Source organism: Bacillus rugosus (genome assembly GCF_023238245.1).
In the GTDB taxonomy this organism is placed as follows: domain Bacteria; phylum Bacillota; class Bacilli; order Bacillales; family Bacillaceae; genus Bacillus; species Bacillus rugosus.
The window spans coordinates 3052501-3110171 of sequence record NZ_CP096590.1 but is presented as its reverse complement, the minus strand read 5'-3'; the positions used below and the strand labels follow the sequence as shown (position 1 = coordinate 3110171).

General features: G+C 44.1%; 53 protein-coding genes, 1 tRNA gene, 2 rRNA genes, 1 pseudogene and 2 riboswitches (2 of these 59 only partly in view). Of the genes and pseudogenes, 41 read left to right on the top strand and 16 right to left on the bottom strand.

Annotated features, from left to right (window positions below; genetic code table 11):
• A protein-coding gene (gene kapD, locus M0696_RS15845; protein ID WP_166848950.1) for a 3'-5' exonuclease KapD crosses the window boundary here: on the top strand, positions 1 to 616 show its 3' portion. The gene continues 2 nt to the left of window position 1, outside the view; 616 of the gene's 618 nt are visible here — the last part of the coding sequence; only part of the start codon is in view: it crosses the left edge, with 1 base visible at position 1; the stop codon is at positions 614 to 616.
• Between the two features lie 26 nt (positions 617 to 642).
• Here kapD and kapB read toward each other — a convergent pair whose 3' ends face one another.
• The 3 genes from kapB to patB form a co-directional block, all read right to left on the bottom strand.
• Positions 643 to 1029: a kinase-associated lipoprotein KapB gene (kapB, locus tag M0696_RS15840; RefSeq protein WP_248602141.1), complete on the bottom strand. Its 387-nt coding sequence runs from the start codon at positions 1027 to 1029 to the stop codon at positions 643 to 645.
• Positions 1030 to 1074: 45 nt separating this feature from the next.
• Positions 1075 to 2361 carry a sporulation sensor histidine kinase KinB gene (gene kinB / locus M0696_RS15835; RefSeq protein WP_248602140.1) on the bottom strand — a complete coding sequence of 429 codons (1287 nt, stop codon included), beginning with the start codon at positions 2359 to 2361 and terminating at the stop codon, positions 1075 to 1077.
• 128 nt (positions 2362 to 2489) lie between these two features.
• Positions 2490 to 3653, bottom strand: coding sequence for a cystathionine beta-lyase PatB (gene patB / locus M0696_RS15830; RefSeq protein WP_248602139.1), 1164 nt, complete (start codon positions 3651 to 3653; stop codon positions 2490 to 2492).
• Between the two features lie 86 nt (positions 3654 to 3739).
• Between patB and M0696_RS15825 the strand changes: the two genes are divergently transcribed.
• Entirely contained in the window at positions 3740 to 4000 is a 261-nt protein-coding gene (locus M0696_RS15825) for a YugE family protein (protein WP_166848962.1), read from the top strand.
• 28 nt (positions 4001 to 4028) lie between these two features.
• Here M0696_RS15825 and M0696_RS15820 read toward each other — a convergent pair whose 3' ends face one another.
• Positions 4029 to 4850 carry an alpha/beta fold hydrolase gene (locus M0696_RS15820; RefSeq protein ID WP_166848965.1) on the bottom strand — a complete coding sequence of 274 codons (822 nt, stop codon included), beginning with the start codon at positions 4848 to 4850 and terminating at the stop codon, positions 4029 to 4031.
• A gap of 149 nt (positions 4851 to 4999) precedes the next feature.
• Between M0696_RS15820 and M0696_RS15815 the strand changes: the two genes are divergently transcribed.
• The 3 genes from M0696_RS15815 (at position 5000) to yugI (ending at position 7255) form a co-directional block, all read left to right on the top strand.
• A complete protein-coding gene (locus M0696_RS15815; protein WP_166848968.1) occupies positions 5000 to 5500 on the top strand; it encodes an Lrp/AsnC family transcriptional regulator in 501 nt (166 codons plus the stop codon).
• Positions 5501 to 6661, top strand: coding sequence for an aminotransferase (locus tag M0696_RS15810; protein ID WP_222141940.1), 1161 nt, complete (start codon positions 5501 to 5503; stop codon positions 6659 to 6661). It abuts the gene before it with no gap.
• Between the two features lie 201 nt (positions 6662 to 6862).
• The gene (yugI, locus tag M0696_RS15805; protein ID WP_124044441.1) at positions 6863 to 7255 is read left to right on the top strand and encodes a S1 domain-containing post-transcriptional regulator GSP13; all 393 of its coding nucleotides are present in this window, start codon (positions 6863 to 6865) and stop codon (positions 7253 to 7255) included.
• A gap of 205 nt (positions 7256 to 7460) precedes the next feature.
• On the opposite strand, the gene M0696_RS15800 is transcribed toward yugI, so the two are convergent.
• Entirely contained in the window at positions 7461 to 7697 is a 237-nt protein-coding gene (locus tag M0696_RS15800; RefSeq protein ID WP_003220771.1) for a DUF378 domain-containing protein, read from the bottom strand.
• Between the two features lie 230 nt (positions 7698 to 7927).
• Here M0696_RS15800 and M0696_RS15795 point away from each other — a divergent pair, with 230 nt between their 5' ends.
• From M0696_RS15795 to M0696_RS15775, 5 genes are all read left to right on the top strand, one after another.
• Positions 7928 to 9091: an iron-containing alcohol dehydrogenase gene (locus M0696_RS15795; protein WP_166848973.1), complete on the top strand. Its 1164-nt coding sequence runs from the start codon at positions 7928 to 7930 to the stop codon at positions 9089 to 9091.
• Between the two features lie 104 nt (positions 9092 to 9195).
• The gene (locus M0696_RS15790) at positions 9196 to 10368 is read left to right on the top strand and encodes an iron-containing alcohol dehydrogenase (protein ID WP_166848974.1); all 1173 of its coding nucleotides are present in this window, start codon (positions 9196 to 9198) and stop codon (positions 10366 to 10368) included.
• A 111-nt stretch (positions 10369 to 10479) separates the two neighbouring features.
• Positions 10480 to 11832 (top strand): glucose-6-phosphate isomerase, encoded by a 1353-nt coding sequence (locus M0696_RS15785; RefSeq protein WP_003242188.1) that lies wholly within the window; start codon positions 10480 to 10482, stop codon positions 11830 to 11832.
• 58 nt (positions 11833 to 11890) lie between these two features.
• Positions 11891 to 12262, top strand: a complete 372-nt coding sequence (locus M0696_RS15780) for a hypothetical protein (RefSeq protein ID WP_166854604.1) — start codon at positions 11891 to 11893, stop codon at positions 12260 to 12262.
• Positions 12263 to 12322: 60 nt separating this feature from the next.
• Positions 12323 to 12727, top strand: coding sequence for a YugN-like family protein (locus M0696_RS15775; protein ID WP_248602138.1), 405 nt, complete (start codon positions 12323 to 12325; stop codon positions 12725 to 12727).
• Here the strand turns inward: M0696_RS15775 and M0696_RS15770 are convergent.
• On the bottom strand, positions 12724 to 13707 hold the full coding sequence (locus M0696_RS15770; RefSeq protein WP_166848976.1) for a potassium channel family protein: 984 nt from the start codon (positions 13705 to 13707) through the stop codon (positions 12724 to 12726). The genes M0696_RS15775 and M0696_RS15770 overlap by 4 nt on opposite strands.
• The gene (mstX, locus tag M0696_RS15765; RefSeq protein WP_222141938.1) at positions 13704 to 14036 is read right to left on the bottom strand and encodes a biofilm formation protein MstX; all 333 of its coding nucleotides are present in this window, start codon (positions 14034 to 14036) and stop codon (positions 13704 to 13706) included. Before mstX ends, M0696_RS15770 begins: the two co-directional genes overlap by 4 nt.
• Positions 14037 to 14082: 46 nt before the next feature.
• On the opposite strand from mstX, the gene M0696_RS15760 reads away from it, so the two are divergent.
• The 7 genes from M0696_RS15760 (at position 14083) to M0696_RS15730 (ending at position 20034) form a co-directional block, all read left to right on the top strand.
• Entirely contained in the window at positions 14083 to 14346 is a 264-nt protein-coding gene (locus M0696_RS15760) for a YuzI family membrane protein (RefSeq protein WP_166848980.1), read from the top strand.
• Between the two features lie 44 nt (positions 14347 to 14390).
• The gene (locus M0696_RS15755) at positions 14391 to 15068 is read left to right on the top strand and encodes a zinc metallopeptidase (RefSeq protein ID WP_003220791.1); all 678 of its coding nucleotides are present in this window, start codon (positions 14391 to 14393) and stop codon (positions 15066 to 15068) included.
• A 43-nt stretch (positions 15069 to 15111) separates the two neighbouring features.
• Positions 15112 to 16404, top strand: coding sequence for a hemolysin family protein (locus tag M0696_RS15750; RefSeq protein ID WP_248602137.1), 1293 nt, complete (start codon positions 15112 to 15114; stop codon positions 16402 to 16404).
• 124 nt (positions 16405 to 16528) lie between these two features.
• Positions 16529 to 18193, top strand: coding sequence for a glycoside hydrolase family 13 protein (locus M0696_RS15745; protein ID WP_248602136.1), 1665 nt, complete (start codon positions 16529 to 16531; stop codon positions 18191 to 18193).
• Positions 18194 to 18311: 118 nt separating this feature from the next.
• Positions 18312 to 18710, top strand: coding sequence for a secondary thiamine-phosphate synthase enzyme YjbQ (locus tag M0696_RS15740; RefSeq protein ID WP_166848985.1), 399 nt, complete (start codon positions 18312 to 18314; stop codon positions 18708 to 18710).
• Between the two features lie 13 nt (positions 18711 to 18723).
• Complete coding sequence (locus M0696_RS15735) at positions 18724 to 19755, top strand: nitronate monooxygenase (RefSeq protein ID WP_248602135.1); 1032 nt, start codon at positions 18724 to 18726, stop codon at positions 19753 to 19755.
• 24 nt (positions 19756 to 19779) lie between these two features.
• A complete protein-coding gene (locus M0696_RS15730) occupies positions 19780 to 20034 on the top strand; it encodes a hypothetical protein (RefSeq protein ID WP_166848990.1) in 255 nt (84 codons plus the stop codon).
• 12 nt (positions 20035 to 20046) lie between these two features.
• On the opposite strand, the gene M0696_RS15725 is transcribed toward M0696_RS15730, so the two are convergent.
• Positions 20047 to 20784, bottom strand: coding sequence for a protein-glutamine gamma-glutamyltransferase (locus M0696_RS15725; RefSeq protein WP_166848994.1), 738 nt, complete (start codon positions 20782 to 20784; stop codon positions 20047 to 20049).
• Positions 20785 to 20942: 158 nt separating this feature from the next.
• Between M0696_RS15725 and mcpB the strand changes: the two genes are divergently transcribed.
• From mcpB to rhaA, 10 genes and pseudogenes are all read left to right on the top strand, one after another.
• Positions 20943 to 22931: a methyl-accepting chemotaxis protein McpB gene (mcpB, locus tag M0696_RS15720; RefSeq protein ID WP_222141934.1), complete on the top strand. Its 1989-nt coding sequence runs from the start codon at positions 20943 to 20945 to the stop codon at positions 22929 to 22931.
• A 177-nt stretch (positions 22932 to 23108) separates the two neighbouring features.
• Entirely contained in the window at positions 23109 to 25100 is a 1992-nt protein-coding gene (tlpA, locus tag M0696_RS15715; RefSeq protein WP_222141933.1) for a methyl-accepting chemotaxis protein TlpA, read from the top strand.
• 119 nt (positions 25101 to 25219) lie between these two features.
• A pseudogene (locus tag M0696_RS21170) lies at positions 25220 to 26263 on the top strand (cache domain-containing protein); the annotation flags it as partial.
• Positions 26258 to 27208, top strand: a complete 951-nt coding sequence (locus M0696_RS21165; protein ID WP_428830224.1) for a methyl-accepting chemotaxis protein — start codon at positions 26258 to 26260, stop codon at positions 27206 to 27208. The pseudogene M0696_RS21170 and the gene M0696_RS21165, both read left to right, overlap by 6 nt.
• 112 nt (positions 27209 to 27320) lie before the next feature.
• Entirely contained in the window at positions 27321 to 29309 is a 1989-nt protein-coding gene (locus M0696_RS15705) for a methyl-accepting chemotaxis protein (RefSeq protein WP_248602134.1), read from the top strand.
• A 137-nt stretch (positions 29310 to 29446) separates the two neighbouring features.
• A complete protein-coding gene (locus tag M0696_RS15700) occupies positions 29447 to 31516 on the top strand; it encodes a bifunctional aldolase/short-chain dehydrogenase (RefSeq protein WP_248602133.1) in 2070 nt (689 codons plus the stop codon).
• A 59-nt stretch (positions 31517 to 31575) separates the two neighbouring features.
• The gene (gene rhaR / locus M0696_RS15695; protein WP_248602132.1) at positions 31576 to 32352 is read left to right on the top strand and encodes a rhamnose catabolism operon transcriptional regulator RhaR; all 777 of its coding nucleotides are present in this window, start codon (positions 31576 to 31578) and stop codon (positions 32350 to 32352) included.
• Between the two features lie 4 nt (positions 32353 to 32356).
• Positions 32357 to 33817 (top strand): rhamnulokinase, encoded by a 1461-nt coding sequence (gene rhaB, locus M0696_RS15690; protein ID WP_248602131.1) that lies wholly within the window; start codon positions 32357 to 32359, stop codon positions 33815 to 33817.
• Positions 33818 to 33831: 14 nt separating this feature from the next.
• A complete protein-coding gene (rhaM, locus tag M0696_RS15685) occupies positions 33832 to 34146 on the top strand; it encodes an L-rhamnose mutarotase (protein ID WP_166849028.1) in 315 nt (104 codons plus the stop codon).
• A 25-nt stretch (positions 34147 to 34171) separates the two neighbouring features.
• Positions 34172 to 35446, top strand: coding sequence for an L-rhamnose isomerase (gene rhaA / locus M0696_RS15680; RefSeq protein ID WP_166849031.1), 1275 nt, complete (start codon positions 34172 to 34174; stop codon positions 35444 to 35446).
• Between the two features lie 40 nt (positions 35447 to 35486).
• On the opposite strand, the gene iolU is transcribed toward rhaA, so the two are convergent.
• Positions 35487 to 36473, bottom strand: coding sequence for a scyllo-inositol 2-dehydrogenase (gene iolU, locus M0696_RS15675; protein WP_166849033.1), 987 nt, complete (start codon positions 36471 to 36473; stop codon positions 35487 to 35489).
• 182 nt (positions 36474 to 36655) lie between these two features.
• On the opposite strand from iolU, the gene M0696_RS15670 reads away from it, so the two are divergent.
• From M0696_RS15670 to M0696_RS15660, 3 genes are all read left to right on the top strand, one after another.
• Positions 36656 to 37822, top strand: a complete 1167-nt coding sequence (locus tag M0696_RS15670; protein ID WP_222141928.1) for an AI-2E family transporter — start codon at positions 36656 to 36658, stop codon at positions 37820 to 37822.
• A 92-nt stretch (positions 37823 to 37914) separates the two neighbouring features.
• Positions 37915 to 38745: an undecaprenyl-diphosphate phosphatase gene (locus tag M0696_RS15665; RefSeq protein ID WP_222141927.1), complete on the top strand. Its 831-nt coding sequence runs from the start codon at positions 37915 to 37917 to the stop codon at positions 38743 to 38745.
• Positions 38746 to 38853: 108 nt separating this feature from the next.
• Positions 38854 to 38926: transfer RNA gene (locus M0696_RS15660), tRNA-Ala, on the top strand.
• Between the two features lie 106 nt (positions 38927 to 39032).
• On the opposite strand, the gene M0696_RS15655 is transcribed toward M0696_RS15660, so the two are convergent.
• Positions 39033 to 39518 (bottom strand): cysteine dioxygenase, encoded by a 486-nt coding sequence (locus M0696_RS15655; protein WP_166849135.1) that lies wholly within the window; start codon positions 39516 to 39518, stop codon positions 39033 to 39035.
• Positions 39519 to 40039: 521 nt separating this feature from the next.
• Here M0696_RS15655 and M0696_RS15650 point away from each other — a divergent pair.
• The 3 genes from M0696_RS15650 (at position 40040) to M0696_RS15640 (ending at position 42960) form a co-directional block, all read left to right on the top strand.
• Positions 40040 to 41575: an MFS transporter gene (locus M0696_RS15650; RefSeq protein ID WP_248602130.1), complete on the top strand. Its 1536-nt coding sequence runs from the start codon at positions 40040 to 40042 to the stop codon at positions 41573 to 41575.
• 164 nt (positions 41576 to 41739) lie between these two features.
• On the top strand, positions 41740 to 42588 hold the full coding sequence (locus tag M0696_RS15645) for a glucosaminidase domain-containing protein (RefSeq protein ID WP_222141925.1): 849 nt from the start codon (positions 41740 to 41742) through the stop codon (positions 42586 to 42588).
• 108 nt (positions 42589 to 42696) lie between these two features.
• On the top strand, positions 42697 to 42960 hold the full coding sequence (locus M0696_RS15640) for a YiaA/YiaB family inner membrane protein (protein ID WP_003222348.1): 264 nt from the start codon (positions 42697 to 42699) through the stop codon (positions 42958 to 42960).
• Positions 42961 to 42998: 38 nt separating this feature from the next.
• Here the strand turns inward: M0696_RS15640 and ktrB are convergent, their stop codons facing one another.
• The 4 genes from ktrB to gbsR form a co-directional block, all read right to left on the bottom strand.
• Positions 42999 to 44336: a Ktr system potassium transporter KtrB gene (ktrB, locus tag M0696_RS15635; RefSeq protein ID WP_166849180.1), complete on the bottom strand. Its 1338-nt coding sequence runs from the start codon at positions 44334 to 44336 to the stop codon at positions 42999 to 43001.
• Positions 44337 to 44342: 6 nt separating this feature from the next.
• A complete protein-coding gene (gene ktrA / locus M0696_RS15630) occupies positions 44343 to 45011 on the bottom strand; it encodes a potassium uptake protein KtrA (protein ID WP_222141923.1) in 669 nt (222 codons plus the stop codon).
• Between the two features lie 74 nt (positions 45012 to 45085).
• Positions 45086 to 45234, bottom strand: a riboswitch (cyclic di-AMP (ydaO/yuaA leader).
• A 146-nt stretch (positions 45235 to 45380) separates the two neighbouring features.
• Positions 45381 to 45926 carry a biofilm surface layer hydrophobin BslA gene (gene bslA / locus M0696_RS15625; RefSeq protein ID WP_166849219.1) on the bottom strand — a complete coding sequence of 182 codons (546 nt, stop codon included), beginning with the start codon at positions 45924 to 45926 and terminating at the stop codon, positions 45381 to 45383.
• Positions 45927 to 46132: 206 nt separating this feature from the next.
• Positions 46133 to 46675 carry a transcriptional regulator GbsR gene (gene gbsR / locus M0696_RS15620; protein ID WP_248602129.1) on the bottom strand — a complete coding sequence of 181 codons (543 nt, stop codon included), beginning with the start codon at positions 46673 to 46675 and terminating at the stop codon, positions 46133 to 46135.
• A 197-nt stretch (positions 46676 to 46872) separates the two neighbouring features.
• Between gbsR and betB the strand changes: the two genes are divergently transcribed.
• The 3 genes from betB (at position 46873) to M0696_RS15605 (ending at position 50235) form a co-directional block, all read left to right on the top strand.
• Positions 46873 to 48345: a betaine-aldehyde dehydrogenase gene (betB, locus tag M0696_RS15615; protein ID WP_248602128.1), complete on the top strand. Its 1473-nt coding sequence runs from the start codon at positions 46873 to 46875 to the stop codon at positions 48343 to 48345.
• 15 nt (positions 48346 to 48360) lie between these two features.
• Positions 48361 to 49569 carry a choline dehydrogenase gene (gene gbsB / locus M0696_RS15610; protein WP_222142442.1) on the top strand — a complete coding sequence of 403 codons (1209 nt, stop codon included), beginning with the start codon at positions 48361 to 48363 and terminating at the stop codon, positions 49567 to 49569.
• Positions 49570 to 49656: 87 nt separating this feature from the next.
• Positions 49657 to 50235 carry an MOSC domain-containing protein gene (locus tag M0696_RS15605; protein WP_222141920.1) on the top strand — a complete coding sequence of 193 codons (579 nt, stop codon included), beginning with the start codon at positions 49657 to 49659 and terminating at the stop codon, positions 50233 to 50235.
• Positions 50236 to 50240: 5 nt separating this feature from the next.
• On the opposite strand, the gene M0696_RS15600 is transcribed toward M0696_RS15605, so the two are convergent.
• Entirely contained in the window at positions 50241 to 50729 is a 489-nt protein-coding gene (locus tag M0696_RS15600; RefSeq protein ID WP_222141919.1) for a DinB family protein, read from the bottom strand.
• A 168-nt stretch (positions 50730 to 50897) separates the two neighbouring features.
• Here M0696_RS15600 and M0696_RS15595 point away from each other — a divergent pair, with 168 nt between their 5' ends.
• The 3 genes from M0696_RS15595 to M0696_RS15585 are packed head-to-tail and all read left to right on the top strand — an operon-like array spanning position 50898 to position 53517.
• Positions 50898 to 51422 carry an NfeD family protein gene (locus M0696_RS15595; protein ID WP_222141918.1) on the top strand — a complete coding sequence of 175 codons (525 nt, stop codon included), beginning with the start codon at positions 50898 to 50900 and terminating at the stop codon, positions 51420 to 51422.
• A gap of 20 nt (positions 51423 to 51442) precedes the next feature.
• Entirely contained in the window at positions 51443 to 52978 is a 1536-nt protein-coding gene (gene floT / locus M0696_RS15590; RefSeq protein WP_222141917.1) for a flotillin lipid rafts scaffold protein FloT, read from the top strand.
• A gap of 17 nt (positions 52979 to 52995) precedes the next feature.
• Positions 52996 to 53517, top strand: a complete 522-nt coding sequence (locus tag M0696_RS15585; protein ID WP_166849237.1) for a GNAT family N-acetyltransferase — start codon at positions 52996 to 52998, stop codon at positions 53515 to 53517.
• Between the two features lie 41 nt (positions 53518 to 53558).
• Here the strand turns inward: M0696_RS15585 and thiT are convergent, their stop codons facing one another.
• The gene (thiT, locus tag M0696_RS15580) at positions 53559 to 54137 is read right to left on the bottom strand and encodes an energy-coupled thiamine transporter ThiT (protein WP_166849240.1); all 579 of its coding nucleotides are present in this window, start codon (positions 54135 to 54137) and stop codon (positions 53559 to 53561) included.
• Between the two features lie 100 nt (positions 54138 to 54237).
• Positions 54238 to 54339, bottom strand: a riboswitch (TPP riboswitch).
• 459 nt (positions 54340 to 54798) lie between these two features.
• On the opposite strand from thiT, the gene M0696_RS15575 reads away from it, so the two are divergent.
• Together M0696_RS15575 and M0696_RS15570 are read left to right on the top strand one after the other, a co-directional pair.
• Positions 54799 to 56348: ribosomal RNA gene (locus M0696_RS15575) — 16S ribosomal RNA — on the top strand.
• A gap of 231 nt (positions 56349 to 56579) precedes the next feature.
• A 23S ribosomal RNA gene (locus M0696_RS15570) occupies positions 56580 to 57671 on the top strand; it runs 1836 nt beyond the window's last position.
• Together the 16S and 23S rRNA genes form the textbook arrangement of a ribosomal RNA operon.

Sequence of the window (57671 nt, the reverse complement as noted above, 5' to 3'; positions counted from 1 at the left end):
GACGACAAACAGCTTACTCATTATTGATTTCGAATTTACGATGCCCGAGGGAAAGTACAGCCCGCAAAACTTTTTTCCGGAAATCATTGAAGCTGGAATTGTAAAGTCGGTTGATGGTGAAGTAGTTGAGACGTTTTCTAGCTATGTCAGACCGAAAAAATTCCCGAAGCTGACGAAACGCTGCAAATCATTTTTAAAAATTACTCAAAAGCAGGTAGACGAGGGGATGAGGTTCGAAGATTTCATCCGTAAACTAAACGAGCTTGACCCTGAGAAAAACAGCACGATTATTACGTGGGGAAACATGGACATGAAAGTCCTGAAGCAAAACTGTATGTTTAACCATATTCCTTTCCCATTTAAAGGAGAAATGAGAGATTTGTCGCTTGAATACAAAAACTTTTTTGGAGACCGGACACTAACGGGTTTATGGAAAGCTGCCGAAGAGTATGGAGATTCCGGAACAGGCACCCATCATAAAGCGCTTGATGATGCTCTTACAGCACATAAGCTTTTTAAGCTTGTTGAGCAGGATAAGCAGTATCTCGAAAAACCAAAACCGCCGACAATCGGCGAAAGAGTCGATTTATCCGAACTGTTCAAGCGCGCGACGTAAAAAACCCAATCTTTTGTCAGACTGGGTTATGGCCGATTAAAATATTCTTTTTCTAAAACGTCCAGATTATTAAGGGAGCGCTTTGCCCACTCCGAACCATCCTCATTCAATTTGGCTCTCAGCTTTGCTGCCGCCTCCCGCAAAGACTCGGCATAATCCGGCACTTCACCGTCATAAGGCTTCACCATATGATGGGGGATATTGGTCTGTTCGCCGTATGCGAGCGCTTTTCTCTCATGAAAAAACGGCACATCCGCCTGTTTTGGATGATGAAGGTCTCCTTGAGCGGGATGGGTAAGAACCGCTTTGATTTTCACTAAATAATGCTGCGGCCTGCTAGCCGTAATTTCTCCTATGTATACACCTGTTTTGTAAAATCCTTTAACGATAGAACCAGTCTCAAACGTACTCATCTGTCATCACCTCGCATTTATTCTATAAAAGTTCCAAGCGATTTGCTAGTGAGGAAGATCAGCGGGAAGCTTAATTGTCACCGTGGTGCCTCTTTGGAAGCTGCTGCTAAATGAAATGGTCCCGTGATGATGTTCAATAATTGAAAAGGTTACAGTGAGCCCGAGTCCCGTTCCGTTTGATTTTAATGAGTAATAAGGTTCGCCGAGTTTTTGCATTTGATTGTCTGTCATGCCGACTCCATTATCCGCTATGTTAATCATAATCGTATGGCCGCTTCTTTTGGCTGATATGTGGATCATCCCCTTCCCGTGAGGAACCGCTTCAATGCTGTTTTTCATCAGGTTGATGACAGCCTGCTTCAGTTTTGTTGCGTCTCCGTATATAAAAAGGCCCGGCTCTGCTTCAGCCTCGACGGTCACAGACTTGTAATTGGCATACGACACCATAAGGGAGCTTGTCTCTTTGATAAGAGCCGATAAATCAAAAACCTCTTTTTCATACAATTGCTGTTTGGCCATATCGAGATAGTTTGTAATAATGTCTTGCGCCCGGTCAAGCTCTGACAGTACAAGCTTTTTGTAATCCGCACTCGACTTGTTCTGAAGGGTTTCGTCATTAAAAAGCAGCTGGACAAACCCGCGGACAACTGTCAGCGGATTCCTGACTTCATGAGCGACGCTCGCTGCCAGTTCACTCACAATCGTCATTTTTTCTGAATGGATAAGCTGTGAACGCAGGGCGATATTTTCGGCGATGCTTTCTATAATATAGATACTTAAAAGAAGAACGCTGGAGCGGAACACTCCTGAGACAGCTGCCTCATAAAGTAAAATTCCTGATTTTTGAAAATTTAAAATATTCAAGGCAGTAAAAATCCAACTGGAGGCGAAAAATAGGGAAATCTCCAAGCAGCTGAGCAACAAAGACAGCAGCAGTTTTTTCGCTTTGGACATGAATGGCCATTTTTTCTGAAATAAGATTGGGATGATGATAAGAAAAGGCAGCAAAGTGAAAACAAACATTGCGGAAGGTTCGTAAAACAGCAGTTCAAAACATAAGACAGTTGCGGCGACTGTAAGCCCGGAAGCAGTACTAATGTAAAATAAACAAATGATAACGGGAATCATCTGAAGGCCGTATTGTATGTAGTCCATTTCATGAATAGGAAATATAATGCATAAAACGGAGGCGCCGCAGGCGAATAACGTGACCAACCCGTTGTTTATTTTGGGCACAAGGATCGCCGGCTTTCCAAGCCAAAACACTTGGTAGAGAAGAATAGGAAACAAAATAAAGCAGATATGCAGGAGATAGTCTTTTAGAATTTCCATTCGTGTGAAATCCTTTCGTATAAAATATGAATCTATTATAACACTAAATATTAGAAGTAAAATATAAAATTCCTTTATAAAGAACGCCTTTACGAATGAAGACGTAAAGGCGTTTAACAGGCTATATTTTACGCTAATGCAGCTTTGATACGGCGCAGGCCGTCCTGCAAGGTTTCGAGAGTGCATCCCGCGTTCAGGCGCATGAATCCTTCTCCGCCAGGCCCGTATTTTGTCCCGGGCTCTAGTATAACTTTTCCTTTTTTTAGCATCCTTTGCTGAAGCTCAGCGTCGGACAAGCCGTAAGCGCTGAAGTCGAGCCAGATCAGGTAAGATGCATCCGGAGTCATCATTTTAACTTTCGGCAGCTCGGTGCTCAAAAAGGCTTCAGTTTCGTTCATGTTTTTCTCAAGGTAAGAGATCAATTCATCGAGCCACGGTCCGCATTTAGAGTAAGCTGCTTCGATCGCTGTGACGGCAAATGCATTCAATCCGCCTAAACCATTGCGCTGCAGGCTTGCGGAAAACTTAGCGCGCTTCAGCCGATCCGGTATAATGATGGCCGACGCCTGTAATCCGGCGATATTAAATGTTTTGCTTGGTGCAGCACATGTCACAGAAATCTCAGCAAATTCGTCAGAGAGAGAAGCGAACGGCGTGTGTTTGTGTCCGTACAGCATCAGGTCGGAATGGATTTCATCCGATACAACTGTGACCCCATGCTCAAGACACAATTCGCCAAGCTTCAGTAAATCTTCCCGTCCCCATGAACGCCCTGAAGGGTTATGAGGATTGCATAAAATAAACAATTTGACGCTTGGATCACTAAGCTTCGTCTCTAAATCTTCAAAATCCATTGCATACGTGCCGTCTTTTTTTTGCAGCGGATTATGTAAAATGCGCCGGCCGTTTTTCTCAATCATATAGTAAAAAGGCGTATAGACAGGAGGCTGGACCACCACTTGGTCTTCAGGCTCCGTGAAAGCCTGTACCGCCATGCTCAAAGCTGTGACAACGCCCGGGCTGAATGTGATGCTTTCTGGGTTCACCTTCCAGCCGTGCCTGTTTTGCATCCATCCGCACACAGCATCCTTCGTTTTTTGGTCTGGAGCCGTATAACCGAAGATCCCGTGGTCGAGGCGCTCTTTTAATGCTTCAGTTATCGCTTCCGGCGCGCGAAAATCCATATCCGCCACCCACATCGGGAGTGCGTCTGTCACGCCGAATAATTCGCCTGTTTTGTCCCATTTGACCGATTGGGTGCCAAGGCGTTCTTCTCGTTTATCAAAGTTCATTCTGTTACCCCCTCATGTAGGTTTATTCTTCTTCACGTAACTATGATAAAATTGAACTGCAAATTATATTATAAGCGGTGATGAATATGGAAGAAAGTCAAGCGGTCAGGGAAATGATCAAGATTATTTCCAAATGGGACCCGTTTAAATATGGAGAAGAGTTTTACGAAACGGAGGCTGTTGATGTCGTTCAGGCCGTCTATGATGAAGACGATCCCGAGGCGCTGGCGAAAAGCATTCAGCATATATTTGAAGTTTCCTTTGAACAAATGCTGCCGATTGACAGCTGCCGGGAAGTGGCTGGCCAGCTTTTATTCATTAAAAACAGCAGCTCCTGTACGCCTTAAAAAAACCGGTTCAGCACCGGTTTTTTTGTTATTTGATAAACTCTGCAATGTGTTCGGAAACGATTTCAGGCCGTTCCTCAGGCACCAGATGTCCAGTCTGACCGAGTGAGTACAGCACGGAATCGGGCAAATCTCCGTGCAGCCGTTTACCAATCTCCACAGGGACGATTCGGTCCTCCTCGCCCCAAATCAATAAAGCAGGCTTGTTCATTTTCTTTAATTGCTCGGGTTCTAAATCTCCTTCTCTATGGCGGATAAACCTTGTCATGGCTTTGAAAATCTGCTCGTCTTGAAACGGCCTGCCATAGCCGTCAATCATCTCCTCATCAATCAGCGATTTGTCATGCACAACATTTAATAAATTTTTCATCACGCCTTCTTTTGAGAGCCAGCGTTTGATATAAAGATGAAAATACGGGAGGTGGGTCCCGAAAATGACTGATGGGTGCGAACGTTTTAAATACCCTGAACTGCAAAGCAGCACAACCTTTGAAAAAAGCTCCGGCTTTTGGAGAGCAGCAGCCAGCGAAATCTGCCCGCCCATAGAATGGCCGACAAGTGCAGCCTGTTTGACTTGCAAGTGTTCCAAAATCCCAATGACGAGCTTCGCGAGGTTTTGATAGGTATAGATAAATGTTTTCGATTTTTCAGATTGGCCGAAAGGAGGCAAATCAAGTGCGATAATGTCGTACCTGTCCCGAAGAAGAGGGATGACTTTTCTGAAGCTGAAAGCAGACGATAAAAAGCCGTGTACGCAGACAAGTGTTTGCCTGCCCGGATTTTGATAATGTTCGTAGTATACATTTACGCCATTGACTGTATGCCGCCTTATTGGTGAGACCGCCTCCATTCTGTGTCACTCCCTTTCATGTGATGTCTGTATTGTGCCCTGAAATTGTCAATTCTAGCGGAAGTTTCTCCTCGTTTTTTCTTAGCATTCGTCAAAAAACGTGATATAATGTCATGAGATTTCTTGACATTGCAAAGGTGTGAATTCAAATGAAATTGACAGAAAAAGAAACAGAAATATTAGAAATTTTAGACGAAAATAGCCGCGCCGATTTAGAAACAATCGCAAAGATGGCGGGCATCCCTGTAAATGAAGTACAAGCAATTATTGATAAACTGGAAAAAGAAAAGGTTATCATCGATTATTCCGCTATGATTGACTGGCGAAAAGTCGACGGGCATGAAGGCGTCACAGCCATGATTGATGTCAAAGTAACGCCGAAGCGGGGAGTCGGTTTTGATGAAGTGGCGGAACGGATATACCGGTTCCAAGAGGTTGAATCAGTTTACCTGATGTCAGGCGTATACGATTTGTCTGTCGTGATTCGCGGCAATTCGATGTCTGACGTTGCGCGTTTTGTTTCAGATAAACTGTCCACACTAGATTCAGTTGTATCTACAACAACTCATTTTATCCTGAAAAAATACAAGCATGACGGCAAAGTGTTTGAAACAGGAGACGACGACAAAAGAATCGTGGTGTCACCGTAAATGGCTTCGTATTTATCTGACTATGTACAACAAATAAAGCCGTCCGGCATTCGCAAATTCTTTGATTTGGCGGCAACGATGGAAGGCGTCATTTCTTTAGGCGTCGGCGAACCTGATTTTGTTACCGCATGGAATGTCCGCGAAGCAAGCATTCTCTCCCTTGAACAAGGGTATACGTCATACACTGCAAATGCCGGTTTATACTCATTGCGTGAGGAAATCAGCCGTTATTTAAGCAGCAGGTTTGACCTTAGCTACTCGCCAGACAATGAGCTGATTGTGACAGTAGGGGCAAGTCAGGCTTTGGATATTGCGATACGCGCCATTGTAAATCCAGGTGAGGAAGTCATCATTCCTGAGCCGTGTTTTGTGGCGTACGATGCGCTTGTTTCTTTGGCAGGCGGAATCCCGGTTCATGTCCATACAACGGCAGACAAAGGCTTTAAAGCAACGGCTGCGGATTTTGAAGCGGCGGTCACTGAAAAAACAAAAGCCATTCTCATCTGCTCGCCATCGAATCCGACAGGTTCGGTTTATTCGAAGGAAGAGCTGAATGAAATTGCTGAGTTTGCCAAAAAACATGATGTCATCGTCTTAGCTGACGAGATTTACGCCGAGCTGACATATGATGAGGAATTTACAAGCATAGCAGCATTGCCGGGAATGAAGGAACGGACGGTTGTCATCTCAGGCTTTTCAAAAGCGTTCGCGATGACGGGCTGGAGGCTTGGTTTTGCCGCAGCACCACCTGTGCTTCGGGATGCCATGCTTAAAATTCACCAGTATGCGATGATGTGCGCGCCGGCAATGGCGCAGTTTGCGGCCTTAGAAGGATTGAAGAACGGCATGGAAGACGTAGAAAAAATGAAAAAAAGCTACCGAAGAAGACGGAATTTGTTTGTGGAAACGCTCAATGAAATCGGCCTCAGCTGTCATCATCCGGGCGGCGCTTTCTATGCTTTTCCATCCATCAAAAGCACGGGAATGAGCTCGGAGCAGTTTGCCGAAGAGCTGCTGACGCAGGAAAAAGTGGCTGTTGTTCCGGGAAGTGTGTTTGGTCCGAGCGGTGAAGGGTACATCCGCTGTTCATACGCAACCTCGATCGAGCAGCTTCAAGAAGCGTTAGTTAGAATGAAACGCTTCCTGCATAAAACAACATAAAAAAAGATACGAACCTTTTGTTCGCATCCAATAAAAGGGGGGAATACTAGAAAGCCTTTGGTATTTTCAGTTTACCCCCTTTTTGCTGTGCATAAACCTGTTTTTTTATAAAAAAGTTTTCTTTGCGGAAATAAGACATGTGTGATATAATTTTAAATTGCGTATAAACAGATATTTAATTTAACTTAGGAGTTGTTATGAATGGCAGCAAAATTTGAAGTGGGCAGTGTTTACACTGGTAAAGTTACAGGATTACAAGCGTATGGTGCGTTTGTTGCATTAGATGAAGAAACTCAAGGTTTAGTACACATTTCTGAAGTGACTCACGGTTTCGTAAAAGATATCAACGAGCACCTTTCAGTGGGCGACGAAGTACAAGTAAAAGTACTTGCTGTTGATGAAGAAAAAGGAAAAATCAGCCTTTCAATTCGTGCGACACAAGCTGCGCCTGAGAAAAAAGAAAGCAAACCAAGAAGACCTAAAGCTGCGCAAGTAAGCGAAGAAGCTTCTGCACCACAAGGTTTCAACACATTAAAAGATAAGCTTGAAGAGTGGATCGAAATGTCCAACCGTAAAGACCTTATCAAAAAATAAGCATGAAAAAAGCACCGGGCAGGAATGTCCGGTGCTTTTGTTTCTTTTTTCAGCATGATTGAAAACCTTTGAAGTCTAGGAAGGGCGAGCATTGGAGCACAGCGAATGTACAATTCGTGAGCACCGACGCACAGACCTGACAACGAATGCGAAGGTTTGTCAACTCGCTGAAGCACCGGACAGGAATGTTCGGTGCTTTTTTATCCTATCGCATTTCAGGATTTGCTGCCTCTTCACGTGATCTTTCCTCGTTTGGTTTAAACAGCAGACCGAGGTTGATTAAGCCGGCGATTCCGACAAGTCCGTAAATAATGCGGGAAAGAGCTGACCCTTGGCCGCCGAAGATGGCCGCTACTAAGTCAAATTGGAAAAATCCGATCAGTCCCCAGTTAATAGCGCCAATGATTGTTAAAACAAGACAAATTCTCTGAATGGTACTCATGTTTTGCAACCTCCTCCATGAATTATTAAAACAGTTATAGATTGTGACATATTGGAGAATCTATACATGCATTCTCCATATTGAGGGAAACTTGTCTGCCCTCACCTATATCAGTTTCTTTCCCAGCATCTTGCCATATAAAACCATGCGATATGTTGACCGGCGAGAGCTGATTGCTTTACATGTAGTGAGGACATTCTGCATAATAAAAAATCTAAGGAGGAGATGTCATGCAAAACTTTACATACTGGAATCCGACCAAATTAATTTTCGGGCGCGGAGAAGTGGAAAGACTTCCGGAGGAACTCAAACCTTACGGGAAAAACGTATTGCTTATCTACGGAGGCGGAAGTATTAAACGCAGCGGTCTGTATGATCAAGTGATAGAACAGCTAAATAAAGCCGGAGTGACCGTGCATGAATTAGCAGGTGTAGAACCGAATCCGCGTGTGTCGACTGTTAATAAAGGTGTTGCCATCTGCAAAGAACACAACATTGATTTCTTGCTGGCTGTCGGAGGCGGAAGTGTAATCGACTGTACAAAAGCGATTGCCGCAGGAGCGAAGTATGATGGTGATGCGTGGGATATCGTCACGAAAAAACATCAGCCGAAGGATGCTTTGCCATTCGGAACTGTACTGACTCTCGCTGCAACTGGTTCTGAAATGAACTCAGGCTCGGTGATTACAAACTGGGAAACAAAAGAAAAATACGGCTGGGGCAGCCCGCTCGTATTCCCTAAATTTTCTATTCTTGATCCGGTGAATACGTTCACCGTTCCTAAAAATCACACGATCTACGGTATGGTTGACATGATGAGCCACGTATTCGAACAATACTTCCATCATGTATCAAACACGCCGTATCAGGACCGTATGTGTGAATCACTTCTGCGCACAGTCATTGAAACAGCACCTAAGCTGATCGATGATCTCGAAAATTACGAATTGCGTGAGACGATCCTATACACAGGAACAATTGCATTAAACGGCATGCTTTCTATGGGTGCAAGAGGGGATTGGGCAACTCATAATATTGAACATGCAGTATCAGCCGTTTATGACATTCCGCATGCCGGCGGACTGGCGATTCTGTTCCCGAACTGGATGAGACACACATTGTCTGAAAACCCTGCCCGCATGAAACAGCTTGCAGTTCGCGTGTTTGGCGTTGAAGAAGCAGGTAAAACCGATGAAGAAATCGCACTTGAAGGTATCGATAAGCTGTCTGCATTTTGGACAAGCCTTGGCGCTCCGAACCGTCTTGCTGATTATGATATCAATGATGAGCAGCTTGATACAATTGCTGACAAGGCTATGGCTAACGGTACATTCGGCCAATTTAAATCGCTTAACAAAGAAGATGTGCTTGCCATTTTAAAAGCATCTCTATAAAAAAAAGGGGAAACAGCCGTAAGGCTGCTTCCCTTTTTCTTTTTGTCTACTTATGTTACAATGGAAAATCTGTTTTTTACCAGCATCATTTTGGAGGTTTTACAATGGAAAATTTCACTTATTATAATCCGACGAGGCTGATCTTCGGAAAAGGTCAGATTGAACAATTAAGAAAAGAATTAAAACAATACGGCAAGAATGTGCTGCTTGTCTACGGCGGCGGCAGCATTAAACGTAACGGCCTCTATGATCAAGTTACAGGCATTTTAAAAGAAGAAGGCGCTGTTGTTCATGAGCTGTCAGGTGTAGAGCCGAACCCGCGTCTTGCGACAGTTGAAAAAGGCATAGCCCTATGCAGAGAGCATGACATTGATTTTCTGCTTGCTGTCGGAGGGGGAAGTGTCATCGACTGCACAAAAGCGATTGCTGCCGGAGTAAAATACGACGGCGACGCTTGGGATATTTTCAGCAAAAAAGTAACAGCAGAAAGTGCGCTGCCGTTCGGAACTGTTTTAACCCTTGCTGCGACAGGTTCTGAAATGAATCCTGATTCCGTGATTACAAACTGGGAAACAAACGAGAAATATGTTTGGGGCAGCAATGTGACTCATCCGCGTTTCTCTATCTTAGATCCTGAAAATACATTCACTGTCCCAGAAAACCAAACAGTATACGGCATGGTTGACATGATGAGCCACGTATTTGAACAATACTTCCATAATGTTAAAAACACGCCGCTTCAGGACAGAATGTGCTTTGCGGTTCTTCAGACGGTCATCGAAACAGCTCCTAAGCTTCTTGAAGATCTGGAAAACTACGAGCACCGTGAAACGATTTTGTATGCAGGCACAATCGCTTTAAACGGAACGCTCCAAATGGGCTACTTTGGCGACTGGGCTTCTCATACAATGGAACACGCTGTTTCAGCTGTGTATGATATTCCGCATGCGGGCGGACTTGCGATTCTATTTCCGAACTGGATGAGATACACGCTTGATACAAATGTCGGCCGCTTTAAAAACCTCATGCTCAACATGTTTGACATTGATCCTGAAGGCAAAACAGATAAAGAAATTGCGCTTGAAGGCATCGACAAGCTGTCTGCATTCTGGACAAGCCTCGGCGCGCCTTCCCGTCTTGCCGATTACAATATCGGAGAAGAAAAGCTTGAGCTGATTGCTGATATCGCAGCAAAAGAAATGGAACACGGCGGCTTCGGCAACTTCCAAAAACTGAACAAAGATGACGTGCTCGCCATCCTTCGCGCGTCTCTATAAACCCAGAGGGCGGAATCCAGTCATTCCGCCCTTTCTTCTTGACTTGATTTCACAGATAAGTTCATATAAAGTGAAAGATGAAAACATTATACCGTTATGGAGGGACAAGCAATGACGCATGTACGCTTTGACTACTCAAAAGCGTTGACTTTCTTCAACGAACATGAACTTACATACCTGCGGGACTTTGTAAAAACAGCACACCATAATATTCATGAAAAAACAGGCGCTGGCAGCGATTTTCTAGGCTGGGTGGACCTCCCTGAACATTATGATAAAGAAGAATTCGCGCGCATTAAAAAAAGCGCGGAAAAAATCAAATCTGACTCTGATGTATTGCTTGTTGTCGGCATCGGCGGTTCTTACCTTGGGGCGCGGGCTGCGATTGAAGCGCTTAATCACGCGTTTTACAACACTTTGCCAAAAGCAAAACGCGGCAATCCGCAAGTGATTTTCATCGGAAACAACATCAGTTCATCTTATATGAGAGATGTCATGGATCTTCTTGAAGATGTTGACTTCTCTATTAATGTGATTTCTAAATCAGGTACGACAACTGAACCTGCAATCGCTTTCCGCATTTTCCGCAAGCTTCTTGAAGAGAAATACGGCAAAGAAGAAGCGAAAGCGCGGATTTATGCGACAACTGATAAGGAGCGCGGCGCATTAAAAACGCTATCTAACGAAGAAGGCTTTGAATCATTTGTCATTCCTGATGACGTCGGCGGCCGTTATTCTGTATTAACAGCTGTAGGCCTCTTGCCGATTGCTGTCAGCGGCGTCAACATTGACGACATGATGAAAGGCGCACTGGATGCGAGCAAAGATTTTGCAACATCTGAATTGGAGGAAAACCCTGCATACCAATATGCGGTCGTACGAAATGTGCTTTATAATAAAGGCAAAACAATTGAAATGCTCATCAACTACGAACCGGCGCTTCAATACTTTGCAGAATGGTGGAAGCAGCTGTTCGGAGAAAGTGAAGGGAAGGATGAGAAGGGCATTTATCCTTCTTCAGCTAACTATTCAACAGACCTTCATTCATTAGGCCAGTATGTACAGGAAGGCCGCAGAGATTTATTCGAAACAGTACTGAATGTAGAGAAACCTAAACATGAGCTGACAATCGAAGAAGCGGATAACGATCTTGACGGCTTAAATTATTTAGCTGGAAAAACGATAGATTTCGTTAACAAGAAAGCGTTCCAAGGCACGATGCTTGCTCATACAGACGGAAATGTTCCGAACTTAATCGTCAACATTCCTGAGCTGAATGCATATACTTTTGGATACCTTGTATACTTCTTCGAAAAAGCCTGTGCGATGAGCGGTTATCTCCTTGGCGTCAATCCGTTTGACCAGCCTGGAGTAGAGGCATATAAAGTCAATATGTTTGCATTGCTTGGCAAACCTGGCTTTGAAGAGAAAAAAGCAGAGCTTGAAAAACGTCTGGAAGATTAATGTGGAAAAGCTGACTGGCATTTGCCGGTCGGCTTTTTATAAAATCAGAAAGGTGCTGATGTTCATGAAACAAATGGTTAAACATCTCATCATTGCCGGTTTCTCTGCGGTTGTTCTAAGTATCCTTGTCTCCTTTGATGCCGTGTATACAGAGTTTTCTTCAAGCTTTGGCGGCACGCTATCACACTTTTTTATCCACGCCTTTCTTCTTATTGGTTTGCCGCTTGCGCTTTTTACCGATGCGGTACACCGGATGATGAATTTAAAAAGATCTCATGCTCTTTTCACTAAATTAGGACTCTATGCCGCAGTTGTTTATATCTCATGGGAATCGGCTGTAGGGCTTGCTGCGGCAATGGCTGTTTACTTTTTAATTGAATGCGCTTTCTTTTCTGCTGGCCACACGAAAGAAACAACGATTTCCATGTAGTTCGCCTCTGAATGAAGTCTTGTTCGGCAGGACAGGATAAGTGAAAAAGGGGCATTTTTGATGATTACAATACCTTCCGCGATAGATGGGCAGTCTTTTCTGCTTCAAGAATTGGAACAAGTAATGAAGCCGCTCGGTTATGTGATAAACGGCGGCTGGGAATACGATCACGGCTATTTTGATTATAAAATTGATGATACAAATGGCTATTTGTTTTTAAGGATTCCAGTCAATGCGGTTCAGGGCAGTCTCGATGAACGAGGGGCGGCCGTCCGGATCGGAACGCCGTTTATGCTGAGGCAGGTGTTTCAGGCGGACCTTGACGACTATGCCGAGGGAGGGCCGTTCCAATCGCTGTTTAATCAATTTTCCGAGCCGGAAAGGCGCGACGCGGAAATTGATCCGGCGTATTTGGATATCGGCGCCTCCCTTGTGAAAGAATTGGAGTATGTTCTGCTGCATTAGATCGCAAGGAATTGATCTGTTTCGAGCACCTTGTATGTTAGAGGAGGGGAAATCATCGGCCCTTCCTCTTTTTGTACGCCGATAATTGTTGTGTTGTGATCAAGAAAATAGAGGACACACGTTTTGTAAGCGGCTCCCCTTAGATTATCAGGAACAGGAAGAAGCTTCACATGCTGATCAAGTGTCAGATTGATTTCGTTCTGCTTAGACGGCCGTACTTTGATTTGGTAATGCTGCAGCATCGCCCGGCTGATAAATTCTGAAGTACCGATGATTTGATTAGCGCCTGCCCGCTCCGCATTGGTGACAAACCGGTCAGTCAAAATCTCGACGATGCAGTAAGCAAGGGGGTTAAGCCCTTTAACTGATAAAAGAATCAGCACTGACAGCATATCTGCTTCAGCTTCACTTTTATACTGGTCGGCTGTAATCATCACTGATTCCGCTTCAGTAATATTGGCCCGTTTCAGTGTCTCATCTTCGGCAGCGTGCCCGCGTATAAAATGGACGTTTTCGATAAGCGGGCCTTGTTTTAAGGATTCATCAATCAATACAACCGTCTTGGAAGGAGCCGCAAGCTGCAAGTCCTTCAGCAGCCGGTTTGTTTTTTCATTCCACCCGATCAATATAATGTGGCCGCGCCCTTTGTAAGCGACCTTTCCTTCGATGTAACGGTGCTGTCTGCTGAATGCGGCCGCTGATAAAGTGGCGAAATATGCAGTAACAAAGCTTGCTCCGCTCAAAATCAGCAATATTCCAGCCGCCTGTCCCAGCGGCGTGTGCGGCACATAATCTCCGTAGCCAACAGTCGAAACCGTAACGACAGCCCACCAAATGCCCTCAAACACTGAAGTGAACTGCTTCGGCTCAAGAATATAAATGATTTGGCCAAACAAAAGAATCAGAAATAAAATAATAACCCCGATTCGGATAAATAACGGCCACCTGAGCCATGAAATAAATATCCGATTTGATTTCATTCTTTTTCTCCTTCTTCAGATAATGAGATGGATAAAATCTGTTTAATAATCGTATTTAATTTCTCGTTTAGCTTTTCCTGGCCGTACATATCTCGAGCCTGCTTCATTAAATCGGCGGTATCATCATCAAGCTGAATAAGCGGCTCATCGATTTCCGATTCATTATAAAGCTGAATAAATGCGTCCAGACCTTCATTCATTCGGTCGATTGCTGTGCTCAGCTGTTCCCTTTCCTCACTCGTCACTTTCATGGCTTCCATCACACCCGTGCTTTTTTTTAACAGTATGTCCCACTTCCGGTGATGTTTATCAAAAAATGAACAAAACATATAAAACGGATTTCTCCATAAACTAAAACAAAAAGGATGAAAACAGATGACGATCATTCAAAGAACGATCGTGGTTTTGATCGGTACGCAGCTGGCAGCATCCGCGGTGATTTTGTTTATTTTCGATTTGAATTCATATAATCACTTTTCCGGCAGCTTTTCCTGGCTTCGCTTTCTGAAAGAGCTGGTCGGCAGCTTTGCCTTTTATTTGTTTTCAGCAGGACTGCTCTTTCTGCTGATTGGAATGTGTGCTCCGAGCCGGAAGAAGAAGCGCTTTTCTGTACAGGAGAAAGAAAACTCATTAAAATAATTGTAATAAAGAAAGATTTGATCTTGGAAAAAGGATGATGAAAAATGCTGTTTATATTTTTAACAATAGCCGCATTGGGATTGTCGTTTTGGGCACAATTTAAAGTGAAGAGCAACTTTGAAAAATATTCAAAAGTGGAAGCCTCAAGCGGACGTACAGGGGCAGAAACGGCAAGACGGATTTTAGATATAAACGGTCTTTACGACGTGCCGGTCGAACCGGTAAGAGGCACTTTAACAGACCATTACGACCCGACAAGACGGGTGGTGCGTTTATCTGAGCCGGTCTATTACGGCCGCTCAATTTCCGCCATCTCCGTAGCTTCCCATGAAGTCGGACATGCCTTGCAGCATCAGGAGTCATATGGTGCGCTTGTGCTGAGACATAAAATCTTCCCAGTCGTGAATTTTGCATCCGGTGTAGCTCCTATGCTTTTCTTAGGAGGTATGCTTCTCGGCAGCCTGAATTTGATCGGGCTTGGCATCATTCTATTTTCAGCCGCTGTCTTTTTCCAGCTGATTACATTGCCTGTCGAATTCAATGCAAGTTCGCGCGCGAAGCAAATTATTGTGTCAGAAGGATTCATCCGGAACAATGAAGAGAATGGGGTAAATAAAGTGCTGAGCGCCGCTGCCTTAACGTATGTGGCAGCCGCCCTGGTTTCCCTCTTTGAACTTCTTCGCTTTGTGATGATTTTCTTAAACGGTCGTAATGAGAATTAACGTTAAGGAGGTGGCCCCTTACCATTTATGGTAAGGGCTTTTTTTGATTATTTTACAATTGATCGCCATTTTTGTTTTGATTGGCATTACGGCTGTTTTCGTTGCAGCGGAATTTGCGATTGTCAAAATCAGAGGTTCAAAAATCAATCAGCTCATCGAAAGCGGTGACAGCCGGGCGCTTGCCGCACATAAAATCATCTCCAATCTTGACGAGTATTTATCAGCCTGCCAGCTCGGGATTACGATTACAGCCCTCGGCCTTGGATGGCTTGGTGAACCGACATTTGAACGCATTCTTCATCCCTTATTTACAGCGACAGGCATACCGGAACCGTTTAACCACATTGTCACATTTGTAATTGCATTTATCATCGTCACTTTTTTGCATGTGGTAATGGGTGAGCTTGCCCCGAAAACGGTTTCCATTCAAAAGGCTGAAGCTGTCAGTTTATGGATTGCAAAGCCGCTGATCTGGTTTTATAAAATCACGTATCCGTTTATTAAAGCATTGAACGGCTCAGCAAGCTTTCTTGTAAAATTATTTGGCTTTCATTCAGTGAAGGAGCATGAGGTTGTCATTAGCGAGGAGGAACTGAGGCTGATCCTTTCAGAAAGCTATGAAAAGGGAGAAATCAATCAGTCAGAATTCCGCTATGTAAATAAGATTTTTGAATTCGACAACCGGGTAGCAAGAGAGATTATGATTCCGCGGACAGAAATTGCGGTCATCTCTCTGGAGCAGTCGTTAGAAGAGGCGATTCATCACATCATAAATGAACGGTATACACGTTACCCTGTCATTAAAGAAGACAAAGATCATATTTTAGGGATCATCAACAGCAAAGATATGTTTAAAGCTTATTTTCTCGGACAGCCGATTAAGCTGAAGCAGATCATGAGGCCTGTCATCAGAGTTATTGAAAGCATCCCTGTTCAGCAGCTTTTGATCCGCATGCAGAAGGAGCGGATTCACATGGCCATTCTCGTAGATGAATACGGCGGAACGGCAGGGCTTGTCACTGTCGAGGATATAATCGAGGAAATCGTCGGGGAAATCCGCGATGAATATGATCAGGATGAAACGCCTCATATTTTGAAAAAAGGCGAGCATCATTATGTGATGGATGGAAAAGCGTTAATAGACGAAGTAAACGATCTATTTGACATTGCGATTGAAAACGAAGAAATTGATACGATTGCAGGCTGGCTTCTGACGCAAAAAATGGAGCTGAAAGCAGGAGATGTAATACACGCGGAGGGGTGTGAATTTAAAATCCTCGATGCCGAAGATCATCATATCCGTTTTGTAGAAATTAAAAAAACCGACTTTTTATAAAAAGCAGCCGAAGATTGAGCGGCTGTTTTTTTATGACCGCTGATGGTATTCGGAAAAAGCAATGCTGTAAAGCCTTTTTTCTACATAAGATATATAGACCGCACACTTAGGAAGGAGTGGCTGTATGAAAAAGGCTTGGTGGAAGGAATCGATTGTCTACCAAATTTACCCCCGCAGTTTTAAAGATTCAAATGGCGATGGAATCGGAGATATTCAAGGAATCAGATCCAAGCTTGATTACATAAAAGAGCTGGGCGCTGACGTCATCTGGATTTGCCCGCTGTATGATTCGCCAAATGCTGATAACGGATATGATATCAGGGACTATAAAAACATATTAAGCGATTTCGGCACTATGACGGATTTCGACCAGCTGCTTGATGACATTCATGGGCTGGGCATGAAGCTGATTATGGATCTTGTCGTGAACCATACAAGCGACGAACACCCGTGGTTCATTGAATCCCGTTCTTCCATACACTCCGAAAAGCGCGACTGGTATATTTGGAAGGATGGCAAAAACGGAAAAGCGCCGAACAATTGGGAAAGCATTTTCGGCGGGCCGGCATGGCAGTATGATCAAAAGACAAACCAGTATTATCTTCACCTTTTTGATAAAAAACAGCCTGATTTGAATTGGGAAAATGAAAAGGTGAGAAATGCTGTTTACGACATGGTGAATTGGTGGCTTGATAAAGGAATTGACGGATTTCGGGTGGATGCCATTACGCATATTAAGAAAAAAGAAGGGCTTCCCGATATGCCGAATCCAAAAGGGCTGGATTGCGTACCTTCCTTTCCTTATCATATGAATGCTGACGGCATAATGGGTTTGTTAACAGAGCTGAAAGAAAACACATTTTCCCGTTATCCGATTATGACAGTCGGTGAGGCAAACGGTGTCGCTGCAAAGGAAGCGGCTGAATGGGCTGGAGAAAAAAACGGCATTTTCAGCATGATTTTTCAATTTGAACATCTCGGCCTGTGGGATGTAGAGATCAATGAAAGCATTGACATCGTTTCCTTCAAACGAATTCTAACTGACTGGCAAGACAGTCTTGAAGGGATCGGCTGGAATGCTTTGTTTATGGAAAATCACGACCAGCCCCGTTCAGTTTCTGTGTGGGGAGACGACGGAGTGTACCTGAAAGAAAGTGCAAAAGCGCTTGCTTCTGTCTATTTTCTCATGAAAGGCACACCGTTTATTTATCAGGGACAGGAACTTGGTATGACAAACGTGGCATTTCCATCTATTGAGGACTATGATGACGTCGCCATGAAACGCCTGTATGAAATAGAAACGGCGAAAGGCGCATCACACGAAGACGTCATGAAGATTGTCTGGAAAAAGGGAAGGGACAATTCACGAACACCTATGCAATGGAATGCTGATCCATACGCCGGATTTTCTGAGGCCAGACCGTGGATCGGAATCAATGAGAATTACAAATGGCTGAATGCCGAGGCTCAAAAAAACGACAAAACATCCGTATACCACTTTTACAAAAGCCTGATCAATCTGCGCCAAATATTCGATGTTTTTATTAATGGGACATACGAGCTCATTTTACCGGAAGATCAGCAAATTTTTGCGTATCTTCGGAAAAACGAGAGCCATACTGCACTGATTACGGCCAATCTGACAGGAACGCCAGCTTTATTCAAGCACTCCGGGTTACCATTGTCATCAGACGCACTCGTATTGTCAAATGTTGAAACAGAGAGTCACAAGCACATGACATCAGTACTGTTAAAACCGTATGAAGCAAGAATATATGTATGGCGCTAAACTCCAGCGTGAGACTGGAGTTTTTTGTTTTTTATCAGGTTTATGAGAGCGGTTTAACAGGAAAAAAAGAACACAGAACGAAATAGCAAATAGAGCGGATAAATGAAAGGAGAAACAAATGCTGAAAACAATGCAAATCAAAACGAACAAACGAGATGAAATGATTGAAATCACACGCGAGGTGGAAGCGTTTCTTCAAGAAACTGGTGTAACGAGCGGCGCGGCACTGATTTATTGTCCTCATACGACAGCGGGCATTACAATTAATGAAAATGCCGATCCGGACGTCAAAAAAGATATGCTCAGAAGGTTTGATGAGGTGTATCCATGGGAACACGAGCTCGACCGCCATATGGAGGGCAATACAGCTGCACACATGAAGTCGAGTACGGTGGGAGCTTCACAGCAAGTCATTATTGAAAACGGCCGGCTGATTCTTGGAACATGGCAGGGCATTTATTTCTGTGAATTTGACGGCCCGCGTACACGGAGTTGTTATATCAAAATTATGGGGTAACAGGAGGGGTTTCATGACAGAATGGATGAAAGCATTATCGCTGACAAAACCTATTATCCAAGCGCCAATGGCCGGAGGGCTTGTCACGCCCGTCCTCGCAGCCGCTGTGTCAAATGAAGGCGCGCTTGGAAGTCTGGCATCCGGATATCTCAGTCCCGACATGCTTGAAAAGCAAATCATTGAGATGAAGCAGCTGACTGATCGGGTATTTCAGGTGAATGTGTTTGTTCCGGAAAGCAGAAAAGAACCGGATGAGGACATCGTTCAAACTTGGAAAAACAAAATTCCGTTCGCCGAACAGGCTCCTTCATTCTCTTCAGAGGAAGAAGAATGGGAGGACTTCCATAAAAAAATTAACATTATTCTCAAACACAATGTAACAGCCTGTTCATTTACGTTTGGCATTCCGCCGGATGAAAGCATTCAAGCGTTAAAGAAAAATGGCTGCTGTCTCATCGGGACAGCTACGACTCCGCAGGAAGCCGTTCTGCTTGAAGAACGTGGAATAGACATCATCGTACTGCAAGGAAGCGAAGCGGGCGGCCACCGCGGGTCTTTTCTGCCGGTCAGCGGAGAATCGACACTTGGCCTCATGTCGCTCATTCCCCAAGCGGCAGACGCCGTTTCCGTTCCAGTGATCGCGGCAGGCGGAATTGCCGACCGGCGCGGCGTCCAAGCTGCTCATTGTCTCGGAGCCCAGGGCGTACAGGTCGGGACGCCATTTCTCATGTGTGAGGAATGTATAGTATCAGAAGTGTACAGAGGAGAATTAAAAAAAGCGCAGGGAACAGACACGCGCCTCACCTCATTGTTTTCGGGTAAGCCTGCACGGGGTATAGTCAATCAATGGATGAAAGAGCAGCAAGAAGAGGAGGCAAACGCGCTTCCTTATCCATTGCAAAACACATTAACAAAGCCGATGAGAAAACACGCAGCCAGTGAAAAAGATTCCGGATATATGTCCCTGTGGGCAGGGCAATCTGTCGGAATGCTTAACGGGCCCGCTGATGTAAAAACGCTGTTAGCCGAGCTTTGCCGAACGTAACTTGATAAACAGAGGTGACAGGTGATGAACATTCTTCAATATTCTTATAAAAAAAGAGGGAAAATTGAGTTTGTATTTGAAGGCTGGCCTCACTCAAAAGTTACCATGGCTCCTATCAAAGGCTACTATTTTGTCCGCTTCATCAAATGGAGCAGCCTAGATCCAATCGTGACAAGAAATGACCTTGAAAAAATGGAGTGGGCTGCGAACCAGTTTTTCGGCACAGCCCCTTTTTATCGAAAACGAAAAGCATTTGAAACCCCATCGTCTCGAAAATAGGCGATGGGGTTTTTAGCGGACAATGCGGTAAAGAGACGGAACATCCAGTCTGGTCGCCTGAGACAGAAGGTAGGCTGGCTGTATGGCTCCTTTTCTTCTAAACGAATTCAGCTTATCGATAATTTGCTGCCCGCTTAAGATTCCAAGACCATGGGCAAAATATTTATCTTTTCCCAGTAAAATCACATTTTCGCCTCGCCACTGCGCTTTTTGCGGATCAAATTCAGGGTTTTTAAAATATAAACAATCTCCGAGAAAAAAGTGATGTCCTGTTTCCGTATATATCGGCAATTTCTCATAATGCCAGTCATATAAAATAATTCTGTCAAAGGTGGCATCAAATTTTTCTTCCCCGATTGTATCGACCAAGGCCAAATAATAAATGACAACAATCGCGGTCGCACATTCAAACGCGTAGAACGGGCCATTCTCAGCTATGTCCCGAATTGCTTTTGAAGGCCGCATTCTGTATTTCAGCTCCAAGGCGCCTTCCGGTGAAACTCTCCAATACGTTGTATTCCCGTATGTTTTTAAAAAAGTGGCAAACTTCGCTCCGCTTTTGTGCAGCGTTTTTGCCGCTGCGACGATATTCATCCGCAGTTTAAGCTCGAACATCAGTTCTGCAATTGAATGATAATCAAACTGAACAGGCGTCTCAATCATTTCTTTTAACAGAGGATTTAGATTCTCATCAATCTGCCAGTTTTCAACATCTTGGGGACGGAGCAATTGTCCGGATACAATAATCATCTTTAGCCCCCCTTGTTTTTTATAAGATATGCACAGGGCTTGGGCAATGAAAGCTAAAAGACAGAAGACAGCCGAAAAAGATCTTCTTCCATTTTTTATTTTAAAACTTTTTTAAGCAGCCGATATATACTGTATCAAACCTGAAGGAGAAACTGGACATGAAGACTTTTATCAATTGGCTGAAGAAACCGTCTATCTCAAGAAAATTAATCGTTTCATTTATTGCGATTCTTATTATCCCTATTCTTATATTGGAATTGAGTTCTTACCGAAGCGCCAGCGGAAAGCTGGATCAGGAAATTATGGGAAATGCGAAAAGCAGTGTCGATACATTTAATACAACTGTTACAAATGATCTGGGAGCAAAAGCGAAAGCGGTCACCTTTTTCAGTGAATCTCTTAAAAGCTCCGCATTCAAAGGAAAGTCTAATCAAGAAGGGATTAAAACCAAATTTTCGCAATATGTTTCTATCAATCAAGGGGTGGCCAGAATTTATGCTGGCATAGAAAACGGCACCTATGTACAAGCGCCTAAAGAAAAATTGCCGGATGGATACGATCCGAGACAACGACCTTGGTACCAAGATGCGATGAAGACCGGCGGTGAAATTGTCGTGACAGATCCTTACGTGGCGGCGAATGACGGAAGCATGGTCATTACCATTGCACAGGAGCTGAAGGACGGATCTGGCGTTGTCGCCATGGACATTACCATTGATAAATTGTTAGAACAGATGAAGCAAATCAAGGTCGGAAAAGAAGGCTATGTTTTCATTGCAACGAAAAACAAAACATATGTCGCCCACCAGGACCATAAGGCTGGAGAAAAGCTGTCAGGAGACTGGGTAACAAAAATGTATGCTAATGACAGCGGTGAACTCCAGTATACTTTGAATAACGAAGATAAAAAGATGGCATATACAACAAATGAACTGACTGGGTGGAAGATAGCCGGCACAATGTATATGAGTGAAATCAAGGATGCCTCAAAGTCTGTGCTCATAACAGGCATGATCGTGCTGATCGCTTCCATTGCGGCAGGCGGGGTTTTAATTCTGTTTATCGTTCGTTCGATTACAAAACCGTTAAAACGTCTCGTTCAATCATCGAAAACAATCAGCAGCGGGGATCTGACAGAAACGATCGAAATCCGTTCGAAAGATGAGCTTGGAGAGCTTGGAGAAAGCTTCAACGAAATGGGACAATCTCTCCGTTCACTGATCAGCGCTATTCAGGACTCGGTGAACAATGTGGCCGCATCGTCCGAACAGCTTACCGCATCTGCCGGACAGACAAGTAAAGCCACCGAGCACATCACGATGGCAATTGAGCAGTTCTCAAACGGAAACGAGGAGCAAAGCGAAAAGGTTGATTCCAGCTCTCATCAGCTGAATTTAATGAATGAAGGGCTCCAGCAAGTCTCACAAACATCATCAGATATTACAAAGGCGTCTATCCAATCAACGGAAATCGCCGGAACGGGTGAAAAGTTTGTCCAGCAGACAGTCGGACAAATGAACTCGATTAATCAATCGGTTCAGCAGGCTGAAGCTGTGGTCAAAGGCTTAGAAGGAAAATCAAAAGACATCACAAGCATTTTAAGAGTCATCAACGGCATCGCTGACCAAACAAATCTGCTGGCATTAAACGCGGCCATTGAAGCGGCGCGTGCCGGAGAATCAGGACGCGGCTTCTCTGTCGTAGCGGAGGAAGTGCGAAAACTGGCTGTTCAATCAGCTGATTCAGCAAAAGAAATCGAAAAGCTGATCCAAGAAATCGTAGCAGAAATCGAAACCTCTCTTCATATGTTTAAAGCAGTGAATCAAGAAGTACAGTCTGGACTCGTTGTCACAGACAATACAAAAGAAAGCTTCCAGAGCATTTTCAGCATGACAAACGAAATAGCGGGCAAATTGCAGACGATGAATTCCACCGTCGAACAGCTGTCAGGCCGTTCACAGCATGTTTCAGAAGCAGTCAGCGGCATTGCCGATGTGTCGAAAGAAAGCTCAGCAAGCATCCAAGACATTGCCGCATCTGCCGAGGAGCAGCTTGCCTCTATGGAAGAAATCAGTTCATCAGCGACCACTCTTGCGCAGATGGCAGAAGAGCTTCGTGATCTGACGAAGCAATTCAGAATCGAATAAAAGCAGAAAAACAGCGCTATCCAGGCGCTGTTTTTTTCGTGCGGTAAATAATAATAAAGTACTAGTGTCTTCGGTGATTTTAGGACTATTTTTCATTTTTACCTTCATTTCCAATGTAATATAAAGGAAGATCTGCCGATATAACTTGTAAATTATTGAAAGAAGGTTCAAAAGGAAATGAAAAAAACATTTACCACTATTCGCAGGTCATCGATTGCCAGGAGACTTATTATTTCTTTCCTGCTGATCTTAATTGTTCCCATTACCGCTCTTTCGGTAAGCGCATATCAATCAGCAGTTGCCTCTCTTGATATCCAGATGACGCAAAGCGCAAAGGAAAACGTTCAAGTATTAGATCATATCATTGACGATAAAATCAGCACGACTGAAAAAAGCCTCGCGTTTTTCAGCGAGTGGGCTACAGCAGATAAGTTTAAGGATAAAAAGAAAACAGAGATGAAACAGGAATTTAAACAATTTATCCAAATGAATGACAATGTCGCTGCGGTATTTTCCAGCAGTAAAGATGGGGAATTCACACGTTATCCGTATGCAGACATGCCGAGTGACTTTAATGCTTTAGAACGAGATTGGTACAAAGAAGCAATGGTTAATAAAGGCAAAACAATCGTCACTGAGCCTTATGAATCTATTTCATCAGGAAAAATGGTCGTCACCATCGCCCGCCAGACGGAGGATGGATCAGGCGTTGTCGCCATAGATATGAAAATTGATGACCTGGTCACAACAGCGAAAGGAATCAATATCGGCAAAGAAGGCTATGCTTTTATCTTAAGCCAAAACAAAAAAGTCATCGCCTACTCCGGAGAAAAAGCGGGAACAGAGTTAAAGGGGAGCTGGGTTGATAAGCTCTACACAAATAAAAGCGGCGACTTTGAATATACATACCAAGGCAAAGCGAAGAAAATGGCATTTGCCACAAGCGAAACAACAGGCTGGAAAATAAGCGGCACGATGTATGCGGACGAGATCCGCGATGCTGCAAGCAAAGTTCTGACCATGGCTTCAATCGTACTGGCGATTGCCATCGCAGCTGGAATTACAGCGATTTATTTTGTGATTCGATCGATCACAAAGCCATTGAGACGCATTGTCGCATCAGCTGAAAAAATCAGTGAAGGCGATTTAACCGAAACGATAGAAATCAATTCAAAAGATGAACTCGGCGTTCTGAGCCAGAGCTTCAATCATATGGCCCACTCACTTCGCTCACTCATTCACGGCATCAAAGATTCAGTAGAACATGTTGCTTCATCATCAGAAGAATTGACTGCATCCGCTGACCAGACAAGCAGAGCCACTGAGCATATTACGATGGCCATCGAGCAATTTTCAAACGGCAGCGAAAGCCAAAGCGACAGAATTGAGAGGACAACCGAACAAATTAATGAAATGAACGACGGATTGGCTGAACTGGCGCGTGCTGCCGCAGTGATTACGGAAACATCCGCAGATTCAACAGAAGTATCAAGCAAGGGTGAGACACTCGTACAGAAAACAGCCGGCCAAATGAATACGATTGATCACTCAGTAAAAGAAGCGGAACATGTGGTGAAGGGGCTGGAAATCAAATCAAAGGATATCACGAATATTTTGCGTGTCATCAACGGCATTGCGGACCAAACCAATCTTTTAGCTTTAAATGCCGCCATCGAAGCGGCCAGAGCGGGAGAATACGGCCGGGGCTTCTCTGTTGTCGCTGAGGAAGTGAGAAAACTCGCGGTACAGTCAGCTGACTCGGCAAAAGAAATTGAATCACTGATTAGCGAAATTGTGAAAGAAATTCACACATCATTGAACGTGCTTCAGTCCGTGAATAAAGAAGTTGAAACAGGGCTTGTCATGACAGGCGAAACGAAACAAAGCTTCAAACATATATCGCACATGACCAATCAAATTGCTTCCGAACTGCAAAACATGAATGCGACGGTTGAGGAGCTGTCAGCGGGAGCTCAAGAAATTTCCGCTGCTTCGAATGATATCACAGCCATTTCTAAAGAAAGCTCGGACGGCATCCAAGATATCGCCGCATCAGCCCAGGAACAGCTGGCATCCATGGAGGAGATCAGTTCATCAGCACAGACGCTTGAAAAAATGTCTGAAGAACTCCGTGATCTGACAAAACGATTTAAAGTGGACAAGGAATAGGTCTAAACAACTATCTATTTATGGGAAATTAGTTACTTTTGTTGAATTTCTTCTTTTTTAATGTATATATTTACCCATTTCCTGCCGATATGAAGGGTAGCATAAAAAAGGAGAAATGAATGATGAAAAAAATACTCCAACTGATAAAACAAAGATCTATTACACGGAAGCTCCTCGTTTCCTTTCTGTCGATTCTCATCATACCGGTTGCCATATTGGCGGCCATTGCGTATCAATCGGCAAGCAGCTCACTCGACAGGCAGATGATGGGGAGCGCCTTAGAAAATGTACAGCAATTAAACGAAACCATTAACACCAGCATCGGTGAAAAAGAAAACAGCGCTGCTTACTTCAGCGAATGGCTGACAAAAAAGAGGTATAATGCTAAAAGCAATGCAAGTATTGCAGAGAAATTCTCACAATATATCAGCATTAATAAAGATGTAGAGTCCATTTATACAAGTGACAAAAACGGGCGCTTTACCCGTTACCCGGATATTCAGATGCCGGGCGATTATAACCCGGTTGAACGCGACTGGTACAAAAAAGCGGTTGCGAATAAAGGGAAAGTCGTTGTGACAGACCCGTATAAAACAGCCTCTACGAACACAATGGTTGTGACAATTGCTCAACAGACAAAAGATGGTTCAGGCGTTATCGCAATCAACATGACGATCGAAAATCTGTTGAAAACAACCAAAAAAGTCAACATCGGCAAACAAGGCTACGCATTTATCATGACGAAGGACAAAAAGGTTGTCGCCCATCCTAATGAAACCTCAGGAACTGAATTGAAGGGCGACTGGCTCGACAAGGTGCTAAATGCGGATAAAGGCGATTTTCAATACACCATGGACGGCGATAAGAAAAAAATGGCCTTTGACACAAATAAGCTAACGGGATGGAAAGTCGGCGGCACCATGTATTTGGATGAAATTCATGAGGCAGCCCAGCCTGTCCTTCACATTGCTTTAATTGTCTTAGCCGCAGCGATTATCATAGGGATTATCGTCATGACATTGATCATTCGGTCGATTACAACGCCGCTGAAACAGCTTGTCGGTTCCTCTAAGCGGATCAGCGAGGGAGATTTGACGGAAACCATTGATATCCGTTCAAAAGATGAATTGGGTGAACTCGGCAAAAGCTTCAACAATATGGCGTCGTCACTTCGTTCTCTCATCCACACTATCCAGGATTCCGTGGACAATGTTGCCGCTTCCTCTGAGGAACTGACTGCATCAGCCGCGCAAACGAGCAAGGCAACAGAGCACATTACATTGGCGATTGAACAATTTTCTAACGGCAATGAAAAACAAAACGAAAACATTGAAACTGCAGCAGAGCACATTTATCAAATGAATGACGGATTGACGAATATGGCTCAAGCTTCTGAAGTCATCACAGATTCATCTGTTCAGTCAACAGAAATTGCAAGTGAAGGCGGAAAGCTTGTTCATCAAACCGTCGGCCAAATGAACGTCATTGACAAGTCAGTTAAAGAAGCAGTACAAGTCGTGCGCGGATTGGAAACGAAATCGAAAGATATCACCAATATTTTGCGTGTGATTAATGGTATCGCAGACCAGACGAACCTGCTTGCCTTAAACGCAGCAATTGAAGCGGCACGTGCAGGCGAGTACGGCCGCGGCTTCTCCGTTGTAGCGGAAGAAGTAAGAAAACTGGCAGTTCAGTCAGCAGATTCAGCAAAAGAGATTGAAGGATTAATCATCGAAATTGTGAAGGAAATCAATACATCTCTCGGCATGTTCCAGTCTGTCAATCAAGAGGTGCAGACAGGCCTTGACATCACAGATAAAACAGAAATAAGCTTTAAACGCATTTCTGAAATGACGAACCAAATCGCCGGCGAACTGCAAAACATGAGTGCGACGGTTCAGCAGCTTTCTGCCAGCTCCGAGGAAGTTTCTGGAGCGTCCGAGCATATTGCGTCGATTTCAAAAGAAAGCTCGGCTCATATACAAGATATCGCGGCGTCAGCCGAAGAGCAGCTTGCTTCCATGGAAGAAATCAGCTCGTCAGCAGAAACCCTTTCGTCTATGGCGGAAGAGCTTCGCGATATGACAAAACGATTCAAAATCGAATAGTAAGCCAAAACACCCAAGCCTTAGCACTTGGGTGTTTTTTTTAGTTTTTTTATTAAACCTTTTATCCTAGTTTGACGATATTAGATTTAGCTTAAAGGAGGAGTCAACTAGAATGGGAAAAATTACACAATGGATCAAACAGCCATCGATCAGCAAACCGCTTATCGCTGCATTTCTGGCAGTGCTTATTTTGCCGGTTGGGGTTTTAGCATATTTCAGTTATCAATCAGCTTGGAACGCACTGGACAGGGAACTTACGAATAGTGCAATGGGGAACGTTGAAGAACTCAACAGCACGCTGCAAAACAAATTGAATAATAAAGTAAAGGCAATTGATTATTACAGTGAGACGATCGATAAAGATATATTACAAGGGAAAAATAAAACCTCACTGAATGAGAAATTTAAGCAGTACACTACATTGAATGCCGATGTAGGCGCAATCTATGCTGCTTCAGAAGATAAGAAGCTTTACAAATATCCGGATAGCGGCATTCCTAAAGGGTTCGATCCGACAGGACGTGATTGGTACAAACAAGCTGTTGCGAAAAAAGGACAGGCTATTTTCTCAGAACCGTATACTGATGAAGCAACAGGGGATATGGTTGTCACAATTTCAAAACAATTAAAAGACGGTTCAGGGGTTATAGCACTTGATTTAAATCTGGATGAAGTCCTTACTGCTTCACAGAGAATCAAAATCGGCAAAAACGGCTTTGCATTTATTACAACGGGCAACAAAAAATATATCGCCCATCCGACAATTAAGCCTGGGACAACTGGATCCGGCGACTGGACAAACCAAGTATATTCCAAAGGAGAAGGCTCATTTGAATATACTTTTGAAGGCAAAGAAAAGAAAATGGCCTTTACGACAAATAAACTGACAGGCTGGAAAATAGCGGGTACGTACTTTGTCAGTGAATTGCAAGATGCTTCAAGCCCGGTTCTGAACACAGCAATCATCATTCTATGCGTGTCACTTGTGATCGGCGGCATACTCATTTTCTTTATTATCAATGCCATTACCAAGCCGTTAAGAAAACTGGTTTCAACATCCGCGAAAATCAGCAGCGGAGATCTGACAGAAGTCATTGATATTCACTCGAAAAACGAGTTTGGACAGCTTGGCGAAAGCTTTAACGAAATGTCTGCCTCATTGCGTTCTGTGATCGGCGTTATTCAAACGTCTGTAGAAAACGTCGCTTCATCTTCTGAAGAGTTGACGGCAAGCGCGGCCCAAACGAGCAAGGCAACCGAACATATTACACTTGCTATCGAACAGTTCTCAGATGGTAACGAGGCGCAAAGCGAGAAACTGGAAACAAGCTCAAACCATCTTTCTCAAATGAACGACGGGATTTCAAAAGTGGCTCAGGCCTCTTCAACCATTACGAAATCATCGATCCAGTCCTCTGAGGCAGCGGGCAGCGGAGAAAAACTGGTGGAGCACACAGTCGGCCAAATGAAAACAATCGACCAATCCGTTCAAAAAGCGGAAGCGGTGGTGAAGGGTCTTGAAACAAAATCGCAAGACATCACAAGCATCTTGAATGTGATTAACGGCATTGCTGATCAAACCAACCTGCTGGCATTAAATGCCGCGATTGAGGCGGCAAGAGCGGGAGAATACGGAAGAGGCTTCTCGGTAGTTGCGGAAGAGGTCAGAAAACTCGCCGTACAATCAGCGGACTCTGCCAAGGAAATTGAAGGGTTAATTCAAGAGATTGTCAGAGAAATCAGCACTTCACTTTCGATGTTCCAATCTGTGAATCATGAAGTGAAGGAAGGCTTGCAGATTACTGACCAAACAGCGGAAAGCTTTAAACAAATCTACGAGATGACAACCCAAATTTCCGGCGAATTGCAAAATCTGAATGCGACGGTTGAACAGCTGTCAGTTGGATCACAGGAAGTGTCAAGTGCGGTTGAAGACATTTCTGGAGTGGCGAAAGAAAGCTCAGCTGGCATTCAAGACATCGCAGCTTCGGCAGAAGAACAGCTTGCGTCCATGGAAGAAATCAGCTCTTCAGCTGAAACATTAGCAAACATGGCGGAAGAACTTCAGGACATCACGAAGAAATTTAAAATTGAATCGTAATGGAAAGAGAAAGCGGCATATCCTGCTGCTTTCTTTTTTTGTTAAAAAACAAAAGTAAACAAAAAGAATTCAAAAATAAACAAAAATAATATATAATGAAAACGGATACAAATAAAAGGGACGGAGGAATATCAATTATGGTGAAACGTGTATGGGATTCAGAGCGTGCTGCACAGCTGCCGAAAGGCGTAGAGGAATTGGTGTACAGGTCCAATCTAATCGGGTCAGATCGCACTGTCTGCAACTGGGGCGGCGGGAATACGTCTATGAAAACAACGGAAAAGGATTTTAGAGGACGTGAAACAGAAGTCATGTGGGTGAAAGGAAGCGGTTCAGATTTGGCAACAATGAAAGCGCATAACTTTACCGGTTTGAAATTAGATGACATCCGCCCGCTGATTGAAAGGGACCAAATGTCAGATGAAGAAATGGTAGACTACTTGTCTCATTGTATGATAGACAGCAAACATCCCCGTCCTTCAATTGAAACGCTGTTACACGCTTTTCTGCCATACAATCATGTTGACCATACCCACCCCGATGCGATTATCAGCATTTGCTGCGCTGATAATGGAAAACAAATAGCTGAAGATATTTATGGAAAACGGTTTGTATGGGTACCATACGTCCGCCCTGGATTTACTTTGTCTAAAATGATCGCTGAAGGCGTAGCGAACAACCCCAACGCCGAACTTGTGTTAATGGAGAAACACGGCTTAGTCACTTGGGGAGAGACTTCTGAAGCGTGTTATGAAAAAACGATATCCATCATTCAAGAAGCCGAGCAGTATATTAATGATCGTATCAAACAACATGAGACATTCGGAGGCAAAAGATATCAGCCGCTGCCGGAAGACCAAAGAAAACAAATCTTGGCAGCCATCATGCCTGTGATTAGAGGCGCTGTAAGTGAAGAAAGGAAAATGATCCTGTCCTATGATGATCATGACGACGTCTTGGAATTTGTAAACAGTGTTCAAGCGCCAGCGCTCTCGCAAATCGGTGCGGCATGCCCGGATCACCTAGTTCACACAAAACGGGTTCCTCTATACATTGAGTGGAATCCGGAAACTCAAGATGTGCATAAGCTGGCGGACTTGATCAAGTCAGGAGTGGAGCGTTTTACAGCAGAGTATCAGGCTTACTTTACACGCAATCAGCAGGAGGGGGATCAAATCTTTGAATCAGCCCCCCGGGTGATATTGATTCCCGGCATCGGAATGGTGAATACGGGAAAAAGTTACGTCATGTCTAAAGTGAGCGGCGGTTTATACCGGAGGGCTATCGCTGTTATGAAAGGGTCAACGGCTCTTGGGCACTTTGTTTCTTTAAATGAAAATGAATCCTACCATGTCGAATATTGGCCGCTCGAATTATATAAGCTCACACTGGCCCCGCCGGAAGCAGAATTTTCCCGTAAAGTAGCGTTGATAACAGGAGGAGCCGGCGGAATCGGCAGTGCGGCATGCCGACGCTTGGCAGCGGAAGGAGGGCACGTGATCGCAGCTGACCTGAATATAGAAGGTGCGCAGAAAATTGCCGGGGAAATAAACGATGCATACGGAGAAGGACGGGCAATGGCTGTCAAAATGGATGTGACAAGGGAAGAGGAAGTACGGTCAGCCTTTGAGCAAGCAGCGCTTGCTTACGGCGGCATTGATATCGTCGTCAATAATGCCGGGCTGGCCACATCAAGTCCATTTGACGAAACAAGTCTAAAAGAATGGAATCTTAATATGAATGTATTAGGAACAGGCTATTTTCTTGTGGCCCGTGAAGCGTTTAAACAAATGAAACAGCAAAACAGAGGCGGAAGCATGGTATTTGTAGGATCTAAAAATTCGGTTTATGCAGGGAAAAACGCCTCTGCCTACAGCTCGGTAAAAGCGCTTGAAACCCATTTGGCAAGATGTATCGCAGCAGAAGGTGGAGAATTCGGCATTCGGGTCAACTCCGTTTTGCCTGATGCGGTTCTTCAAGGGTCGGCAATCTGGGGGTCAAGCTGGCGGGAGGAACGGGCCGCGGCGTACGGGATTGAGCCAGATCAGCTAGAGGAACATTATCGGAAACGAACGGCACTGCTCGTCAATATTTACCCGCAGGATATTGCCGAAGCCATTGCATTTTTCGCTTCTTCTAAAGCCGAAAAAACAACGGGCTGCATGATCACGGTAGACGGAGGCGTCCCTGCTGCTTTTACGCGTTAGAAATGTGCTATGATAGAAAAACAATAAGACGGATTACGATATGAGGAAGGGCGTTACCGATGCTAGTAGCAGAACGGCAGCAAAAAATAGTGGAAATAGTGAATATGCGTTCAAGTATCCGCGTATCCGAATTAAGTGACATATTTTCTGTCACAGAGGAAACCATTCGGCGCGACCTTGAGAAGCTTGAGAAAGAACATAAACTGAGCCGGAGCCACGGAGGAGCAGTCAGTATTCAGCAGCAGGAATCAGAAGTTCATTTTTCTGACCGGGAAATTACAAATGTCATAGAAAAAAAAGCCATCGCTCACGAAGCGGCCAAATATGTAAAGAGTGGAGACCGAATCATTCTCGATGCAAGCACCACTGCCTGGTACATGGCGAAAATACTCCCTGATATTGAGCTCACCGTCATTACAAACTCAATAAAAGCAGCCATTGAGCTCAGCAATAAAGAAAACATATCAGTCATTTCAACAGGCGGCATTTTGCTGGAAAAATCATTATCGTTTGCCGGGCCGTTAGCAGAGCGTTCACTTGAGACCTATCACGTCACCAAAACCTTTCTGTCATGTAAAGGCTTTGACATAAACAACGGGATGAGCGACTCAAACGAGTGGCAGGCGCTGCTCAAAAAACGGATGATCGAAAGGTCTGATCAAACCATTTTGATGGTCGATTCAAGCAAATGGGGGAACCGCGAATTTTCACATATCGCCTCGCTGCAAGATATCAGCCGCCTTATTACTGATGCTGGACTTGATCCGGTATCGGTAAAAGCCCTTGTAGACAAAAAGGTGAAAGTGACAGCTGTTCCCCTTCCGAAGAGAGGGTGAAAGAATGATTTATACTGCCATTGATATAGGCGCATCAAGCGGGAGGGTCATGGTAGGTGAACTGAAGGAAGGGAAGCTTGACATACAAGAGATTCACAGATTCGCTAACGGCTTTATTCAAAGAGACGGACATTGCTTTTGGGATATTGATCATTTACTAAAACAAATCCTGCAAGGGCTGCAAAAGGTGAAAGCGCTTGGTCATGAACGATGCACCGTCGGCATTGATACATGGGCAGTTGATTATGTCTTGCTGGACGATAAAGGCAATCGCTTGCGGGAAGTGATGTCTTACCGGGATAGAAGAACAGATCACACAATAGGCAAGCTGGAACATATCCTGTCAAAAGCCACAATCTATCAAAAAACAGGAATACAATTTCAGCCTTTTAACACGATTTATCAATTGTATGAAGAAGACCGTGAGCTGCTGAAAACAACAGACCAAATTATGATGGTTCCTGATTATTTAGGCTATTGTTTAACCGGAAAAGCCGTAACAGAAATCACAAATGCGTCCACAACACAGCTCTTAAACGTCTCTACCGGAAAGCTTGACACTGAATTACTTGAAGCCGTGGCTGTTCAGGAACGGCAATTTGCGCCGCTGACTGAACCTGGGCGTGAGCTCGGGATGCTGAGAAATGATTGGTTCCCGGATTATGATCTTCCGGCTTGCAAGGTGATGACAGTCGCAACGCATGATACTGCCTCGGCCGTCATTGCGGCCCCAGGCGTAAACGATAGCTGGGCGTATATCAACAGCGGAACATGGTCGTTAATCGGGGTTGAAAACAAAACGCCGATATTAACTGAGCTGGCTTTAAAAAACAACTATACAAATGAACGCGGCGCAAACAACACCATTCGCTTTCTCAAAAACATCATCGGCATGTGGGTGCTACAAGAAGTAAGACAGCAACTACAAGCAGATTACTCTTTTCAGCAGCTTGCAGACGAAGCACGAAAAACAGAACCATTTCAGCAGTTTATAAACTTAAATGATGAACGCTTTCTGAATCCAGAAAACATGATAGAGGAAATAGAACATTATTGCAGAGAAACCCGCCAAAAGATTCCCCGCACTGCAGGCGAACTTGCCTGCTGCATCTACAGCAATCTAGCCATCATCTATGCGATAGCCATCAAAGAGCTGGAAACCATCACAGAAAAACCGATTGAGCAGCTTCATATCATCGGCGGCGGAGCCCGAAATGATTTCTTAAATCAATTAACGGCAGACATGAGCGGAAAAGCGGTATACGCAGGGCCCATAGAGGCAACCGCCATCGGAAATGTGCTGATGCAAATGATTGCTGCCAACGAAGTCAATACCATAAAAGAAGCCCGGCAAACCGTCAGAAATTCCTTTCCGATCAAAGTGTTTACACCTAAAGACATTGACAGAAGCACGATCATTCAGTCATTTCAGCAAACTGTTTTGAAAGCGCTATCTAAAAGGTGAAGAGGTGATCAGGTTTGAAAAGAAAAGCCAGTATCATGTTTGTCCATCAAGACAAGTACGATGAATACAAACAGCGGCATGATGACATTTGGCCTGAAATGGCAGAAGCACTCAAAGCTCATGGAGCACACCATTATTCCATTTTTTTAGATGAGGAAACAGGCCGGCTTTTTGCCTATTTAGAAATAGAGGATGAAGAGAAGTGGAGAAAGATGGCGAACACAGAAGTTTGCCGCAGATGGTGGAAATCGATGTCGCCATTAATGAAAACAAATCCAGATTTCAGTCCTGTTTCGATAGATCTTAAGGAAGTTTTTTATTTGGATTAAAAAACTGAAAAAGGGAGAGAGCCGCATGACCATAAAAGCCAATTATGACAGTGCAAAACAGTCGTATGAAAAATGGGGAATTGATGTTGAAGAGGCGCTTCGGCAATTAGAGCAAGTGCCTATTTCAATCCACTGCTGGCAGGGTGACGACATTGAAGGTTTTGAAGTAAATAAGGGCGAACTTTCAGGCGGGATTGACGTGACCGGCAATTATCCCGGAAAAGCGCAAACTCCTGAAGAATTAAGAAGAGATTTGGAGAAGGCCCTTTCTCTTATTCCTGGAAAGCACCGCGTAAACCTGCATGCGATATACGCAGAAACAAACGGAGAAGCGGTAGAACGGGACGAATTGAAGCCGCAGCATTTTAAAAACTGGGTGAAATGGGCGAAAGAGCTCGGTCTCGGTTTAGATTTTAATCCGACCTTGTTTTCGCATGAGAAAGCGGCTGACGGACTCACTCTTTCACACCCCGACCCGGCCATCAGGGAATTTTGGATCAGGCATTGCATCGCGTGCCGCCGTATTGGAGAATACTTCGGGAAAGAACTAGGCACGCCTTGCTTAACGAATATTTGGATTCCTGACGGCTATAAAGATGTCCCGAGTGACAGGCTGACACCTCGTAAAAGATTAAAAGAATCACTGGATCGGATTTTCGCAGAGGAGATCAATGAACAACACAATCTTGATTCAGTCGAGAGCAAGCTGTTCGGGCTTGGTTCCGAATCATATGTTGTCGGATCTCATGAATTTTATTTAGCTTATGCTTTGACGAATCATAAGCTTTGTTTACTTGATACAGGCCATTACCACCCGACTGAAACGGTATCAAACAAGATCTCTTCGATGCTGCTTTACACAGACAAACTCGCCTTGCACGTGTCCCGGCCCGTCCGCTGGGATAGCGATCATGTTGTGGTTTTAGACGATGAATTGAGAGAAATCGCTCTTGAAATTGTACGCAATCAGGCTCTCGAGAAGGTCGCCATCGGCCTCGATTTTTTCGATGCCAGCATTAACCGTGTTGCCGCCTGGACCATCGGAACAAGAAATATGATTAAAGCTTTACTGTATGCACTGCTTCTCCCGAACGGCTATTTAAAACAATTGCAGGAAGAGGGCCGCTTTACAGAAAGGCTGGCGCTGATGGAGGAATTCAAAACATATCCATTCGGGGCCATCTGGGATTCCTACTGTGAGCAAATGGGCGTGCCGGTAAGAGAGGCATGGCTTCATGACATAAATGAGTATGAACAAAATGTGCTATTAAAAAGGAAGGCATCTTCTCCGATTGTTTAATAAAAAATCCGCCGCGGCATTTGCACGCGGGCGGATTTTTTTAGGCTTGATCAGCAGGGTACACGATCCCCATTTGCTTTCTTGCTTCTTCCATGATTTTTGCGGTGATCAATGACCGTTCAAATGTATTTTCTTCAGATTCCTGCTTGTTCTCTTTTATGAGTGTGACAAATTCTTCTGCTTCATAGAACATTGCCGGTTTAGGATCGTGAATCGAAATGTTTTCAAGACGGCCGTCGCGATATCGGATTTCTACTCGTTCAGGCCGGTGAATCGTATCGATCACAATCGTCCCATCTTCACCCTGAATTTCCGCCGGAGCATAGGAAGTAGAGATTTTAGAATGCATCAGAACAGCTTCGAACCCGTCGTAAGACAGAATGACGGTTCCTTCTCCATCCACTCCGGAAGATAAAGCGTATCCGTTCGCTTTCACATCCTGCGGCTCACCAAACAGCACGACAGCAGGATAAATACAATAGACTCCGATATCCATTAATGACCCATTGGAAAGCTCAGGCTGGAACGCATTCAAGACGGTACCGTTTCTAAATGCATCATACCGTGAAGAGTACTGGCAGTAGCTCGCGGTAAATCTGCGGACAGTGCCAATTTTATGTAAGTGTTTTTTCAGCTCTTTGAAATTCGGCAGGAAAGTGGTCTTCATCGCTTCCATCAGGACAACGCCGTTTTCCTTAGCTGATGAAATCATCTCTTCCGTTTCTTTTGTATTCGAAGCAAACGGCTTCTCGCAAAGCACGTGCTTGCCATGGTTCATAAAAAGAACGGCTTGTTCCTTGTGAAGGGCATTCGGACTGGCTATGTATACGGCATCAAAGCAATCGCTTGCCGCCATTTCCTGAAGGTCCGAGAAGGTGTGCTCAGCGTTGTGTTTAGCAGCAAACTCGGCAGCGCGGTCAGCCGATCTTGAATAAACAGCAGTCAGCTGAAAATCCTCTATTTCCGCTGCTGATTCGAGAAAGCGGTCTGTAATCCAGTTGGTTCCTATTATTGCAAAACGTATCACTCTTATCGCTCCTTTTGCATGATATAGCTAAATTATAGCTTAAAAAGGAGAAAAGCACATGATAGATCAAATCACATTTTTAAAGCAAGGGGAAGTTTTTCCAGCAATTAACGGTTTTTATTTTTCATTATAGGGATGATAGTGTACAATTTAGTTAAACGATATATGACGGAGGAACGATAGTGGAGACGTTGCAAACATGGAGCGGCAGATTCAAGCGATTCTTCTTGGACAATAAGTTTGTTTTATTTTTGCTTGTGCTGCTGCTGATTGGTTTAAATATTCTTGTTTTTACAAAAACATCATTTATTTTCACCCCGATTATAGTTCTTCTCAAAACGATCTCACTGCCAATTATTTTAACAGGCATTGTTTTTTATCTGTTAAACCCGGTCGTCGATTTCCTTGAGAGAAGAAGAATTAGAAGAATCTATTCTATTTTGCTGTTATATCTATTGATTATCGGGCTGATCACGATCACGATCGTGTCCATCATCCCCTTCTTAAAAGAACAAATTATGAGTTTGATTGACAACATCCCGAGATATGTGGATGTCGTAGAAGATCAGACGAAACAGCTGATCGGCAGCAAATTCGTCAACCAGGCTCAGCAGACGATGAACATCAATATATCTGATCTCGCAACCAAGGTTTCAGATCAGGCAGCGACGATTGTGAACAGCACCTTTACCGGCGTTGGGAATTTTATCGGCGCTCTGACTGAGATTATCATTTCGATCGTCACGGTTCCGTTTATTCTTTTCTATTTATTAAAAGATGGAAAGAAATTGCCGGTCTACATACTGAAGTTTGTGCCGACTCGATTGAAAGAACAGACATACACAGTCTTAAGCGAAATGAATCATCGGTTAAGCTCTTATATCAGAGGCCAGATCATTGTCAGCTTCTGTATCGGTTTTTTGCTGTTTATCGGTTATTTGATTATCGGGCTGGATTATGCATCATTGCTTGCCGTCATTGCGGCTTGTACGAGCATCGTTCCGTATTTAGGACCGACGATCGCCATTACGCCAGCGATTATCATCGCCATAGTGACATCGCCGCTCATGCTGCTCAAACTGGTGATCGTTTGGACCATTGTTCAGCTGATTGAAGGGAAGCTGATCTCTCCGCAAATTATGGGGAAAAACCTTCACATCCACCCAATTACGATTATTTTTCTGCTGTTAACAGCCGGCAAGCTGTTTGGCGTTGTTGGAATCATTCTTGCAATTCCGGGCTATGCAGTTGCCAAAGTCATTACGACACATTTATTTGACTGGTTTAAAATGCGGTCACATTTATACGACGAAGAAAAAAATGAAAATGCGTCAGGTCATAAAGTGTGATTTTCGTTTATAGTTATATAAGACGGGCTTTCCATGTATGGAAAGCTCCCGCTATGTAAAAAAATAAATGTCTAATGGGGAGAATCAAAATCATGACTCTATGGGAACTGTTTGTAGCTGCCGTTTTAGGAATCGTAGAAGGATTAACAGAGTACGCGCCGGTTTCTTCGACAGGACATATGATCATAGTAGACGATATCTGGCTTAAATCAAGCAATCTGATGTCAGAAGAAGCTGCCAACTCATTCAAAGTGGTTATTCAGTTAGGCTCCATTTTAGCAGTAGTAATCGTGTTTAAAGACCGGATTTTGAATTTGCTCGGCTTGAAAAAGAATATTACAAGCGACCAGAAGCAGGGTCATAAATTAAGCATCGCGCAAATTGCCGTCGGGCTCGTGCCTGCAGCTGTTCTTGGCTTTTTGTTTGAGGATTACATTGATGAATATTTATTTTCCGTTAAAACTGTGGCCTTCGGTTTAATCGCCGGGGCAGTCCTGATGCTTTTTGCTGATTGGGTAAATAAACGGAAAGCAGCGACTGACACCCTCGACCGCATTTCCTATAAGCAGGCGATAGGAGTCGGCTTATTTCAATGTCTTGCCCTCTGGCCTGGTTTCTCGCGTTCCGGTTCAACCATTTCCGGAGGCGTTATTCTTGGTTTAAATCATCGCGCGGCAGCTGACTTTACGTTTATTATGGCGATGCCGATCATGATGGGAGCAAGCTTTCTAAGCCTTGTGAAGCATTGGGACAGCTTAAGCTCGGATCTGATGCCGTTTTTCATCGTCGGCTTTATCTGTGCCTTTGTTGTCGCGCTGTTTGTTGTCCGTTTCTTCCTAAAACTGATTAACAAAATCAAACTAGTCCCATTTGCAATCTATCGAATCATTCTCGGTGTGATTATCCTTTTGATCATGATGTAAGTCAGAAAATAAGGCTCTGGAAAGAGCCTTATTTTTTCTGTCAAATTCAAGAGAAAACAGCTTGTTTTTCAAAAAAAAATCATCTATAATAAATTTGACGTTACATACGGGGCCATAGCTCAGCTGGGAGAGCGCTACGCTGGCAGCGTAGAGGTCAGGGGTTCGAGCCCCCTTGGCTCCATACCTTTAAACCCTTATTCTATAAGGGTTTTTTGTTTGTGAGAAAAAGGCCATTCGTTGAACCTTTTTGTTGATCAAAAGTCAAAATAAAGCAGTTTACCTGTAAATCATGAATTTTCCAATACACCCCTTTGTTCCTCGAAGACCGTCATGGCTTCCAAAGGGGGTGAGTAGACATGAAGAGACACCATTCGTTCGGACGTAGGATTGGACATTTTGTGAATTAACCCTTTGGTTGAAATAAGGCATTCCCCTTCATTGACAAGGTATGAATGGGAGAGTTCTGCGTGTTCTCCGGTTGAGTGATAAATTGAATTAAGAAGCTTTCCTTCTAGCACCATTGCACAACCAATGGAGTGGCCATGATCGTGGACTGCTGTCTCCTTATTTGGCGGAATATTAATAACGATAACTTCCAATTCGTTGTTTCTAAAGATTGCATTTCGCCCGTAAGCGTACTGGTCTGGTTCCTTAATATACGGTTGACTCAATGTTGATGCGTTTGGAATTTGTTTTAAAGAAGTTGCCAAATCTTTAACCGATGGATTTTTCAAGCCGCTAAAAATGTTTTGGATGCACTCATACAGTTCCATTCGTTTTTGCCTCCCGGAATATTTAAAAATTAACTAGCATTGGTATTTCGCAGATTAATTCATGGTATTTACCCATATACAATTTAGAGGCGGCAAACGCCCAGTGAACACAAAAAAATTGTGCGGCTAACATGTGGTCTTATCACCAATTTATTCGAGTTTATTAGTTGGAATAGTGATTTGAAAGGGTTAAAAACGGCGTGGCTTAAAATGCTTGAGGGAGCATGCAGGGACCTAATAAGTATAAGTACTAGCCCCCTGGTATCCAAAACACGATATCGGGCAAAAGCTGTTCAGTCTTTTATTCTGTGCTTGAAATTGCGCCATTGACAAAACATAATCGATTTGGAATAATGTTTGAGTATATGCTCATTTGTTCACATAATTATAATCAAATAATATCATTTCCCAAGATAGGGAGAGTATTAAATGAAAGCTAATGGCATGCAAAATCTATTAGCTTCTTTTGTTTTCAAAAAATGATGTATTTCGTATGTATTCATATAGGAAGGAATGACAACATGAAGACAAAACACTATTGGGTGATTTCTTTGCTCGCCGTTTTAGCGGTCGGGCCGGGATTGATGTCTAACACTGCATTGTCGTCAGTTCAAGGTCTTGTTCAGAAGACAGTTGGAACAAGTGACTTCACATCGGTGAATCCAATATTGATCGGCAATATGGCCTTTGCTTTATTAGTGCCGGCAGGACCGCTGCTGAGGAAAAAATTCGGTGCCCGTCCAATCTATCTGGCTTCATTACCCGTTTTTATACTTGGCTCCCTGCTTTTCGCATTTTCCAGCGGTATTACGTGGATGGCGGCAGGGCGCTTTTTACAGGGAGCGGCTACAGGTGTCATGCTGATGATTATGATTCCAATGCTTGTTCTGTCATTTCCGACTGACCGCAGAAACTATGCGCTGCTGGTACTGATCGGGGGGTTTTATGGCTCCGTTATCATCGGCACGATTCTAGGAACGATTGCAACAAGCTACGGGCACTGGAGATGGCTGTTTTTCATCTTTGGGGCGCTGTCACTGATCGGTCTCGCTGTGAGCTATTTCTTTCTTCATGATGAGCATCATGGATCGGCAGAACAAGAACAGCCGCTAGATAGTGCAGGAATCATTTTATCTGTGTGTCTTGCTGGAGCCTCAGCGATTACATTCATTTTTCTGCAAAAATGGGGACTTTCATCAGGTTATGTATGGACTGGCTTTGGGGTTACATTATGTTTGCTCCTTGTTCTATTGATTGTCGAATATAAAGTGAGAAACCCCTTCATTTCTATTAAACTGATGCTGCTGCCAAAACCGGTGCTCGGCTTATTCATCATAGCTGCAGGAACGATAACGGTAGCTGTCAGCCTTTCTGCTTTTCAAGGATTGCTCCGTCAAATGTACGATATTTCTCAGGAGCATCTCATTCTTTTAAACTTAACTCTTTTAATCGGAGTGGCGATCGCCGCCATTGTGAGCGCTTTGTTTTATGATAAAGTCGGGCCCGGGGTGCTCGGTATTATAGGCGCTCTCATTCTCGTATTTGTGAATTTTCAATGGTTGCATATGCAGGATCAATCGTCTCTCTATATGTTTGCAGTGCTGTTTATCATGCTTGCCGCTGGAACGGGACTGACAGTCGCCGCAGGGCTGATGGGAGCTGCTATGGGCGGACCGCTGCCTGATTTGGTCAAGAGAATGACAGCTGTTCAGTTTTTAAGATTGTTTGTCTATATGGGAGTTCCAATCCTCATCGGATTTTTCACAAAAAAAGATGCTGCCAGAAAAAGCGGTTCGATACAGGATTCTATGATGACTGCTTATCATGATCTCTTTTTCATTTCTTTTATCCTCAGTGTGCTGCTCGTTTGCCTGTCATTCTGTATGAACGCGACAGGTATGGGGCACAAGCTGGCACATAAACCGCATGATAAAGCGAAAACAGCTCCGGAAAAACTGGCCGTTTCAGCACAAGGACTGCCGAAGGATGCTGTCCAATCACATAAAGTGATACATGATACAGAATATCGTAATGCACTCAGAAAATTACTAAAATAGATACATGATCAAAACCTTTTCCTTGAGGGAAAGGTTTTTTTGTTTGCGATCTTTTCACAACTTTATCCCTAAAGAATTGAAAAATATTAGAAGTGCAAGTAAAATTCTAAAAGGTAGATGATTCTTTTACATTCGTAATCTTTTAACCCAAAGGAAGGTTTTTCATGGCCCGTAAAAAACTGAAAAAACGTAGACTCTTCTTTTCACTATTTTTCATTGTATCGATTCCGCTAGCCCTATTTGTTTTAGCGACAACGTTATCAAAACCGATTGAAACATCCAAAGAGCCTGAAGAAATTGATGAACGGCAAGTATTTATAGACAGTCTGTCCGGACATGCACAAATTTTGTATGAGAAATATCATGTCCTCCCCAGCATCACGATCGCTCAGGCCATTCTCGAATCCGACTGGGGGAACAGCGAGCTTGCTGCTCAGGCCAACAACCTTTTTGGTGTAAAAGGAAATTATAAAGGCCATCATGTCACGATGGAAACGGACGAATTTGAAAAAGGGAAAAGAAAAACCATTCGCGCGAAGTTTCGAAAATACAGCACGTTTTTTGAATCTATGGATGATCACGCCCAATTGTTTGTCCGCGGCACATCGTGGAATAAAAAGAAGTATAAACCGGTGCTTGAGGCTGAGGATTATAAGGAAGCGGCAACAGCTTTGCAAACAGCAGGATATGCTACAGACCCTGACTACGCTGACAAAATCAGCAATATTGTGGAAAAATACGATTTAGATGAGTACGATGAGGTAAATCCATCCCTTAAATCAGTGGATTTAAACGCCTCGATTAAAGACAGTGCCGTCCAAGACATATGGTCCAAGCCTTCTACTGATGATCGGTCCATAAAGCTCACCTCTGCCCAATTTTACATCGGCAAAGACATAAAGGTTGTATCTAAAAAGCAGAAAGGCCAGTCTGTATGGTACCAATTCCAAATCAATGATAAACTCATCGGCTGGATTGATGATTCAGCTGTTGAAATAAAAGAAGCAACCTGAGACCTTTTTCTTGGTATTTTTAATTCTTTGTTCCATTCAGGGGAATTTGAGGTATAATATTCCACGGAAGTTATCACTTATTGACTATGCTTTCAGGAGGGAACAAAGGTGCAGAAATATAGACGGAGAAACACGGTTGCCTTTACAGTATTAGCTTATTTCACTTTTTTTGCGGGAGTATTTTTGTTTAGTATCGGACTCTATAATGCTGATAATCTGGAACTCAATGAAAAAGGCTATTACATCGCTGTTATGATACTTGTAGCTGTCGGTGCGATTCTTACACAAAAAGTGACCCGTGATAACGCAGAGGATAACGAAATCATCGCGGAACAGGAAAAAAGACAAAATCAATCTCATATCGAATCATAAAAAAAATCCGGCGCCTAAATCGCCGGATTTTTTTGTTATCACCCCGTAAACACCTCGCCGTCAGGGTAACGAATATTTGATTTCTCTGTTTTTGCAAATGAAAACACGAACGTCAAAGGGCCAATTCTTCCGATGAACATGATGACAATAATGATACATTTTCCCGCTTCTGTGAGTTCAGGAGTCAATCCCATCGATAGACCGACAGTTCCGAATGCGGAAAAGGTTTCAAACACAATTTGAATAAACGGCGCTTGTTCTGTGATCGTCAGGGCGAATATCCCTAAAAACACGATGAACAAACCGGTGACGCTCACAGCTAAAGCTTTAATGATAATCGGATATTTGATGGAGCGGCGGAAAATAACCGTTTCTTTTTTACCTCGCAAATATGCGATCACAGACATTAAAATCACGATGAACGTAGTCAGCTTAATGCCGCTCGCCGTTGAAGCGCTGCCTGCTCCGATAAACATTAATAATAAAGTGAATACAATCGTTCCTTCTCTCATGCTCCCAATATCAAGAGAATTGAAGCCAGCGGTTCTCGGCGTCACAGCCTGAAAATAGGAAGCCCATAGTTTATCTCCTATATGCAGGTGGCCGAGCGTACCGGGGTTGCTGTACTCTAAAATAAAGATCACAAGCATGGCGACCGCATTCAGAATCAGGGTTCCTGTAAGCATGATTTTCGTATGTAGAGAAAAGGCTTTAAATCGCCGATTTTTCATAATGTCAAACAGAACGGTAAATCCAATCCCTCCTGTAATAAATAAGAAAGTAATCACTAGGTTAACTGTAGGGTCGCCAACGTAGCTCATCAAATTATCCGGCCACAACGAAAACCCGGCATTGTTAAAAGCAGAGATTGCGTGAAATAGACTGGCAAACAAGCCGAATGCCCAGCCATACTGGGGGACAAGCCTGATGGATAAGATGAGTGCTGCTATCAACTCAATACTGATGGAAAACAGAAACAGGACTTTGACAAGGCCTATGACGCCGCCAATTGTCGGCTGGTTTAAGGCTTCCTGTACCAGCATTCGTTCTTTTAATCCGATTTTTTTTCCTAATATCATGACGATCAAAACAGCAAAAGTCATAAATCCAAGCCCGCCGATCTGAATCAGCCCCATGATGACAGTTTGCCCGAAAAGTGTAAATTCTGTACCGGTATCGACAACTGCAAGTCCTGTAACGGTTGTAGCGGAAGCTGCAGTAAAAAGGGCATCTATCCATGACAATGGCTTCATTGTAGAAATCGGAAGCTTTAACAGCACAGCCCCGATGATAATGGTAAGAAAAAAACCAATTGCAAGCACTTGAGGCGGTGTAAAACGAACCCATTTGATCACTTTGTCCTTTTGAAGTGTCACCTATGTCTACATCCCTTCGTTTTCAAAACGTTTAATATCCTTTTTATGCCCCATGATTACCAGGCAATCCTGTTCGTAGATGATGTCTTCAGGTGCGGGAGAAAGACGGATATCTCCATGATGTTTAATCGCCAGGATTGTACAGCCGTACTTCGCTCTTACATTCAGGTCAATAATCGATTTTGAATCAAGCTTGTGTGTTGCCAGCAGCTCGACAATACTGTAATCATCAGATAAATCAATGTAATTCAAAACGTTCTCGTCAGAAAGGCTTTGCGCGATCTTGACGCCCATATCCTTTTCAGGATGAATAATGCGGTCAGCACCGATTTTTTCAAGTACCTTATGATGATAATGGTTTTGAGCCTTTACCCAAATATTTGGGATGTCAAACTCTTTTAATAATAGGGTGGTCAGGGTGCTCGCTTGAATATTTGCTCCAATTGCAACAATCACATATTCAAAATTGCGTATTCCTAACGAAAGCAATTCGTTTTCTTCGGTGGCGTTGGCAATCACCGCATGAGTTGCGTAAGAAGCGTATGCATTTACCTTTTCTTCGTTGATATCAACTGCAAGGACCTCATGGCCCATTCTGTGCAGCTCTTTGCAAATGCTTCCGCCAAACCGGCCCAGTCCGATCACGGCAAATTGCTTATTTTTTATTCTTCCCAATGTTCATAACTCCCTTAGTAAAATTAACGTTTTTTGAGCAAAAAAAGACCATTTCGAAGAATGGTCGCTAATAGACCTCCTCTCTGTAAACGCCTACGAGGTTAGCTGTCGGATTAGGGATTCAGAGTACCCCCTCTTACTTAGTAAGATTCACCCCAAGGCTGTTAAAAAAACAGCCAATCGTTGGTTCCCCCGTTCGTGTTTGATTAAGCGGTAAAAGAGACTGTATGAAATTGAACACTCAAGAATTTACTCCTGTTTCTAGAGTTTGTCAATTTAAATTTTTAACCAGAAAAAAGAAAATTGGAAATAGAGGAAAAAGGGGAGGTCAAAACACAAAAAAGACCGGCATTAACCGGTCTTTTGAGATTAGTTGCAGCCGCACGGCTGAGTCGGAGGAGTGCTCCGCTTAGCCACGTCAATGCTGGCTTCTGCGTAAAATTTATTTCCGATGCTCAATGATTTATTCTCCGCACGGAAAGTATATGTACCAGCGGCAGGAAGTGTTTTGTTATTCAGTTTTAATTTGAATTCGCCAGCTCCTAACAAATCAAGTGCCAGAGGGATTCTTACTGTTTTCCCGTTATTAAGGATCTGTGTTTCACGCAACGCACGCCCGTTCATTGTGTCTTTCGTATTTGCAGTAAATCCGCTTGGCAATGTAAATTCCATAACGCCAAGGCTGAGAAGCGTATTTGGACGATACGTCAATTCGATATCTGAGAAAGACCATTCCGTTTTGCTGGCCCCTGTGATTGTTGCAAACAATGAAGCTGTTGACTGAGTTCTCATAGTAGACTCAGTATGAGCGGAAGTTGATTTAGATTCAGCCGCGAAAGAAGCTGAAGGAGCAGAAACGAGTAAACCTAGACTTAATGCACCGATTGCCAAAGAAGATAATAATTTGCGTTTCATAATAAAATTCCCCCTAAAAAGTTATAAAATATACAGGCCTGCCCGCTTTTCACCTCCTCTGAACGGCCAAATACAAATTTTACCTACATAAAATTACCATCAAATATTTTGGAAGTAAATGGGGTGTTTTTCCCGTATTTTTCAAATTTGTAGTAATTTCATATAAAAGAACAAAAAAACGCCCGGTTTCCCAGGCGTTTTCTGTTTTACTTTGTTTCAATCGGTATAAATTTGAAAATTTCCCCGCTCTGCACCGATTCAGCAAGACGCTTCAGCCAGTCATAGTAGGCTTTAGAGCTTTCCAGCTGCTCGTATAACTGCAGCGCTTCATTTTTGATGTCCTCACTGAGACCTTCCTTGCTTAAAATCTCTTGTAAATCAGCCTGAGCCTCTTCAATAGCTGCTACATTTACCTGCACTTCGCGTTCCCATTTAGGCGGAAAGAAATTTGTGAAAAATTTGAAGAAATCTTTTTCAGCCACAAAGGTATGCTTGCGGATGCCCCGGTGAAATGTTTTTTTCACTACATTTAAGTCCTGAAGCTTTTTGACGCCTGTGCTCATGCTTGGCTTGCTCATTTGCAATTCCTCACGCATTTCGTCAAGTGTCATCTCATCCCTCATATACATCGTCCCATATAAAATCCCGACACTGCGGGTAATACCGTAAAGATCCATCGTTTCAGCAATGGAGTCGATAACAAGATCCCGAGCCTGTTCTATAGCTGCAAATTCTGGATTTTCATCCATACTGACCCTCTTTTCCATTAGAAAATTAAATTCGTTAAGTTATTTCTTTATGTTCTTTATCTTAACGAAACATAAAGAAATGTCAAAAAGAAAATCAAAATGGGGCTTTGACAGTTTAAAATTCGTATGTTAGATTAAGGTTGTTAAAAACATTAAATTTTTATTTAACAAACTTTATTTACGTCAAGGAGGCTTATATGAGTCAAACATTATATATTGACGGAGAATGGATCAGTGCCGAAGAAGAGCAGATCCGCAGCATTATCAATCCATTTAATCAAGAAGAAATTGCAACCGTAAGCGAAGGAGGGCGAGAGGACGCCATCAAGGCAATTTCAGCCGCGCGAAGAGCATTTGACAAAGGAGAATGGTCATCTCTATCCGGGCTTGAACGCGGGAAGATTGTTCTGAAAATTGCGGAATTAATCAGACGCGACCTTGATGAGCTGGCTGAGCTTGAATCGCTTGATACGGGAAAAACACTCGAAGAAAGCAAGGCGGATATGGACGATATTGCCAATGTTTTTCAATATTACGCCGGATTGGCAGATAAAGATGGCGGAGAGATCATTTCATCTCCGATCCCTGATTCAGAAAGCAAAATTATCAGAGAGCCAATTGGGGTTTGCGGCCAGATTACTCCGTGGAATTATCCGCTCCTGCAGGCGAGTTGGAAAATCGCGCCTGCACTGGCTGCAGGAAATACGATCGTCATGAAGCCGAGTGAGATTACACCGCTAACGACGATCAAAGTCTTCAAGCTAATGGAAGAGGCCGGCGTTCCCGAAGGTGTCGCAAATCTTGTGCTTGGGCCGGGAGCCACAGTGGGCGACGAGCTTGCCGTAAACAAAGACGTCGATTTGATTTCGTTTACGGGTGGAATCGAAACAGGCAAAAAAATCATGCGGGCCGCAAGCGGAAACGTCAAAAAAATTGCGCTTGAACTTGGCGGGAAAAATCCAAATATTGTGTTCAAGGACGCAGATTTAGAGGTTGCGGTCGATCAGGCATTAAACGCTGTATTTTTCCACGCCGGGCAAGTATGCTCAGCCGGTTCCCGCTTGCTTGTTGAAGATGCCATTCACGATCAATTTTTAGCAGAGCTTGTCAAACGGGCAAAACGCATAAAACTCGGAAATGGTTTTCACGCAGAGACAGAAAGCGGCCCGCTTATTTCTGCAGAGCACAGGCAAAAAGTAGAAAAATATGTAGAGATCGGAATAGAAGAAGGCGCGAAGCTGGAGACAGGAGGCAAACGTCCGGAAGACCCTGCGCTGCAAAATGGTTTTTTCTATGAACCTACTATTTTCTCAAACTGTAAATCTGACATGAGAATCGTTCAAGAAGAGGTTTTCGGCCCTGTACTGACAGTCGAAACCTTCAGCTCGGAAGAAGAGGTTATCGCGCTTGCGAATGATACCATCTATGGTTTGGCCGGAGCGGTGTGGTCAAAAGATATTGAAAAGTGCGAACGCGTAGCAGCCCGCTTGAGAATGGGAACAGTTTGGATTAACGATTTCCATCCGTACTTTGCGCAGGCGCCATGGGGCGGCTATAAGCAATCCGGGTTCGGACGCGAGCTTGGAAAAATAGGTCTTGAGGAATACACCGAAGTCAAACATGTGTATCGCAATACAAAACCGGCAGCGATTAATTGGTTCAATTCATAAGAGGGGGAGTTAATGATGACATTAAATATGAAAATAGAAAGCATGAACAAATTCCACACATTTGAAATTCCAACTGTGATTAAGCACGGAATCGGAGCCGTCAAGAATACGGGTGAAGAAGTAGCTGCGCTGGGCGTTTTAAAAGCACTTCTTGTCACAGACCCTGGAATTTATAAAGCCGGCGTCGTAGATCCGGTTATCGAATCACTTAAAGAAGCAGGCATTGAAGTGGTGCTCTTTAATAAAGTAGAGCCAAACCCGCCTGTCCGTCTGGTGAATGAAGGGTCTGAGCTTTACAAAAAAGAGAACTGTAATGGTTTGGTGGCAGTCGGAGGCGGAAGCTCCATGGATACTGCAAAAGCAATCGGAGTAGAAGCGACTCACGAAGGAAGCGTACTGGATTATGAAGCGGCAGATGGGAAAAAACCGCTGGAAAACCGTATTCCTCCGCTGACAACAATTCCGACAACGGCTGGAACAGGATCAGAAGTAACCCAATGGGCGGTTATCACAGATGAAGAAAGAGAATTCAAATTCAACACAGGCGGTCCGCTGATCGCAGCGCACCTGACCATCATTGATCCTGAGCTTCATGTTTCAATGCCTCCGCATGTAACAGCGATGACAGGAATTGATGCACTTGCTCATGCCATTGAGTGCTATACAATGAAATTTGCGCAGCCAATCACGGATGCAGTTGCCTTGATGGCGATTGAATATGCCGCTCATTACATTAAAAGAGCATTTGCTGACGGAGAGGATCTGGAAGCTAGATACGGAATGGCACAGGCTGCGATGCTTGCAGGTCTTTCTTACGGCAGTGAATCAGCCGGCGCGGCTCATGCGATGAGTCAAACGCTTGGCGGTATTATCCCAGTCGCTCACGGTCAATGTGTGGCTGCGATGATGGGCCCTGTCATGGAATACAATTGGAAGGGGTACCCTGAGAAATTTGCGCGTATTGCGAAAGCGTTCGGTATTGATACAAGCATTATGACTACAGAAGAAGCTGCGAAAGCATCTGTCAATTGGATGTATGACCTGGTCGAGGACTTAGAAGTACCAACTTTAGAAGAGCAGGGAGTATCTCCAGATATGATCGAACGCTTGTCAAAAGAAGCGATGAAAGATCCGCAAACCTTCGGAAACCCTAGAGATTTAAATGAAAAAGCATACAATTGGATCTACAAGCGCTGCTTTAACCTTACACCTAAAACGGTATAACGGCATGTCCCGCTCCTTTACAGAGCGGGATTTTTTTGGATAATGTAGTATAGATGGAAATTTTAGAGAAGAAGGAAGGTGCTGCTGATGTGGAAGCGTATGACCGCAAAAGCGGAAGGCGTATATATCGCAGATACAGAAAGCTTCGTAACAAAGCAAATGGACAAGCTTGATTTTGATTATGGCGGCATCCCCGGCGACTTGCATTTTGGCCTGACCAAAAAAGCGGGAGCCAGAGAACCGATGTTTTCAAGAGGGACTGAAATTTTCAACCGGAGACAAATTTCTATCGTTTCAATAGAGGAATGTGATGAAATTGCTTTAAAAATGGGAGTGCCGAGCATTTTGCCAGAATGGCTTGGGGCGAATGTGGCAGTCAGTGGCATACCTGATCTTACTTCGTTAAAAGAAGGAAGCCGGCTCATTTTTCCAAGCGGAGCCGCTTTGCTGTGTGAGGGAGAAAATGATCCGTGTATTCAGCCGGGAGAAGTCATTCAGTCTTATTATCCAGACAATCTGAAGCTGGCGCCGGCTTTCGTCCGTCACGCTCTAGGCATAAGAGGGATTGTCTGCATTGTTGAGAGACCTGGTGCTGTTTACGCCGGTGATGAAATAGAAGTTCATTCCTATCAGAGGAAAGTCAAACGAAAAGCAGAAAGGGTCTGATCAAATCAGGCCCTTTCTACCTTTTCTTTAATTTCTTTAATCTGGCTGAGGTGCCGTTTTTCATGATGTCCAATAAAATCGATCCACTGTCTGACAGTCAGCTCTTGAAATACAGGATGAGGAAGCACTCTCTCAAAATCTTCTTCTTTCAGAGAGGCAATTGCTGCTGTCAGCTGCTCTCTTACCACATCAAGCTCGCGTTTCATTTGGCTGCCTGAAATAAAATCATGCTCAGGCTCAAGGTGACTCGGAGCCTTCCGTTTATTATTTCTGTCCTGTGCTACCTCAAGCGGTTTTTCTTCAACTTCTTTAATAGGAGCTTCCTTTACACGTTCCTTCAGCATGTTTTGTGCGGTCATATCGATTTTTCTCAAATGGTCAAGCACTTCCCGTATGCTCCATTCGTCAGCAGAGGGCTTTTGATTCAGCTTTTCGTCAGAAAGTCCTTTCACTTCGTTCCACGTTTCTAATCTGGCTTCATTAAAGATACTCATCATATCTCCTCCTAAAATGACATTACCATATATATAAGCAATTTTCATTTATCAAGCACTTCAAAATGGGTTATTTATCTTAAAATTTTGAAACCTTTCCCGTTGTATCTCGTATAAATGGTAACGGCAGCCGTTCATCAATGCATTGATGAAGAAAGGATGAGGAAGTTGGAGTTACTTGGCGTTCCTATACACACGATTTATCTTTATACGCTTATTATTGCGGGCAGTCTTACGCTGTTATTTCTGTTTTTCGGAGATATATTTGCTGGGCTGTCAGAAGGCATTCCGTTTTTTAATCCGACATTGGTGCTCGCATTTTTTACATGTTTTTCAGCAGGCGGATATATAGGCGAGCTCATATTGCCCCTGTCGAGCCTGTTGATCGCGCTTTCCTCTTGCATCCTTTCGATCATGCTGGTGGTATTGCTTCATATCTTTGTCTTGGTGCCATTATCATCCGCAGAAGAATCATTGGTTTATAAAGAAGATGATCTAAGAGGAAGAGTCGGTAAAGTAATTACAGCTGTTCCTGTAGATGGGTTTGGTGAAGTGGTCATTGAAGGGATAGGCGGCACCATCTCAAAGTCAGCGGTCAGCTTTGATAATGAGCGGATCAGTTACGGAACAGCGGTTTTGGTCGTAGATGTTAACAACGGAGTTCTTTCGGTCACTCCGCATGAACCTATTTAAAACACAAGGAGGAATGTGATATGACAATGCCGATTATAATTGTCATCGGAGTTGTATTCTTTTTATTAATTGCACTTATTGCCGTGTTTATCACAAAGTATCGTACGGCAGGGCCTGATGAAGCGTTAATCGTAACGGGGAGCTATCTGGGCAATAAAAATGTTCATGTCGATGAAGGCGGCAACCGTCTTAAAATCGTCCGCGGCGGAGGAACCTTTGTCCTTCCCGTCTTCCAGCAGGCAGAGCCGCTAAGCCTATTATCAAGCAAACTAGATGTATCGACGCCTGAAGTCTATACAGAACAAGGAGTGCCTGTAATGGCAGATGGAACTGCGATTATTAAAATCGGCGGTTCTATAGGAGAAATCGCTACAGCAGCCGAACAGTTTTTAGGGAAATCAAAAGATGACCGTGAGCAGGAAGCGCGGGAGGTTTTAGAAGGCCACCTTCGTTCCATTCTCGGCTCAATGACAGTTGAAGAAATCTATAAAAACAGAGAAAAATTTTCTCAGGAGGTACAGCGTGTCGCTTCACAGGATCTCGCAAAAATGGGACTTGTGATTGTCTCCTTTACCATTAAAGATGTGCGTGATAAAAATGGTTATCTTGAATCGTTAGGAAAACCGAGAATTGCCCAAGTAAAACGCGATGCTGATATCGCAACAGCAGAGGCTGATAAAGAAACCCGAATTAAGCGGGCAGAAGCCGATAAAGATGCAAAAAAATCAGAACTAGAACGGGCAACGGAAATCGCTGAAGCTGAAAAAGTCAATCAGCTCAAAATGGCTGAATATCGCAGAGAGCAAGATACGGCAAAAGCGAATGCCGACCAGGCATATGATTTAGAGACTGCCAAGGCGCGCCAGCAAGTCACAGAGCAGGAAATGCAGGTTAAAATTATCGAACGCCAAAAACAAATCGAACTAGAAGAAAAAGAAATTCTTCGCCGTGAACGTCAATATGACTCTGAGGTTAAGAAAAAAGCCGATGCAGATCGTTATTCAGTCGAGCAGTCCGCAGCAGCTGAGAAAGCAAAACAGCTCGCTGAAGCCGATGCCAAGAAATACAGTATAGAAGCAATGGCGAAGGCTGAGGCGGAAAAAGTCAGAATTGACGGGCTGGCAAAAGCAGAAGCTGAAAAAGCAAAAGGGGAAACAGAAGCAGAGGTTATCCGCCTAAAAGGTCTGGCAGAAGCGGAAGCAAAAGAGAAAATTGCGGCTGCCTTTGAACAGTACGGGCAGGCGGCGATTTTCGATATGATCGTAAAAATGCTTCCGGAATACGCGAAACAAGCAGCGGCACCTCTTTCAAATATTGATAAAATCACCGTTGTTGATACAGGAGGAAGCGGTGAGTCAAGCGGCGCCAACAAAGTAACCAGCTATGCGACGAACTTAATGTCAAGCCTGCAAGAAAGCTTAAAAGCATCGTCGGGAATTGACGTAAAAGAAATGATCGAGAACTTTTCAGGAAAAGGAAACGTAAAACAAAGCATTAACGAATTAACAAATGAAATAAAAGACGCAAAAACGGTCCAAAACCAGAATAATGACTAAGGAAAGGATACCAGTGGATGGTAACTGTACGAGAAGCAAAGTTAGAGGATATAAAGGACATTGCAAAAGTGCATGTAGACAGCTGGAGGACAACATATCAAGGAATTGTCCCGGCTGAATACTTAAACAGTCTGAACTACAAGGAATTTGAAGACAAATGGAAAAGTCGCTCGTTAAAAGGTGTATTTGTGGCTCACGATGACAAAGGCTCAATATTCGGCTTTGCTTCATTTGGACCTATTCGCTCTGAACAAGAAGGCTATGACGGCGAGCTATACGCTATTTACCTTTTAGAAGAGCATCAGCGGCAAGGTGCAGGCAGAGCGCTCTTAGCAAAAGGAGCGGAGTTTTTGCTTCATCATGGCTTTTCGAGTATGTTTGCTTGGGTCATTCAGGAGAACCCCTCAATTACATTTTATCAGGCCTATTCACCTGAAAGAGTAGCGGAGGATAGCTTTGAAATCGCAGGAGAAAGGCTGAAAGAAGTAGGGTTTGGCTGGCCGGATCTTTCTGCTTTGAAAACAGTTCTTAATAGATAACAAAAAACACCCCCCAGCGAACTGCGCTGGGGGGTGTCATGTTAAGCTTTGTCAGTTTTGAGCAAACGGGGTGCAGTCATAAATAATAAACAAAGGACAATTGCACAGATGATGAATGAAGGAACCATATAAGTAGCATTATAAGTTAAAGAATAAATCCATACCGGCGTTCCTTTTGGAGCATAGCTGCCGAAAAACACTGCCCCTGAAATGACATGCGCGGCATAGCGCAGGAAACTGCCGATGAATACTGCGCTGACTACTGAAACAATCAGCTTCCCTTTTGTTTTTAAAACAGCGGCTTTACGTACAGAAGAAGCGAAACATCCACTTATTCCGATAGCTGCGAACGCGACAATGTAATCTAACAATAGCTGTATAGGATGTTGTGCGAATAAGTTTCCGATTGCTATTTGAACCAGACCTGTCAGCAGGCCGGTAGTAAGACCTGCTTTGACACCCCACCGAAACGAAATCAAAAAGATCGGAATCATCATGATAGAGACCGAGCCTCCTTGAGGCATTCTAAGAAACATTCCTGAGACGATGTCTAAAATAACAGCAGCTGCAGTCATAATTGCAATTTCAATAAGGCGAACCAGTTGCTTAGATTGATTCATAAAAATCCCCTTTCATTGATAGACAATCCAAAAGGACAACAAAAAAGCAGCACGCGGAAGGATGAGAAAAGTTCCACGCACTGCTTTACGAGCTGCAATTCATTTGACTTTGCCACATCCCTACGCCAGCGTTAACTAACAGGTTCAAAGGGTCAGAACGATACCGCTCACTCTCAGCTTTAATGCTCCCCTTGTGGTCATCAATATTTAATTCGTTTCTACTATACAAGAAAAAGAAAAAAACAACAAGATCATACTACATGATGTATATGTTCTTTTAAAATAGTTATATGATAAATATGACATGACGAGAATTATAGTTTATTTGTTTTATAGAATTTTTTTTGAAAAAACTATTGCAATAAATAAATACAGGTGTTATATTATTAAACGTCGCTGATGAACAGCAGACAAAACAAGAAGCTTCAAAACAATTTGAAAAAAGTTGTTGACAAAAAATAAGCTGAATGTTATATTATTAAAGCTGCTTCATTGAGAGGCAACAGAATGATCTTTGAAAACTAAACAAGACAAAACGTGCCTGTTAATTCATTTTTATAAAATCGCACAGCGATGTGCGTAGTCAGTCAAACTAGGACCTGCACGATGCAGGTCGCACAGGCGTCGCCGCAGGATGCGGTGAACTTAACCTGTGATCCATTTATCGGAGAGTTTGATCCTGGCTCAGGACGAACGCTGGCGGCGTGCCTAATACATGCAAGTCGAGCGGACAGATGGGAGCTTGCTCCCTGATGTTAGCGGCGGACGGGTGAGTAACACGTGGGTAACCTGCCTGTAAGACTGGGACAACTCCGGGAAACCGGGGCTAATACCGGATGCTTGTTTGAACCGCATGGTTCAAACATAAAAGGTGGCTTCGGCTACCACTTACAGATGGACCCGCGGCGCATTAGCTAGTTGGTGAGGTAATGGCTCACCAAGGCAACGATGCGTAGCCGACCTGAGAGGGTGATCGGCCACACTGGGACTGAGACACGGCCCAGACTCCTACGGGAGGCAGCAGTAGGGAATCTTCCGCAATGGACGAAAGTCTGACGGAGCAACGCCGCGTGAGTGATGAAGGTTTTCGGATCGTAAAGCTCTGTTGTTAGGGAAGAACAAGTACCGTTCGAATAGGGCGGTACCTTGACGGTACCTAACCAGAAAGCCACGGCTAACTACGTGCCAGCAGCCGCGGTAATACGTAGGTGGCAAGCGTTGTCCGGAATTATTGGGCGTAAAGGGCTCGCAGGCGGTTTCTTAAGTCTGATGTGAAAGCCCCCGGCTCAACCGGGGAGGGTCATTGGAAACTGGGGAACTTGAGTGCAGAAGAGGAGAGTGGAATTCCACGTGTAGCGGTGAAATGCGTAGAGATGTGGAGGAACACCAGTGGCGAAGGCGACTCTCTGGTCTGTAACTGACGCTGAGGAGCGAAAGCGTGGGGAGCGAACAGGATTAGATACCCTGGTAGTCCACGCCGTAAACGATGAGTGCTAAGTGTTAGGGGGTTTCCGCCCCTTAGTGCTGCAGCTAACGCATTAAGCACTCCGCCTGGGGAGTACGGTCGCAAGACTGAAACTCAAAGGAATTGACGGGGGCCCGCACAAGCGGTGGAGCATGTGGTTTAATTCGAAGCAACGCGAAGAACCTTACCAGGTCTTGACATCCTCTGACAATCCTAGAGATAGGACGTCCCCTTCGGGGGCAGAGTGACAGGTGGTGCATGGTTGTCGTCAGCTCGTGTCGTGAGATGTTGGGTTAAGTCCCGCAACGAGCGCAACCCTTGATCTTAGTTGCCAGCATTCAGTTGGGCACTCTAAGGTGACTGCCGGTGACAAACCGGAGGAAGGTGGGGATGACGTCAAATCATCATGCCCCTTATGACCTGGGCTACACACGTGCTACAATGGACAGAACAAAGGGCAGCGAAACCGCGAGGTTAAGCCAATCCCACAAATCTGTTCTCAGTTCGGATCGCAGTCTGCAACTCGACTGCGTGAAGCTGGAATCGCTAGTAATCGCGGATCAGCATGCCGCGGTGAATACGTTCCCGGGCCTTGTACACACCGCCCGTCACACCACGAGAGTTTGTAACACCCGAAGTCGGTGAGGTAACCTTTTAGGAGCCAGCCGCCGAAGGTGGGACAGATGATTGGGGTGAAGTCGTAACAAGGTAGCCGTATCGGAAGGTGCGGCTGGATCACCTCCTTTCTAAGGATATTTACGGAATATAAGACCTTGGGTCTTATAAACAGAACGTTCCCTGTCTTGTTTAGTTTTGAAGGATCATTCCTTCGAACATAGGAGCACCTGCTAAATGCGCCACATCTTGTGGCAACGCATGTGTTAGCATATCCTATGCGTTGTTCTTTGAAAACTAGATAACAGTAGACATCACATTCAATTAGTAATACAAGATATCACATAGTGATTCTTTTTAACGGTTAAGTTAGAAAGGGCGCACGGTGGATGCCTTGGCACTAGGAGCCGATGAAGGACGGGACGAACACCGATATGCTTCGGGGAGCTGTAAGCAAGCTTTGATCCGGAGATTTCCGAATGGGGAAACCCACCACTCGTAATGGAGTGGTATCCATATCTGAATTCATAGGATATGAGAAGGCAGACCCGGGGAACTGAAACATCTAAGTACCCGGAGGAAGAGAAAGCAAATGCGATTCCCTGAGTAGCGGCGAGCGAAACGGGATTAGCCCAAACCAAGAGGCTTGCCTCTTGGGGTTGTAGGACACTCTGCACGGAGTTACAAAAGAACGAGGTAGATGAAGAGGTCTGGAAAGGCCCGCCATAGGAGGTAACAGCCCTGTAGTCAAAACTTCGTTCTCTCCTGAGTGGATCCTGAGTACGGCGGAACACGTGAAATTCCGTCGGAATCCGGGAGGACCATCTCCCAAGGCTAAATACTCCCTAGTGACCGATAGTGAACCAGTACCGTGAGGGAAAGGTGAAAAGCACCCCGGAAGGGGAGTGAAAGAGATCCTGAAACCGTGTGCCTACAAGTAGTCAGAGCCCGTTAACGGGTGATGGCGTGCCTTTTGTAGAATGAACCGGCGAGTTACGATCCCGTGCAAGGTTAAGCAGAAGATGCGGAGCCGCAGCGAAAGCGAGTCTGAATAGGGCGCATGAGTACGTGGTCGTAGACCCGAAACCAGGTGATCTACCCATGTCCAGGGTGAAGTTCAGGTAACACTGAATGGAGGCCCGAACCCACGCACGTTGAAAAGTGCGGGGATGAGGTGTGGGTAGGGGTGAAATGCCAATCGAACCTGGAGATAGCTGGTTCTCTCCGAAATAGCTTTAGGGCTAGCCTCAAGGTAAGAGTCTTGGAGGTAGAGCACTGATTGGACTAGGGGCCCCTACCGGGTTACCGAATTCAGTCAAACTCCGAATGCCAATGACTTATCCTTGGGAGTCAGACTGCGAGTGATAAGATCCGTAGTCGAAAGGGAAACAGCCCAGACCGCCAGCTAAGGTCCCAAAGTATACGTTAAGTGGAAAAGGATGTGGAGTTGCTTA

Bases quoted from the DNA above. Each gene is read 5' to 3' on its own strand.
- kapB (WP_248602141.1), bottom strand. From the start codon at position 1,029: ATGAGTACGTTTGAGACTGGTTCTATCGTTAAAGGATTTTACAAAACA.
- kinB (WP_248602140.1), bottom strand. From the start codon at position 2,361: ATGGAAATTCTAAAAGACTATCTCCTGCATATCTGCTTTATTTTGTTT.
- patB (WP_248602139.1), bottom strand. From the start codon at position 3,653: ATGAACTTTGATAAACGAGAAGAACGCCTTGGCACCCAATCGGTCAAA.
- M0696_RS15825 (WP_166848962.1), top strand. From the start codon at position 3,740: ATGGAAGAAAGTCAAGCGGTCAGGGAAATGATCAAGATTATTTCCAAA.
- M0696_RS15820 (WP_166848965.1), bottom strand. From the start codon at position 4,850: ATGGAGGCGGTCTCACCAATAAGGCGGCATACAGTCAATGGCGTAAAT.
- M0696_RS15815 (WP_166848968.1), top strand. From the start codon at position 5,000: ATGAAATTGACAGAAAAAGAAACAGAAATATTAGAAATTTTAGACGAA.
- M0696_RS15810 (WP_222141940.1), top strand. From the start codon at position 5,501: ATGGCTTCGTATTTATCTGACTATGTACAACAAATAAAGCCGTCCGGC.
- yugI (WP_124044441.1), top strand. From the start codon at position 6,863: ATGGCAGCAAAATTTGAAGTGGGCAGTGTTTACACTGGTAAAGTTACA.
- M0696_RS15800 (WP_003220771.1), bottom strand. From the start codon at position 7,697: ATGAGTACCATTCAGAGAATTTGTCTTGTTTTAACAATCATTGGCGCT.
- M0696_RS15795 (WP_166848973.1), top strand. From the start codon at position 7,928: ATGCAAAACTTTACATACTGGAATCCGACCAAATTAATTTTCGGGCGC.
- M0696_RS15790 (WP_166848974.1), top strand. From the start codon at position 9,196: ATGGAAAATTTCACTTATTATAATCCGACGAGGCTGATCTTCGGAAAA.
- M0696_RS15785 (WP_003242188.1), top strand. From the start codon at position 10,480: ATGACGCATGTACGCTTTGACTACTCAAAAGCGTTGACTTTCTTCAAC.
- M0696_RS15780 (WP_166854604.1), top strand. From the start codon at position 11,891: ATGTTCATGAAACAAATGGTTAAACATCTCATCATTGCCGGTTTCTCT.
- M0696_RS15775 (WP_248602138.1), top strand. From the start codon at position 12,323: ATGATTACAATACCTTCCGCGATAGATGGGCAGTCTTTTCTGCTTCAA.
- M0696_RS15770 (WP_166848976.1), bottom strand. From the start codon at position 13,707: ATGAAATCAAATCGGATATTTATTTCATGGCTCAGGTGGCCGTTATTT.
- mstX (WP_222141938.1), bottom strand. From the start codon at position 14,036: ATGTTTTGTTCATTTTTTGATAAACATCACCGGAAGTGGGACATACTG.
- M0696_RS15760 (WP_166848980.1), top strand. From the start codon at position 14,083: ATGACGATCATTCAAAGAACGATCGTGGTTTTGATCGGTACGCAGCTG.
- M0696_RS15755 (WP_003220791.1), top strand. From the start codon at position 14,391: ATGCTGTTTATATTTTTAACAATAGCCGCATTGGGATTGTCGTTTTGG.
- M0696_RS15745 (WP_248602136.1), top strand. From the start codon at position 16,529: ATGAAAAAGGCTTGGTGGAAGGAATCGATTGTCTACCAAATTTACCCC.
- M0696_RS15740 (WP_166848985.1), top strand. From the start codon at position 18,312: ATGCTGAAAACAATGCAAATCAAAACGAACAAACGAGATGAAATGATT.
- M0696_RS15735 (WP_248602135.1), top strand. From the start codon at position 18,724: ATGACAGAATGGATGAAAGCATTATCGCTGACAAAACCTATTATCCAA.
- M0696_RS15730 (WP_166848990.1), top strand. From the start codon at position 19,780: ATGAACATTCTTCAATATTCTTATAAAAAAAGAGGGAAAATTGAGTTT.
- M0696_RS15725 (WP_166848994.1), bottom strand. From the start codon at position 20,784: ATGATTATTGTATCCGGACAATTGCTCCGTCCCCAAGATGTTGAAAAC.
- mcpB (WP_222141934.1), top strand. From the start codon at position 20,943: ATGAAGACTTTTATCAATTGGCTGAAGAAACCGTCTATCTCAAGAAAA.
- tlpA (WP_222141933.1), top strand. From the start codon at position 23,109: ATGAAAAAAACATTTACCACTATTCGCAGGTCATCGATTGCCAGGAGA.
- M0696_RS21165 (WP_428830224.1), top strand. From the start codon at position 26,258: ATGGCGTCGTCACTTCGTTCTCTCATCCACACTATCCAGGATTCCGTG.
- M0696_RS15705 (WP_248602134.1), top strand. From the start codon at position 27,321: ATGGGAAAAATTACACAATGGATCAAACAGCCATCGATCAGCAAACCG.
- M0696_RS15700 (WP_248602133.1), top strand. From the start codon at position 29,447: ATGGTGAAACGTGTATGGGATTCAGAGCGTGCTGCACAGCTGCCGAAA.
- rhaR (WP_248602132.1), top strand. From the start codon at position 31,576: ATGCTAGTAGCAGAACGGCAGCAAAAAATAGTGGAAATAGTGAATATG.
- rhaB (WP_248602131.1), top strand. From the start codon at position 32,357: ATGATTTATACTGCCATTGATATAGGCGCATCAAGCGGGAGGGTCATG.
- rhaA (WP_166849031.1), top strand. From the start codon at position 34,172: ATGACCATAAAAGCCAATTATGACAGTGCAAAACAGTCGTATGAAAAA.
- M0696_RS15665 (WP_222141927.1), top strand. From the start codon at position 37,915: ATGACTCTATGGGAACTGTTTGTAGCTGCCGTTTTAGGAATCGTAGAA.
- M0696_RS15655 (WP_166849135.1), bottom strand. From the start codon at position 39,518: ATGGAACTGTATGAGTGCATCCAAAACATTTTTAGCGGCTTGAAAAAT.
- M0696_RS15650 (WP_248602130.1), top strand. From the start codon at position 40,040: ATGAAGACAAAACACTATTGGGTGATTTCTTTGCTCGCCGTTTTAGCG.
- M0696_RS15645 (WP_222141925.1), top strand. From the start codon at position 41,740: ATGGCCCGTAAAAAACTGAAAAAACGTAGACTCTTCTTTTCACTATTT.
- bslA (WP_166849219.1), bottom strand. From the start codon at position 45,926: ATGAAACGCAAATTATTATCTTCTTTGGCAATCGGTGCATTAAGTCTA.
- gbsR (WP_248602129.1), bottom strand. From the start codon at position 46,675: ATGGATGAAAATCCAGAATTTGCAGCTATAGAACAGGCTCGGGATCTT.
- betB (WP_248602128.1), top strand. From the start codon at position 46,873: ATGAGTCAAACATTATATATTGACGGAGAATGGATCAGTGCCGAAGAA.
- gbsB (WP_222142442.1), top strand. From the start codon at position 48,361: ATGACATTAAATATGAAAATAGAAAGCATGAACAAATTCCACACATTT.
- M0696_RS15605 (WP_222141920.1), top strand. From the start codon at position 49,657: ATGTGGAAGCGTATGACCGCAAAAGCGGAAGGCGTATATATCGCAGAT.
- M0696_RS15600 (WP_222141919.1), bottom strand. From the start codon at position 50,729: ATGAGTATCTTTAATGAAGCCAGATTAGAAACGTGGAACGAAGTGAAA.
- floT (WP_222141917.1), top strand. From the start codon at position 51,443: ATGACAATGCCGATTATAATTGTCATCGGAGTTGTATTCTTTTTATTA.
- M0696_RS15585 (WP_166849237.1), top strand. From the start codon at position 52,996: ATGGTAACTGTACGAGAAGCAAAGTTAGAGGATATAAAGGACATTGCA.
- thiT (WP_166849240.1), bottom strand. From the start codon at position 54,137: ATGAATCAATCTAAGCAACTGGTTCGCCTTATTGAAATTGCAATTATG.